Consider the following 57,671-nt stretch of genomic DNA (forward strand, 5'->3'; position numbering starts at 1 on the left):
CAGGTTCGGCCAGGATGGGCCTGAATAAACGTGCCCGGCTGCATTTTGCGCCAGTTCAATAGGTGGCAGATGAGCGGCCGGAGTGCGTGCTGCCTGCCGTCTCGGAATGCGGGTGAATGCACACGCTGCCTTGCTCGTCGCAGGGTGTGCAAGGTTGTGCAAACGTTTGCTGCAAGACCTTGGCCAGTTCACCCAGCAGCACCAACTGCTCGCCGATGTCCAGGTTAAGCCGTCCGGTGCAAGGGTCTACCAGTTCCAACTGCCAGGCCAGCAAGGTCAGGCAGGCCCCTACCGCGGGCAGGGCTTCGCGCTGCAGGCAACCGACCTGGCAGGCCGGTGCCAGCAATTGCTGCAGGGCGGTGGTGTAATGGGCGACTTCGCGCAGGCCCAGATGTGCGGCCTGTCGAGCGAGGTTGTCGAGGGCATTTTCCAGGCAGTGGCAAGCATCCGGGTCGTTGTCGATCAGTTCCAGATGCTGCAGGCATTCCTGGGCCTGGGTCAGCAGTACCTGCGCATCCAGCAGGAACCCCTGCAGGGCGTTATCGAACGACAAGGCGCTGTCCATCATGATGCCCCCGCGCGTGGGGCTGGCTCAGGGGACGGGCACGCCAAAACGATAGCTAGCAAAAGCCTGACTCCATTCATGCAATGAGAATGGCGTCACATTAATGGCTAAAGGATATCGCGAACATCAGGTCGCACCCGATTGTAGCTAAGGGTTTCCCTGATAAGGGCCTCAGGAGGGGAACTTTTGCTGTCCCGCTGAATGACCCGCGCTTCCCGCAGTAAAGCATGATGGTAAAGTGATATCAATTGCCTTCACGGCATTTTCCCGCAAGGGTCAAGGTGTGCGTGAAGCCGCCGATACAGGGTGGATGATTTCACTTTTTTTTTCGACTCAAGCCTGGGGGCTTTCCAATGGCTGGCATTCTCGACACGGTAGACCAACGCACGCAACTGGTGGGTGAGAACCGCCTGGAAATCCTGATGTTTCGCCTGGCTGGCCGCCAGTTGTTCGCGATCAACGTGTTCAAGGTGCAGGAAGTGCTGCAGCTGCCCAAGTTGACCCTGATGCCCCAGCGCCACGCTTTCGTCTGCGGTGTGGTCAACCTGCGAGGCCAGACCCTGCCGGTGATCGACCTGTCCCAGGCGATCGGCATGCGCCCGCTGCAGCCGGGGCCGGACAGCACCATCATCGTCACCGAATACAACCGCTCGGTGCAGGCTTTCCTGGTGGGCGGTGTCGACCGTATCGTCAACATGAACTGGGAGGCGATCATGCCGCCGCCGTCCAGCGCCGGGCGCCAGCATTACCTGACGGCCATCACCAAGGTCGATGACAAGCTGGTGGAAGTGATCGACGTGGAGAAGGTGCTGGCCGAGATCGTGCCCTACAACGCCCGGGTTTCCGGCGACAAACTCGCCGATCCGGTGCTGGCCCGGGCCCGCGGCCGCGAAGTGCTGCTGGTGGACGATTCCAGCGTGGCCCTGGCGCAATTGCGCGACACCCTGTCCCAGCTGGGTGTGAAGCTGCACGTGGCCAGTGATGGTCTGAAGGCGCTGCGCATGCTCAAGGGCTGGGCCGACGCTGGTGAGGATGTGTGCGAGAAGCTGCTGATGGTGTTCACCGACGCCGAGATGCCGGAAATGGACGGCTACCGGTTGACCACCGAGATCCGTGGCGATGCCCGTTTGCGCCAGCTGTACGTGGTTTTGCACACCTCGCTGTCGGGCAGTTTCAACGAATCCATGGTGAAGAAGGTAGGCTGCGACAACTTCCTGTCCAAGTTCCAGCCCGATCGCCTGGTCGACGTGGTCAAGCAACGCCTGTTGCTGGATGCCGCTACTGCGTGATCCCGGCCCCTGCGGAGTATAAGCTTGGCGTTTTGGCATGACGCGAGGCGGCAGGGATGTTTCTCAGTGAGCTGTATCGGTACCCGGTGAAGTCCGGGCAGGCGCAACGCCTGCAGGCTTCAGCGGTTGGGTTGCTGGGGTTGCAGGGTGACCGGCGCTGGATGGTGGTGGAGGAAGAAAATGGACACTTCCTTACCCAGCGCGCCTGGCCTCATCTAGGCCAGATCAAGGCAAGCGACGATGACAGCGGCCAGTTGCTGCTGGAAGCACCTGGGCAAACTCCCTTGTGGGTACCTGTGCCACCTGCCGATGACGCCCTGCGCGGCGTGACCATCTGGCGCGATACCTTGCGTGTGCCGGATGCGGGCGACGCGGCGGCGGCCTGGCTCAGCCAGTTGCTGGGCAAGGCCGTGCGCCTGGTGTATTGCCCGGAGCAGCGCGCGCGTTACCTGCCCAATGGCTATGGCTTCAACAGTGACCGGGCGGCGTTCCCCGACGGTTTCCCGTTGTTGCTGATCAACCAGGGATCGCTGAAAGAACTCGATCGCCGTATCGGCCGGCCCATGGAGGTGCTTCGCTTTCGACCCAACCTGGTGGTGCAGGGGGCTGAACCGTTTGCCGAAGATGGCTGGAAGCGGATTCGTATCGGCAGCTTGGAGTTTCGCGTGCTCAAGCCCAGTGTGCGCTGCATCTTTACCACCATCGACCCGGTTACCGGCGAGCGCAGCGAGGACCGCGAGCCGATGGCCACGCTCAGGACCTTCCGTGAGAAGGAGGGGGATGTGCTGTTTGGGCAGAACCTGGCGGTGGATGGCAGCGGGTGGTTGGAGGTAGGGATGCAGGTCGAAATCCTGGAGTAGCTGTGTTGCCTGTGCCGGCCTCTTCGCGAGTAAACCCGCGAAGAGGCCGGCACAGGCTCAGTAGCAATCACATGTCATCGAAATACCGCTCATGCCAATCCACCAGCGGCTGCGGCGAGTTCAGCTTCTGCCCGTAGATCACCGAATACGACAGTACGTTCTGCACATACTGGCGCGTTTCGTCGAACGGGATCGACTCCACCCACACATCGAAGCTCAGGTGCTTGGCGCCTTTGAGCCACTGCCGCACACGCCCAGGCCCGGCGTTGTAGGCTGCCGACGCGAGCACCCGGTTGCCGTTGAACTGGCTGTGCACCTGGCTCAGGTAGGCCGCACCCAGCTGGATGTTCTTGTCCGGGTTGAGCACCTGCGCCGGTGATGCCAGCGGGATACTGAACTTGCGCGCGGTTTCCTTGGCCGTGGCCGGCATCAACTGCATCAGGCCGCTGGCACCGACCGGGGAACGGGCATCCTCCATGAACGCACTTTCCTGGCGGGTAATGGCGAAGACCCAGCTCGAATGCAGGCCGCGGACCTTGGCCTCGCGCACCAGGGTGTCGCGGTGGGCCATCGGGAAGCGGATGTCCAGGTCGTCCCAGTACTGCGCCTGGCTGATGGTGCGAATGGCCGGGAAGTACCAGCGCAGGTCGTAGCCCAGGCGCGCCTGGGCGACCATTTCGTCGCGGCTGAAGTGGCGGCTGACGTGGTACCACTCGCGGCGACCTTCGACGATCTGGCCACGGGCGTGGAACTCCAGGGCACGGCGGATGCCCGGGGTGTTGCGGACCTTGTTGACCAGCTGTGGGCTGAGCACCAGCGGCTTGTTGTTCAGCTGGTAAGGGGTTTGTGCCCGGTCGGCAGCGAGGAAACCGTAGAAGTCACGTTCGCGCGCCACGGTCTTGTACAGCAGCGGGATCTGTGGGTTGTTCGGTTGCGCCAGCTCCAGGCTGCGCGCCTGCCAGTACTTCCAGCGGCTGCTGTTGGCCAGGTCCTGGGGCAGGCGGCGGGTCAGCTCGTAGGCGTCTTCCCAGCGGCCCAGGCGCAGCAGCAGGCGCAGGCGCCATTCGCTGACGGTGTTGTCACGCAGCTCGGGGTCGTAACGGGTCATCAGGTCGAGCGCGCGCGGGTCGTAGCGGCGCGCCAGGGTCAGGCCGATTTCGCGGGCGATGGCCACCTTCTCGTCGCGTGAAAAGTGCATGCGCTGGGCGTAGTCGTCGAGCAGCGCCATGGCCCGCTCCGGGTCCTGTCGGGCCAGGCGGCGCAGGCCGAGGCTGACCACGTCGGACATGGCTTCGTTGGCCGGGGTGAAGCGCGACGGCTGGTTGAGCAGCTCGGGTTTCTGCGCCACATCTACCAGCAGGCGCCCCTGCGGCGCGAGGGTGGTCAGGGTCTTGACCAGGTTGTTGGCCAGGCCGTAATTGCGCGCCTGGGCCGCCAGCTTGGTGCGTTGCCAGCGCTTGGCCTCGGTCAGTTGGCCCTCGGCCGCCCACATGCCGAACAGTGTGTCGCAGGTAGCCGGCTGCGACTTGCCGACGTTCCACAGTTTGTCGGCCGTGGCAAAACCCTCGGCGCGCAGGCCGTGGCTGAGCTGGTACTGGCCGTTGAGGCAGTCCAGTTCGGTGAAGTTGAGCTTGGGGTCGTAGTACTTGACGAAAGTGTTCCATTCGCCGCGTTCGGCCAGCCAGCGCAACCAGCGTAGTTTCATCCAGTTGGCCTGGGGCAGGTCGCCATGCTTGGCAAGGAAACCTTCGATTTCCTGGTTGCTCGCGGTTTTCAGGCGGGCGGTGAGTTCGTCGTAGGCCAGGTAGGGCGTCAGCGGGTAGTCGCTGAGGGCCTGGGCATAGCGCAGATAGGGGCCTTTGTCGCCTTTGGCCAGCGCGCGCTTGGCCTCGTCATAGTACTGGCGTTGCAGGGTAAGATCGGCGGCCTGCGCCGCGCAGGTGGCGGCGGTGAGCAGCAGGCAGGATGCAATATGTAACAGGCGGCTGCGCATGATACGTCCGGGCAGTTGAACCATGGGGAAGTGACGGCGGAGCCAGCACTGTTGGAAGCTATTGCCTTAGCTTAGCTGTTTGCCAGCGGCGGGTGAAAGCACTGTGCTTGTATCGGGATATTAAGTTCGACCAGATGTCGCAAAGCCCTTGCCGGATGGCCAGGCGGATGCCGTCGGGGGCCAAGTCAGGTAGAATGCGCGCCCGATTTATGGAGACCAACATGACCCTGCTCAAATTCAGCGATGTGTCCCTCGCATTCGGCGCCATGCCGCTGCTGGACAAAGTGTCCTGGCAGATCGCTCGTGGCGAGCGGGTGTGCATCATCGGCCGCAACGGCACCGGCAAGTCGAGCATGCTGCGCCTGGTCAAGGGCGAGCAGAAGGGCGACGACGGCGAAATCTGGCGTGCCCCGGGCCTGAAGATCGGCGAGCTGCCGCAGGAGCTGCCGGTGGCCGACGAGCGCACGGTGTTCGACGTGGTGGCCGCAGGCCTGGATGGTGTGGGCGATCTGCTGGCGCAGTTCCATCACCTGAGCCTGAACATCCAGGGTGATGAAGACCTGGAAAAACTCATGCACGTCCAGCACGAGCTGGAAGCCCGTGACGGCTGGCGCCTGCAGCAGGTGGTGGAAAGCACTCTCAGCCGCCTGCAGCTGCCGGCCGACAAGACCCTGGCCGAACTGTCCGGTGGCTGGCGCCGCCGCGTGCTGCTGGCCCAGGCGCTGGTGTCGGAGCCCGACCTGCTGCTGCTCGACGAGCCGACCAACCACCTGGACATCGGTGCCATCGCCTGGCTCGAAGAGGCCCTGCGCGGCTTCAATGGCGCGGTACTGTTCATCACCCACGACCGTTCGTTCCTGCAGAACCTGGCCACCCGCATCCTCGAACTGGACCGCGGCGGCCTGATCGACTGGAACGGCGACTATGCCAGCTTCCTGGTGCACAAGGAGGCCGCACTGGCCGCCGAGGAAACCGCCAACGCGTTGTTCGACAAGCGTCTGGCCCAGGAAGAGGTATGGATTCGCCAGGGCATCAAGGCCCGCCGTACCCGCAACGAAGGCCGCGTACGCGCACTGAAGGCCCTGCGCGTGGAGCGCAGCGAACGCCGCGAGCGCCAGGGCAAGGCCAATATCCAGATCGAGGCGGCGGAAAAGTCTGGCAAGCAGGTAATGGTGCTGGAGAACGTCAGCTTCCATCACCCGGAAGGGCCTGTGCTGGTCAAGGACTTCTCCATGGTTCTGCAGCGTGAGGACCGCATCGGCCTGCTGGGCGCGAATGGTACCGGCAAGACCACGTTGCTAAAGCTGATGCTCGGTGACCTGGAGCCGACCGCAGGCAAGGTCGAGCGCGGCACCAAGCTGGAAGTGGCCTATTTCGACCAGATGCGCCACCAGCTCGACCTGGAAAAGACCGTTATCGACAACCTGGCCGAAGGCCGGGACTTCATCGAGATCGACGGCCAGAACCGCCATGTGCTGAGCTACCTGGGCGATTTCCTGTTCAGCCCTCAGCGCGCCCGTACGCCGGTCAAGGCGCTCTCGGGTGGCGAGCGTGCACGGCTGTTGCTGGCCAAGCTGTTCAGCAAGCCGGCCAACCTGCTGGTGCTTGACGAGCCGACCAACGACCTGGACGTGGAAACCCTCGAGCTGCTCGAGGAGGTGCTGTCCAACTACAAGGGCACCGTGCTGATGGTCAGCCACGACCGGGCCTTCCTCGACAACGTCGTCACCAGCACCCTGGTGTTCGAAGGCGAGGGCAAGGTGCGTGAATACGTCGGTGGTTACGAGGACTGGATTCGCCAAGGGGGCTCACCGAAGCTGCTGGGCGTGACCGAGAGCAAGGGCGGCAAGTCCGAGCTCAACAGCGCGGTGGTGGAGAAGGTAGAGGCCAAGCAGGCGCCTGCGCCGGTTGCAGTGGTGGCCGATGGTTCGAAGAAGAAGCTCAGCTACAAGCTGCAACGTGAGCTGGAAATGCTGCCGGGGCAGATCGACGAGCTGGAGCAGCGCATGGCCGAGGCCCAGGAAGAAGTGAATGCGGCGGGCTTCTATCAGCGGCCGATTGCGGAAACCTCGGCAGTGCTGGCCAAGATCGAGAAGCTGCAGAGTGAGCTGGATGTGCTGGTGGAGCGCTGGGCCGAGCTGGAAGGCTGATCGGCGTTAGCCTGACCCGGCCTCTTCGCGGGTTAACCCGCTCCCACAAGGACCGCACCGCTGTTGAGCGCGGTGCAGTACCTGTGGGAGCGGGTTCACCCGCGAAAGGGCCGGCACAGGTTGAATCATTCCTTCTTCTGCAATCGCACCGCCAGTACATCGCACGGCGCGCCATGCAGCACGTCATTGGCCGTGGAGCCCAGCAGCAATGCCAGGCCATGCCGGCCATGGCTGCCAACCACGATCAGGTCGCACTTCTGGTCCTTGGCCAACTGGTGGATTTCCTGGCGCGGCTGACCATAGGTCAGGTGCGAGTCGCCGCGGTGGATGTCCGGGTATTTGTTGAACAGGCGGTCCATGCGTTCCTTGGCCTGGTCGAACTGCTGCTGTTGCAGCTGCGACAGGTCCATCGGCACGTCGCCGCCGAACGCCATGGCCATCGGCTCGACGATGTGTACCAGCGAAACCTTGGCATTCGACGGCGCGGCCAGCGCCATGGCGCGCTTGATCACCGGGTCGCATTCTTCGGTCAGGTCGACGGCGACCAGAAGATGTTCGTAGGACATGAGCGGAACTCCTGACAATCGCGATAGAAGAAGTATGGTCGCTTTCGGGCGGGTCTTCCGTGAAAAATGGCTAACCAGCTCATTTGCAACGTTTTATGGGAACTACTGATATGACGGTATTGCTGGTGGTGTCAATCCTCGCGCTGATTCTCAGCCCGCTTTCCTGGCTGCGCACATCGCGCAAGCAGAGCGAGCAGATGAAGCTGCGCCTGGAGGCTCGGCGCATGGGTTTGGCCATGCAGCTGGCGCCGCAGCAGTGGCCGCACTGGCTGGAAAAGGAGCCGCCAAGCCCATGCCCGCAATACCACCGGGCGCGTCGCCGCGGGCATGAGGACAGCTTCTGCTTCTGGCAGATCACCCCGGGGGTTTGGTGGAACCAGTGGCGTGAACCCTGCGAGGACCCACGCTTCATGGAGGCCTTGGCACGCTTGCCGGCGAGTGTCTACAAGGTCGAGGCCGATGCCCGGATGATCGCGCTGTACTGGACCGAGCGGGGTGATACCGCTGTGTTGCAGGATATTGCCCACGTCCTCGAGACCCTGGCCTGAACTCCAGCTTCTGCTTCACTGGTGACGCCTGTGGAGCAGCCTTGTGCTGCGAAGAGGCCCGTATGCCTGATACAGATGGCTGGATGTGTCGACCCTTTCGCAGCGCAAGGCTGCTCCTACAGGCACAGCGCATCTCCTGATGGCGTTAAACGACAAAGCGGCGGCTTGGCCGACCCCTGAAGGGGTGGGGTGCCAAGTCGCCGCTTTGCGTTCTGCTGCGCAGAAAAGGCCAGGCAGGCCGGGTATGCATTCAAGCAAGTGCCAGTGTAGCCGTTCAAGGCCGCCGCGCAAGGCAAAAGCTGCAGCATTCTTCTGCGGTTCATGGTCAATCGCTGACATGAATGGTCAGCAATCACTGTCATCATGTTTTGTACCGGGACGCTACAAAATGACCGGAAAGTCGTGTTTTCACCTTGCTCGCGAGCATTTGACAACACCGATCTTTTCGGAGAATGTGTGCACACCCAAATCAAACGGGCGTATGAATTGAGCGTTTGTATGTCATGACGCCAAGCCATACTTCCGACTAGCGCGCTGACGGGTGTGCCTGGGGCAGGGCAGCTAGGCCTGCTTTTGCCGCAGCGATCGGCGTGTACAGTTCAGCTTCCATATCGTGGAGATCAGTTGATGATTTACGAAGGTAAAGCCATCACGGTTAAGGCTCTTGAAAGTGGCATCGTCGAGCTCAAGTTCGACCTCAAGGGTGAGTCCGTCAACAAGTTCAACCGCCTGACCCTGAACGAACTGCGCCAGGCCGTCGATGCCATCCAGGCCGACGCCTCGGTCAAGGGCGTGATCGTCAGCAGTGGCAAGGACGTGTTCATCGTCGGCGCCGACATCACCGAGTTCGTCGACAACTTCAAGCTGCCCGAGGCCGAACTGGTCGCCGGCAACCTGGAAGCCAACCGCATTTTCAACGCCTTCGAAGACCTCGAAGTGCCGACCGTCGCCGCCATCAACGGCATCGCCTTGGGCGGCGGCCTGGAAATGTGCCTGGCCGCCGACTACCGGGTCATGTCCACCAGCGCCAAGATCGGCCTGCCGGAAGTCAAGCTGGGTATCTACCCGGGCTTTGGCGGCACCGTGCGCCTGCCGCGCCTGATCGGTTCGGACAACGCCATCGAATGGATCGCCGCCGGCAAGGAAAACCGTGCCGAGGACGCCCTGAAAGTGGGGGCTGTCGACGCCGTGGTCGCGCCTGAGCTGCTGATGGCCGGTGCCCTTGACCTGGTCAAGCGCGCCATCAGTGGCGAGCTGGACTACAAGGCCAAGCGCCAGCCCAAGCTGGAAAAGCTCAAGCTCAACGCCATCGAACAGATGATGGCCTTCGAGACTGCCAAGGGCTTCGTCGCCGGCCAGGCCGGCCCGAACTACCCAGCCCCGGTCGAAGCCATCAAGACTATCCAGAAGGCTGCCAACTTCGGCCGTGACAAGGCCCTGGAAGTCGAAGCCGCAGGCTTCGCCAAGCTGGCCAAGACCTCGGTTGCCGAGAGCCTCATCGGCCTGTTCCTCAACGACCAGGAACTCAAGCGCAAGGCCAAGGCGCATGACGAAATCGCCCACGACGTGAAGCAGGCCGCCGTGCTCGGCGCCGGCATCATGGGTGGCGGCATCGCCTACCAGTCGGCGGTCAAGGGCACCCCGATCCTGATGAAGGATATCCGCGAGGAAGCCATCCAGCTGGGCCTGAACGAGGCCTCCAAGCTGCTCGGCAACCGCGTCGAGAAGGGCCGCCTGACCCCGGCCAAGATGGCCGAGGCACTCAACGCCATTCGCCCGACCCTGTCCTATGGCGATTTCGCCAATGTCGACATCGTCGTCGAGGCCGTGGTCGAGAACCCGAAAGTCAAGCAGGCCGTGCTGGCTGAAGTGGAAGCCCAGGTGAAGGACGATGCGATCCTCGCTTCCAACACCTCGACCATTTCCATCAACCTGCTGGCCAAGGCGCTCAAGCGCCCGGAAAACTTCGTTGGCATGCACTTCTTCAACCCGGTGCACATGATGCCGCTGGTGGAAGTCATCCGTGGCGAGAAGTCCAGTGAAGTGGCGGTTGCCACCACCGTGGCCTACGCCAAGAAAATGGGCAAGAACCCGATCGTGGTCAACGACTGCCCGGGCTTCCTGGTCAACCGCGTGCTGTTCCCGTACTTCGGCGGCTTCGCCAAGCTGGTAAGCGCCGGTGTCGACTTCGTGCGTATCGACAAGGTCATGGAGAAGTTCGGCTGGCCGATGGGCCCGGCGTACCTGATGGACGTGGTCGGCATCGACACCGGCCACCACGGCCGCGACGTGATGGCCGAAGGGTTCCCGGACCGCATGAAGGACGAGCGCCGCTCGGCCGTTGACGCATTGTACGAGGCCAACCGCCTGGGGCAGAAGAACGGCAAGGGCTTCTACGCCTACGAAACCGACAAGCGCGGCAAGCCGAAGAAGGTCGCCGACGCCACCGTGCTCGACGTGCTCAAGCCGATCGTCTACGAGCAGCGTGAAGTCACCGACGAAGACATCATCAACTGGATGATGGTCCCGCTGTGCCTGGAGACCGTGCGCTGCCTGGAAGACGGCATCGTCGAAACCGCTGCCGAAGCCGACATGGGTCTGGTCTACGGCATTGGTTTCCCTCCCTTCCGCGGTGGTGCGCTGCGCTACATCGACTCGATCGGTGTGGCCGAATTCGTTGCCCTGGCCGATCAATACGCCGACCTGGGGCCGCTGTACCACCCGACCGCCAAGCTGCGTGAAATGGCCAAGAACGGCCAGCGCTTCTTCAACTGAGCGGTCAACGAGCTAGAGCGAGAGATTTGATATGAGCCTGAATCCAAGAGACGTGGTGATTGTCGACTTCGGTCGCACGCCGATGGGCCGCTCCAAGGGTGGCATGCACCGCAATACCCGCGCCGAAGACATGTCGGCGCACCTGATCAGCAAGCTGTTGGAACGCAACGACAAGGTCGACCCGAAAGAAGTCGAGGACGTGATCTGGGGCTGCGTCAACCAAACCCTCGAGCAGGGCTGGAACATCGCCCGCATGGCCTCGCTGATGACCCAGATCCCGCACACTTCCGCGGCGCAGACCGTCAGCCGCCTGTGCGGCTCGTCGATGAGTGCGCTGCACACCGCCGCCCAGGCGATCATGACCGGCAACGGTGATGTGTTCGTGGTCGGTGGCGTGGAGCACATGGGCCACGTCAGCATGATGCATGGCGTCGACCCCAACCCGCACCTGTCCTTGCATGCTGCCAAGGCTTCCGGGATGATGGGCCTGACCGCGGAAATGCTCGGCAAGATGCACGGCATCACCCGTGAGCAGCAGGACCTGTTCGGCCTGCGTTCGCACCAGCTGGCCCACAAGGCCACGGTCGAAGGCAAGTTCAAGGACGAAATCATCCCGATGCAGGGCTACGACGAGAACGGCTTCCTGAAGGTGTTCGATTTCGACGAAACCATTCGCCCGGAAACCACCCTCGAAGGCCTGGCATCGCTGAAGCCGGCGTTCAACCCGAAAGGCGGTACCGTCACTGCCGGTACCTCGTCGCAGATCACCGACGGTGCATCGTGCATGATCGTCATGTCCGGTCAGCGCGCCATGGACCTGGGTATCCAGCCATTGGCGGTCATCCGTTCCATGGCGGTAGCTGGTGTCGACCCGGCAATCATGGGCTACGGCCCGGTGCCGTCGACCCAGAAGGCCCTCAAGCGTGCTGGCCTGACCATGGCCGACATCGACTTCATCGAGCTCAACGAAGCCTTCGCTGCACAGGCCCTGCCAGTGCTGAAAGACTTGAAAGTACTCGACAAGATGGATGAGAAGGTTAACCTGCACGGCGGCGCCATTGCCTTGGGCCACCCGTTCGGTTGCTCCGGGGCGCGGATTTCCGGCACCCTGCTCAATGTCATGAAGCAGAATGGCGGTACCCTGGGGGTGGCGACCATGTGCGTCGGCCTCGGCCAAGGTATCACCACTGTCTTCGAACGCGTCTGATCGCGTAGCGGGACAGCGACCGGGGCCTTGTGCCCCGGTTTTGTTTTTTACAGGTTTTATTCAAGAGGGTGGAGCAACATGCAGATACAACCAGGCGTATACCGGCATTACAAAGGGCCTGAGTACCGTGTCTTCAGTGTTGCGCGGCACTCCGAGAGCGAAGAGTGGATGGTGTTCTACCAATGCCTGTATGGTGATTACAGCTTCTGGGTACGGCCACTTTCGATGTTCCAGGAGTCCGTCGAGGTTGACGGCGAGCAGGTGCCACGCTTTGCTTTGGTCAAGGCCGAAGAGGGGCTGCCCGGGGTGCTGGGCAAGTCGCACCAGTAATAGTCCGAACTTGACCTCACACTTTTGCCACTATATATAGCGGTGCCGCGTCTGGCACCTGACGCGTTTTTCATCTTCAGATTCAGGAATACTCCGATCCATGGGCAAATCGCTGGTCATTGTGGAATCCCCGGCCAAGGCCAAGACCATCAACAAGTACCTGGGCAACCAGTACGTGGTGAAGTCGAGTATCGGCCATATCCGAGACCTCCCCACCAGCGGTTCGGCCAGCGCCAGCAAAGAGCCAGCCGCCAAGCGTGGCAAGGCCGCGGGTGAGGCTCCGGCCCTGTCGCCGAAGGAAAAGGCCCGCCGCCAGCTGGTGGCACGCATGGGCGTCGACCCCGACCACGGCTGGAAGGCCAAGTACGAGATCCTGCCTGGCAAGGAAAAGGTGATCGAAGAGCTGCGCCGCCTGGCGAAGGACGCCGACACCATCTATCTCGCAACCGACTTGGATCGCGAAGGGGAAGCCATTGCCTGGCACCTGCGCGAGGCCATCGGCGGCGACGACACCCGCTACAAGCGCGTGGTGTTCAACGAAATCACCAAGAAGGCCATCCAGGAAGCCTTCTCGCAGCCGGGCGAGCTGGATATCGACCGGGTCAACGCGCAGCAGGCGCGGCGTTTCCTCGACCGCGTGGTCGGCTACATGGTTTCGCCGCTGCTGTGGGCCAAGATCGCCCGTGGCTTGTCCGCCGGCCGTGTACAGTCGGTCGCGGTGAAGCTGGTGGTGGAGCGCGAGCGTGAAATCCGCGCGTTCATCCCGGAAGAGTACTGGGAAATCCATGCCGACCTCGGCACCGCCAAGAACGCCAAGGTGCGCTTCGAAGTGGCCCGCGAGAAGGGCGAGGCCTTCAAACCGCTGAACGAAGCCCAGGCCATGGCCGCGCTGGAGAAGCTCAAGGCTTCCAGCTACAGCGTGGTCAAGCGCGAAGACCGCCCGACCAGCAGCAAGCCTTCGGCACCGTTCATTACCTCCACCTTGCAGCAGGCCGCCAGCAACCGCCTGGGCTTCGGTGTGAAGAAAACCATGATGATGGCCCAGCGCTTGTACGAAGCCGGCTACATCACCTACATGCGTACCGACTCGACCAACCTGTCGGCCGATGCCCTGGACATGGCGCGCAGCTACATCGAGCGCGAGTTCGGCAAGCAGTACCTGCCCGAGGCACCGCTGGTGTACGGCAGCAAGGAAGGCGCCCAGGAGGCGCACGAAGCGATTCGTCCTTCCGACGTGAACACCCACCCGAGCAAGCTCAGTGGCATGGAGCGTGACGCCGAGCGCCTGTATGAGCTGATCTGGCGCCAGTTCCTGGCCTGCCAGATGCCGCCGGCGCAGTACCTGTCCACCAGCGTCACCGTGGCTGCAGGCGACTTCGAGTTGCGTGCCAAGGGCCGTATCCTCAAGTTCGACGGTTACACCCGTGTGCTGCCGCAACAGAGCAAGCCTGGCGAAGACGACGTGTTGCCGGAAATGGTCCAGGGCGAAGCGCTGAAGCTGATCCAGATCGACCCGAGCCAGCACTTCACCAAGCCACCGGCGCGCTTCACCGAAGCCAGCCTGGTCAAGGAAATGGAAAAGCGCGGCATCGGTCGCCCGTCGACCTATGCGGCGATCATTTCGACCATTCAGGACCGTGGCTATGTGACCCTGCACAACCGCCGCTTCTATTCCGAGAAGATGGGCGACATCGTCACCGAGCGCCTGTCCGAAAGCTTCTCCAACCTGATGGACTACGGCTTTACCGCCGACATGGAAGAGAACCTCGACGACGTGGCCCAGGGCGAGCGTGACTGGAAGAACGTGCTCGACGAGTTCTACGGCGACTTCAGCAAGAAGCTGCAGACTGCCGAGTCCAGCGAAGACGGCATGCGTGCCAACCAGCCGACCATGACCAACATTCCGTGCAAGGAATGTGGCCGGCCGATGATGATCCGCACCGCCTCCACCGGCGTGTTCCTCGGTTGCTCGGGCTACAGCCTGCCGCCGAAAGAGCGCTGCAAGGCCACCGTCAACCTGGTGCCGGGCGACGAGATTGCCGCCGACGACGAGGGCGAATCGGAATCCCGCGTGTTGCTGGGCAAGCACCGCTGCCCGATCTGCGCCACGGCGATGGATGCATACCTGCTGGACGAGAAGCACAAGCTGCACATCTGCGGTAACAACCCGGATTGCGCTGGCTACGAGATCGAGGAAGGCAACTACCGCATCAAGGGATACGAAGGGCCGAGCCTGGAGTGCGACAAGTGTGGCAGCGAGATGCAGTTGAAGACTGGCCGCTTCGGCAAGTTCTTCGGTTGCACCAACCCGGCGTGCAAGAACACTCGCAAACTGCTCAAGAGCGGCGAGGCGGCGCCACCGAAGATGGACAAGGTGGACATGCCGGAGCTCAAGTGCGAGAAGGTCGACGATACCTACGTGCTGCGTGATGGCGCTTCGGGGCTGTTCCTGGCAGCCAGCCAGTTCCCCAAGAATCGCGAAACCCGTGCACCGCTGGTGCTGGAAATCGTTCCACACAAACACGAGATTGATCCGAAGTACCACTTCCTGTGCGATGCGCCGCAGAAAGACCCGGAAGGCCGCCCTGCAGTTATCCGCTACAGCCGCAAGACCAAGGAGCAGTATGTGCAGTCCGAGGTTGATGGCAAGCCGACCGGCTGGAAGGCGTTCTACGACGGCAATGCGTGGAAGGTTGAAGACAAGCGCTGATTCTTCATCAGTCTCTGACCTGCGCGCGCCCTTGTAGGAGCGGCCTTGTGTCGCGAAAGGGCTGCAAAGCAGCCCCAGGATTTCAGCGCAGATGCACAAATTGCTGGGGCTGCTTTGCAGCCCTTTCGCGACGCAAGGCCGCTCCTACAGCTGACCGCGTTAACCGGTCAGGCGGGGCAAGCCTGCGAAGGGGCGCAAAGCGGCCCCAATCATTTATGATGCAGCTATCCGCTTTGCAGCCTTAGGGAGGTCACTGAAATGGCCCAGGAACTCTACACCCGCACCAATCAGAAACTGTTCTTTGCCGGCCTCGCCCTGGAGTCCATGGCCAAGGCCGAACAAAGCCAGGCCATGAATGCCCAGGGCCTGGTCCAGGCCGAACGCGAGTCGGCGCTGTTCCATCTCTACGGCGCATTGTTGGGCCTGTGTCATGAAATTGGTGGCTTCTACCGCTTACCAGTTGTTGCAACTGTCGAGCAAGCACTGGCTGACGACGCCCTGAACGGTATCGCCATCCCGGAAGTGGCCGAGCTGTTGGAGCTGGCCCGCCAGCGCGAAACCTGGCTGGCACAAATGCTTGGTGCTTATGCCGATTTGTTCCGACCACCGGTCGCGAAAAAAACGCCGAAAACCGACGTTACCCAGCCATTGATTCAGGCGGTCAATCTCGATGAGCCCGAGCATCCGGCGCTGTCGCATGCCGAACTGGAACGCTGGCGCAGCGACCTCAAAGGCCTGGTGAGACGTTTCCGTGACGCGTTGAGTGAGTGCTGATAGCAGCTACGGCTGGTACAATGCCGGCCTTTCGCGGAGAACTGCCATTTATGTCTACGTCGTTTCTGGAAATTGTCGAGTTGCCTGATGGCCGCATCGAACTGCGTCGCGCCGAGGATGAGGGCTCTCTGGTAACCCTGGATTTCTCGGAAGACGCCAAGGCGTTCCTGCAGGGTCAGCATGTGGAAGTGGCCAAGGCCATGCTCAGCGTGGGCGTACAGATGGCCGGTCGCCTGATGGATGGCGAGCTTGAGCGTGATGAAGGGCCGCGAGTGCTGCACTGAGGTGCAGCAAGGCATCAGGTTTCATGCAGTGACAGGCAAAGCCTGAACATCAGCCGAGGCGGATGTTCAGGCTTTGTGCGTTTCCGGCACTGGCAGCGCGCAGCAATTGCTGGCGCGCAGTGGCGTTGACATTGCCCAGCCAGCTGACGACGGTGTGGCTGCGGCCCAGACGCAAGGCTTCGCAGGCCAGTTGAAGCGGGCTTTGATTGCCGCGAGGTTGCAGCAGCAGGATGCGTTCACGGTTGAGCCCGGCATCGCGCAGCCAGGCCTGGGTCAGGCTCGACGGCGGGGCGATCAGGGTCAGCCAGCGGGTCTCGTCCTCTTCGCTCAGTTCGCGCAGCACGGGTGCCAGCAGGCTTTGGCAATGCCCGGGGGCTCCGCGCAGCGACAGTTCGCTGAACAGCTCGGGCTGGCTGTTCTTGCGTGCCACTTCGCTGGCTTTCAGGCCAGGCAGTACGGGCTGGGCGAGGAATGCTTCGAACAATGGCAACTGAGCTTGCTCGGGTACGTGAATGAACTGCTGCATGATGCCTCCTGGATCAGCGGCGAATGACGCCGACGCTCAAGCCCTCGATCACCAGCTCCTGTTCTTTCAGGTCGACTTCGATGGGGGCGAATTCGGGGTTTTCGGCAAGCAGCCACACCTTGCTGCCTTCGCGCTTGAAGCGCTTGACGGTGACTTCGTCGCCGATGCGGGCCACGACGATCTGGCCATTGCGGGCTTCGCGGCAGGTGTGTACCGCCAGCAGGTCGCCATCGAAGATGCCGACGTCCTTCATGCTCATGCCGTGTACGCGCAGCAGATAGTCGGCCTGGGGGTGGAAGAAGTCGGGGTTGATGTTGCAGGATTGCTCGATGTGCTGTTCGGCAAGGATCGGCGCACCGGCGGCAACCCGGCCGATGATTGGCAGGCCGCTTTCTTCGGCCTTGGCTTCCAGGCCGGGGATGCGAATACCACGGGAGGCGCCCGGGGTCATCTCGATCGCTCCCTTGCGGGCGAGGGCCTTGAGGTGCTCCTCGGCGGCGTTGGGCGACTTGAAGCCCAGCTCCTGAGCAATCTCGGCGCGCGTCGGCGGGAAGCCGTTGTCTTCCAGGCAACGCTTGATGAACGCGAGAATTTCGGCTTGGCGTGGCGTCAGTTTCAACATGGTGAGCGCTCTGTCTTTTTGTACAGTGACTGGGATTATATACAGTACTGGATGCGCTGCAAGCCAAAACCCGCAATAAACAGTAGCAATGGCGCTTGCAGCCACCCGCCTGGCGTTTTTAAATGGCGACCGACCGGTCACCGAGCCTTGACAGAAACAGGGCTGAAACGTATGTTTCAAACACCTGTTTGTCTGGCGGAGTAGTCGGAGTAGTCATGGCCCAATCGGAAACCGTTGAACGCATTCTCGATGCTGCCGAGCAGCTGTTCGCGGAAAGGGGGTTCGCAGAAACCTCGTTGCGGCTGATTACCAGCAAGGCCGGGGTCAACCTGGCGGCAGTCAACTATCACTTCGGCTCCAAGAAGGCCCTGATCCAGGCAGTGTTTTCGCGCTTCCTCGGGCCGTTCTGCGCCAGCCTCGAACGTGAGCTGGAGCGGCGCCAGGCCAAGCCTGAGCACAAGCCGAGCCTCGAGGAGCTGCTGGAAATGCTGGTCGAGCAGGCTTTGGCCGTGCAGCCGCGCAGCAACAACGACCTGTCGATCTTCATGCGCCTGCTGGGTCTGGCCTTCAGCCAGAGCCAGGGCCACCTGCGGCGTTACCTGGAAGACATGTACGGCAAGGTGTTCCGCCGGTACATGCTACTGGTCAACGAGGCCGCGCCGCGCATTCCGCCGCTGGAGCTGTTCTGGCGCGTGCACTTCATGCTTGGCGCCGCCGCCTTCAGCATGTCTGGTATCAAGGCCCTGCGGGCGATTGCCGAAACCGATTTCGGCATCAATACCTCGATCGAGCAGGTAATGCGCCTGATGGTGCCGTTCCTGGCTGCGGGCATGCGTGCCGATAGCGGTGTAACCGACGACGCCATGGCCGCCGCGCAGCTGCGCCCGCGCACCAAGACCAGCGCAGGCGCGACCACCGCCAAGGCCTGAAGGCTGGGCGGGGCAGGGCGCTTCGGCTAAGCTAGCGCCCATGCCTGACCTCGACTTCCTGCACATTTCCCTCGCCGATCAGCGCCTTTATGGTTTTGCCGATGGCCAGCTGCGCGTACGCCTGCCGGTTTCAACGGCGCGCAACGGCGCCGGCGAGCGCAACGGCTCGGGTTGCACGCCGTGTGGCTTGCACCAGGTGCGAGCGAAGATCGGCGCGGGCTTGCCGCTGAAAGCGGTATTGGTCGGGCGGCGCTGGACCGGCGAGGTGTGGTCGCCGGCCTTGCATGCGCAATACCCCGGCCGGGACTGGATCCTCACCCGCATCCTCTGGCTTAGTGGCTGCGAGCCGGGTGTCAACCGCCTGGGTGCGGTCGACACCTTCCGCCGTTATATCTACCTGCACGGCACCCCGGATACGGAACCCTTGGGCGTAGCGCTGTCCCATGGATGCATACGCCTGCGCAACATCGATTTGCTAAGCCTGTTCGAGCAGGTGCCGGCCCATTGCCCGGTGCGCATCGAGCAGGCCGCCTGCCCCCAGTGGGCTTCTCTCAGTCTTCAATGAAGGATTACCCATGACTGTCAGCCTGCAAGGCTCCCTGATGGTGGATATCGCCGGTAAATGGCTGACCGCCGAAGACCGTCACCTGCTACGCCAACCTGAAGTGGCTGGCCTGATCATTTTTGCCCGCAACATCGACAGCCCGCGCCAGGTGCGTGAACTGTGCGCGTCGATCCGTGCCATCCGGCCCGACCTGATCCTGGCGGTGGACCAGGAGGGCGGCCGGGTGCAGCGCCTGCGCCAGGGCTTTGTGCGCCTGCCGGCCATGCGAGCGCTGGCCGACAATGACAACGCCGAGTACCTGGCCGAGCAGTGCGGTTGGTTGATGGCGACCGAGGTGCTGGCGGTTGGCCTGGACCTCAGCTTTGCCCCGGTACTCGACCTGGACCACCAGCGCAGCGCCGTGGTGGGCAGCCGCGCCTTCGAGAGTGACCCGCTGCGTGCCACGCAACTGGCCGGGGCGTTCATCCGTGGCATGAATGCGGCGGGTATGGCGGCTTGTGGCAAGCACTTCCCGGGGCATGGCTGGGCCGAAGCGGACTCGCATGTGGCCATCCCGACCGATGAGCGCAGCCTCGAACAGCTGCGCCAGGCCGACCTGGTGCCGTTCACCCGCCTGAGCGGGCAATTGGCGGCAGTGATGCCGGCGCATGTCATCTACCCGCAGGTCGACAACCAGCCGGCTGGCTTCTCGCGGCGCTGGTTGCAGGACATCCTGCGTGGCGAGCTGGGTTTCGACGGGGTGATTTTCAGTGACGATTTGTCGATGGCCGGCGCACATGTTGTCGGGGACGCGGCGAGCCGCATCGAAGCAGCACTGAGCGCCGGTTGTGATATGGGGCTGGTTTGCAATGATCGGGCGGCGGCGGAGCTGGCATTGAGTGCGGCACAACGCATGAAGGTAAAACCTTCGCCACGCATCGCAGGCATGCGCGGGCAAGGGTTTGCGCGGACTGACTATCGTCAGCAGCCTCGTTGGCAGCAGGCATTGTCCGCGTTGAAGGACGCTCAACTGGTCGACTGACGAGGCTCCACCCTGCTCGGTCCGAGACAGGATCCTGCGTTTTCGATGTGCGTATTGCGTGAGTACACCGGGAAATGTGCCCCGGTGTACCAGGCGGCACGCATTCCAGAGACTCGGGCAAAGCGGAGATTTCTCCGCTTCGCCCGTAATGGGTTTCTGATATTCGATTAGAGGATTTTGTAATGACAGTTTGTATGCAGGGGGCCTTGATGGTCGATATCGAAGGCACAGGGCTGACGCCTGAGGATCGTCGGTTATTGCTCCAGCCTGAAGTAGCTGGTTTGATCATCTTTGCTCGTAATATTGCCCACCCGCGTCAGGTGCGGGAGCTGTGCGCTTCGGTACGTGCTTTGCGCCCTGACCTGATCATTGCGGTCGATCAGGAAGGTGGGCGGGTGCAACGCTTGCGTGAAGGGTTCGTCAGGTTGCCATCCATGCGGCAGATCGCCCAGAGCGATGATGCCGAGCGATTGGCCGGACATTGTGGCTGGTTGATGGCAACCGAGGTGCTGGCGATCGGGCTGGATTTGAGTTTTGCTCCAGTGCTCGATCTGGATCATGGGCGCAGTGCAGTCATTGGTGCACGTGCCTTCGATGGTGATCCAGAGCGTGTCACTCAGCTGGGTGGGGCGTTCATCCGGGGCATGACTGCAGCGGGCATGGCAGCATGCGGCAAGCATTTTCCTGGGCATGGCTGGGCTGAGGCCGATTCGCATGTGGCCATTCCCGTAGATGATCGCAGCCTGGATGAACTGCGCAAGACGGACCTGGTGCCATTTACCCGATTGGCACGCCAGCTGTCGGCAGTGATGCCTGCACATGTGATCTATCCCCAGGTCGATAGTAAGCCCGCCGGTTTTTCGAGGCGCTGGCTTCAGGACATTCTCAGGGGGGAGCTTGGCTTCGATGGCGTGATTTTCAGTGATGATCTGTCCATGGCCGGTGCCCATGTGGTCGGAGATGTTGCTGGTCGCGTCGAGGCTGCTTTCGGTGCGGGATGTGACGTGGGCCTGGTATGTAATGACCGGGCTTCGGCAGAGCTTGCTCTGCTTGCTGCGCAGCGCTTGAAAGTCAAGCCATCGCCGCGCCTTGCTCGGATGCGAGGCTTCAGTTTTGCACGCACTGACTATCGCCAGCAGCCGCGGTGGCTGGAGGCGTTGGGGGCGTTGCGAGAGGCGCAGTTGGTCGATTGACCGCGCCGGCCCCTTCGCGGGCACGCCCGCTCCCACAGGTACGGCACCGCCCTTGAGGGCACTGATCTCCCTGTGGGAGCGGGTTTACCCGCGAAGAGGCCGGTACAGGCAGCGAAGGATTCTGGGCTACCGCCCGCGCTTCCCGGGCAGCGGCGCAAACAGCGCTTCGATCTCTTCATCCCCCAGCCGCCATTGCCCGGCCTGCCCGCCATCCAGCAGGCTCGCCGCAAGCGCGGCCTTCTCCTGCTGCAACAGCTGGATCTTTTCTTCCACCGTTCCCCGGGTGATCAGCTTGAACACGAATACCGGCTTGTCCTGGCCAATGCGGTAGGCGCGGTCGGTAGCCTGGTTTTCGCTGGCCGGGTTCCACCAGGGGTCGAAGTGGATCACCGTGTCCGCGGCTGTCAGGTTCAAGCCCACGCCACCCGCCTTGAGGCTGATCAGGAACACTTCGCTGTCACCCTGCTGGAACTGCTGCACCGGCGTGCGCCGGTCGCGGGTGTCGCCGGTCAGCAGGCTGTAGCGAATCTTGCGCTTCTCCAGTTCCTGCTCGATCAACGCCAGCATCGAGGTGAACTGCGAGAACAACAGTACCCGGCGCCCTTCGCTCAGCAGCTCTTCGAGCATTTCCAGCAGCGCGCCCAGTTTGCCCTTGTCGGCCTGGTTGCCTTTGCTTTCCACCCCTTTGACCAGGCGCAGGTCGCAGCATACCTGGCGCAGCTTGAGCAGGGCGTCGAGGATGATGATCTGGCTGCGCGCGGCGCCATTGCGGGCGATTTCATCGCGGACTTTCTTGTCCATGGCCACCCGCACGGCTTCGTAGGTGTCGCGCTGGGCATCGCTAAGCTCGACCCAGTGCACCATCTCGGTCTTGGCCGGCAGCTCGGTGGCCACCTGCTCCTTGGTGCGGCGCAGCAGGAACGGGCGGATGCGGCTGGCCAGGTGGGCCATGCGCTCGCTGTCGCCGTGGCGCTCGATCGGTGTGCGGTAGTCCTGGTTGAAGCGCTTCAGGTCACCCAGCCAGCCAGGCATGAGGAAGTGGAAAATCGACCACAGCTCGCCCAGGTTGTTTTCCATTGGCGTGCCGGTCAGGCAGACGCGCTGATTGGCCCGCAGCTCGCAAACCGCGAGGGCGGCCTTGCTGGTGCTGCTCTTGATGTTCTGTGCCTCGTCCAGCACCAGCACATGCCAGGCCTGGGCGCGCAGGTGCTCGAGGTCGCGTGGCACCAGGGCATAGGTGGTCAGGACCAGGTCGTATTCGTGCAGTTTGGCGAAATGCTTGCTGCGCCCCGGGCCTTGCAGGGCCAGCACGCGCAGCCCGGGGGCGAAGCGCTGGGCTTCGTCCAGCCAGTTGGGCACCAGGCTGGTCGGCATCACCGCCAGGGCCGGTGCGCTCAGGCGCCCGGACTGTTTTTCCAGCAGCAGGTGTGCCAGGGCCTGCAGGGTCTTGCCCAGCCCCATGTCGTCGCCGAGGATGCCGCCGGTGCCCATCTCGCGCAGCGCCTGCAGCCAGTTCAGGCCTTGTTGCTGGTAAGGGCGCAGGCTGGCCTGCAACCCGGACGGCGGTTCTACCTGCAAGTCACGGGCATCGCGCAGGCGACGGCCCAGGTCGCGCACATGCTCGCCACCCTCCCAATGCAGGGGCAGGCCGTCGATGTCGTTCAGGCGTGAGGCATCGGCACGGTCCAGGCGCAGGGACGGGCCTGCGGCGTCTTCGTGCAGGTACAGTTCGCCCAAGGTGCCCATCACTGCCTTGATGCGGCCATAGGGCAAGGCAACGCGCAGGGCCGGGGCATCTAGGCGGCCACGGTTGAGGTCGATCAGCAGGTGCTCGTCGTCACTGCGCCGGGCCAGTTCGCTGGGGCGCAGCAGCTCCGGGTTGCTGCGCAGCAGTTGCAGCACGATCGGCAGCAGGCTGTGGCGCTGGCCATCGACCACGATGCCCAGCTCCAGGTCGAACCATTCATGGCCGGGCGCTTCGTCGATGGTGGCGTACCAGTCGTCCACTTCCTGCAGGTTGAAGGCGAAGTCGCGGTGGATGTCGATGTTCCAACCGGCTTCGCGCAGGCGCGGCAGGCCTTCGCGGGCAAAGCGCAGCCAGGCTTCGTCATCGGGCAACTGGAGCATCTCGCCGGCACTGTCAGGCAGGGCCTTGCTCTGCCGGGTGGCGGCCTTGAAACCGAGGTCGCGCAGCACCTTGCGCAGCGCCTGTTCGGCCTGGGGCTGGCGGCGGATGCGCTGGCAGGTGTTGTCTACCAGGCGGGTCAGCGGTTTTTCGTCGCTGCCGCTGGCGCGTAAACCGTCATAGTCGAACGCCAGTGCGGCCCGATGCTGCATCTGCCGCTGCATGCGGCCGGTCTTGGGCATGTAGGCGCTGAATTCAAGGCTGCCCAGCGTCAGGTGCGGCCTGGGTTGAATACTGTCGATCTCTTCACTGCGTACGCTTGTAGGCGTTGGAACCTGGCGATTCAGTGCGTTCAAGCGGTGGCTCAGGGGGATGATCAAGTGTTCGGGCACCGTAGGTGCGCTTGCCAGTTGGCTGGCAATGAACGGGTCAAGATCATGTACAAGCTTGCCAGTCATGCCCGTCTGGGTATCGATGTAATAGAGCGGGTCGAGCGGCAGTGCCATGTCATGCATCCGCTCATCATGGTGCCACGCACCACGATAGCTGCCGTTCTCAAGCCTCATCCAGCGAAACTCGGCCGGCAGTGTCGGCCCGGGGGCTAGTGGCAACAGTTGCTCGCCGTAGATCAGGCGGCCACTGGCCAGTGCGAACTCGTACAGCTCTGCGCCTTGCTTTCCTTCCAGCCTTGCGATTGGCATGTTGGTGTTTTTGCCAAGGGCGTCAATCAGCCTGAGGATGCGCAGGTCCTCATCAATTACGTAACGTGGCGTGTAGTAGAGCATCTCAGGCAGCGAGCTGGCACGGGCGAGTTTCAGCTGGCCATCGGCTTCGCGGGTGCCTTTGGATACGCTGAGCGTGCAAAGGCCGTGCTCATTAACGACCTTGTAGTAGAGCGACGGGCCTTTGCGCCTGGCAGGCTCGGCAGGCTTTGTCGGAGCTTCCAGGGCCTCGACCCAATGGGCGAGTTCAGGTGGGAGGTCCAGAGATTGCCGGGCTGCGTCAACCGTTGGGTGAGGGGCATCATGGCTGCCCTCGGCGTAATCCGGCCCGCGCTCCAGCAAATAGAGCGCAGCCGCACAATGCTTGCAGTCTTCGCCCACCGGGCATGAGCAAGTGCCTCGGCACTCCAGGCCATCTTCCGTCATGTCCAGCGTGATGCGCTGGTAGTAGGTCCGGCCGCCGGAACCTGCGCACTGGGCGCGGACGGTCATGTCGAGGATGGACACGATTTCGCTTCTGCCTTCCTCGGCGTAGTCCAGGCCGCGTTGCAGGGACTTGCGGTCAAACGCGAACGTCCAGCCGTCGTGCTCCCGCACAAAGAACTGCGCATCGCTCTCGCTCACATCACTGCTCCATCATCTCCGGGTCCATCACTGGCATTTTAGGCGTACCTGGTGGTGTCACCTTCAGCAGCACCGCCAGGTGCCCACCGTCGAGGAAGGTCAGCTGGCCGCCCTTGACGTTGCTGTTGCTCTGCTTGAACTGCTCGCTTTGCAGCACGCTGCCGTTGCCGTCCAGCTGGTTGACCCAGAAGTTGGCCTCGACCGCAATGAAACGGCCCTCGGCGATGCTCAGGTTGCCTTCGATGGGGAAGTGGCCGAACTGCTCGGTGCCTTCGCCCAGGGCGATGCGGCTGGGCTCGCTGCCCACTTGCTGCTGCCAGGCCTTGTGCAGTAGCACGGTGTAGTCCGCGGTGGCTTCCAGGCGGGTGGCTTCGTCTTCCAGCGCCAGGCGGCGCTCGGCGTCCTTTTCCAGGCGCGGAGCGCCGGCGCTCCAGTCTTCGGGGGCGAACGGGCTGGTGAAGGCGGGCACGCTGTTCTGCCGCACCAGGATCATTTCTACCTGATACAGGCCTTCGGCGAAGGCGGCCGGGGCGAACAGCGCCAGCAGCAGGGTCAGGCAACGGATGGCACGCATGGATCTTCCTTAGGCAGGCTGTGGGGTCAGGCGCTCGAACAGCGCCTCCAGGTTATTGAAGCGTTCGTCGGGGCGTTCCATGGGTACCAGGAAGCGGAACTGGGTGGCGCCTTCGAACTTGTAGCGTTTGGGCTGGCCCTGGATCAGCTTGATCAGGGTCAGCGGGTCGACCGGGGTCTCGGCCTCGAACTCGATCTTGCCGCCGTTGGGGCCGGCGTCGACTTTCTTGATGCCGAGCTTTTCCGCGTGCAGCTTGAGCGAGGTCAGGCGCATCAGGTTCTTGGTCGGCTCGGGCAGCAGGCCGAAGCGGTCGATCATTTCCACCTGCAGGTCCTTGAGGCCTTCTTCATCGGCGGCCGAGGCAATGCGCTTGTACAGGATCAGCCGTGCATGCACGTCGGGCAGGTAGTCCTCGGGGATCAGTGCCGGCAGGCGCAGGTTGATTTCCGGACCACCACCCAGCGGCTGCTCAAGGTTGGGCTGGGTACCCTTGCGGATCGCCTTGACCGCGCGTTCGAGCATTTCCATGTACAAGGTAAAGCCCACCGCCTGGATCTGCCCGCTCTGGCCTTCGCCCAGCAGCTCGCCGGCTCCGCGAATCTCCAGGTCGTTGGTGGCCAGCACGAAGCCGGCACCGAGGTCCTGGGTGTTGGCGATCGCCTCCAGGCGTTTTTCGGCGTCGGCGCTGACCTTCTGCCGGGTTGGCGTCAGCAGGTAGGCGTAGGCCTGGTGGTGGCTGCGGCCAACACGGCCGCGCAGCTGGTGCAGCTGGGCCAGGCCGAACTTGTCGGCGCGCTCGATGACGATCGTGTTGGCGCTGGGCACGTCGATGCCGGTTTCGATGATGGTCGAGGCCACCAGCACGTTGAAGCGCTTGTGGTAGAAATCGCTCATCACCTGTTCCAGCTCGCGCTCGCGCATCTGCCCGTGGCCGATACCGATGCGCGCCTCTGGCACCAGTTCGGCAAGGTCGGCGGCGCATTTCTCGATGGTTTTCACATCGTTGTGCAGGTAGTACACCTGGCCACCGCGCAGCAGCTCGCGCAGCAGCGCCTCCTTGACCGTGCTCTTGTTCTGCTCCATGACGAAGGTGCGTACCGACAGGCGGCGCGCTGGCGGCGTGGCGATGATCGACAGGTCGCGCATGCCCGCCACCGCCATGTTCAGCGTACGCGGGATCGGCGTGGCGGTGAGGGTGAGGATGTCCACTTCGCTGCGCAGGGCCTTGAGCTGTTCCTTCTGGCGCACGCCAAAGCGGTGCTCTTCGTCGATGATGGCCAGGCCCAGGTCCTTGAAGCGTACATCGTCCTGCAGCAGCTTGTGGGTGCCGATGAGGATGTCGATCTTGCCTTCGGCCAGATCGGCGGCGGCGTTGGCCACTTCCTTGGCCGACTTGAAGCGGCTCATCACCTCCACGGTCACCGGCCAGTCGGCAAAGCGGTCGCGGAAGCTGTTGTAGTGCTGCTGGGCGAGCAGGGTGGTGGGCACCAGCACGGCCACCTGGCGGCCGCTGTGTACGGCGATGAACGCTGCGCGCATGGCCACTTCGGTCTTGCCGAAGCCGACGTCGCCGCACACCAGGCGGTCCATCGGCTTGGGCGCCAGCATGTCGGCACGCACGGCTTCGATGGCAGCCTGCTGATCCGGGGTTTCCTCGAACGGGAAGCCGGCGCTGAAGGTGGCGTAGTCGGCGGACGGGTCGGCAAATGCATAGCCTTTGCGCGCGGCGCGGCGGGCATAGATATCGAGCAGTTCGGCGGCGACGTCGCGCACTTGTTCGGCGGCCTTGCGCTTGGCCTTCTGCCAGGCCTCCGAGCCCAGCCGGTGCAGCGGTGCCAGGGCATCGTCGCTCCCGGTGTAGCGAGCGATCAGATGCAGGTTGGCCACCGGCACGTACAGCTTGGCGCCCTCGGCGTATTCCAGGGTGAGGAATTCGGCGGCCTGGCCGTCGATTTCCAGGGTGGCCAGGCCCAGGTAGCGGCCCACGCCATGGTCGATGTGCACCACCGGCGCGCCTTCGCGCAGCTCGGTCAGGTTCTTGATCACCGCGTCGTTGGCGGTTTCGCCACGCTTGTCGCGGCGCCGGCGCTGCATGACTCGCTGGCCGAACAGCGGGCTTTCGGCGATCAGGGCCAGGCCTGGGTCGTCCAGCAGCAGGCCTTCGTCCAGTGGGGCGATGGTGATTGCCAGGCGTTCGCTGCCGGTGATGAAGTCGGCCCAGCCGTCGACGGTATGCGGGCGCAGTTTCAGCCGCTCGAGCAGCTCCAGCAGCACTTCGCGGCGGCCCGCCGATTCGGCGGTGAACAACACCCGGCCGGGGAACTGGTCGAGGAAGTTGGCCAGTTCGGCCAGGGGCTGGTTGGCCTTGGCTTCGATTGCCAGGTTGGGCAGGGCGCGTGCCGGGAAGCGCTCGCGACCCACGCCCGGGTCGAGGTCTTCGGTGCTGACCACTACCCGTGGCCATTGCTTGAGCCGGGCAAAGCAGTCTTCCACCGGCAGGAACAGCTCGGCCGGCGGCAGCAGCGGCCGGCTCAGGTCGCCACGGCGGTCTTCATAACGCCCGCGCACGTCGTTCCAGAAGTGTTCGGCGGCCTGTTCCACGCCGGGCAGCGAGAACACCTGGGTGTCGGCCGGCAGGTAGTCGAACAGGGTCGAGGTTTCTTCGAAGAACAGCGGCAGGTAGTACTCGATGCCGGCGGGGATGATACCGCTGGCCAGGTCCTGGAAGATCGCGCTGCGGCGGAAATCGACATCGAAGCGTTCGCGGAAGCGCGCCTTGAAGCGGGTCACTTCCTCTTTCTGCATCGGGAACTCGCGCGCCGGCAGCAGGCGCACCGAATCCACCTTGTCGATCGAGCGCTGGGTCTCGGGGTCGAAGGTGCGCAGCGTCTCGATCTCGTCATCGAACAGGTCGATACGGTAGGGCAGCTTGCTACCCATCGGGAACAGGTCGATCAACGCGCCGCGCACGGCGAACTCGCCATGCTCGTAGACGGTGTCGACGCAGCGATAGCCACTGGCCTCCAGGCGCAGGCGCATCTGCTCCACATCGATGGTCTGGCCCACGTCCAGCACCAGGCTGCTGCCCAGCAGGAAGCGGGTCGGCGCCAGGCGGTGCAGGGCGGTGGTGACCGGCACCACGAGGATGCCGTGGCTCAGCTCGGGCAGGCGGTAGAGGCTGGCGATGCGCTGGGAAATGATGTCCTGGTGCGGCGAGAACAGGTCGTAGGGCAGGGTTTCCCAATCGGGGAACGGCAGCACCGGCAGGTCCGGGGCAAAGAAGCGAAGTTCCTGTTCCAGACGATCGGCAGCCTGGCTGTCGGCTGTCAGCAGCAAAGTGAAGCGGCCCGCGCTGCTGGCGGCCTCGGCGATGGCCAGGCTGAGGGCGGCACCGGGTAGATTGCCCCAGGTTTGTTTGCCGGCCGTGGCCGACATTTGCGGTAGGCGCAGAACTGACACGGGAGATTGCACTCCAAGCGTTGCGGCAAAGAGATCGATTGTACCGGTGACGGTGCCGGCTGTCAGGTTCGAAAGGGCGTGAACGCTGGCTTGCGTGGCCGCGACAGGCGCTCATTGCCCGTAACGCGTTGGGGCGTCATAATGTAGCCCCTTTTTTCTGTCCCTACATGTGGAAGGTTCCCGTGACTCAGAAGCCCGACCAGTGTCTTGGTGAGTGGATCGATCGTGAAGCCCTGGCTGAAGCGATGATCCCGCTTATCGGTCAGCTCTACCGCAACAACAACGTGGTGAGCTCGATTTATGGCCGTAGCCTGATCAACCGTTCGGTTATCTCGATCCTCAAGGCGCACCGCTTTGCGCGTCATCGTCAAGCCGACGAAACCGAACTGTCCGTCCACGAGACATTCCCCCTGCTCAAGGCCATGAGCGAGCTGAAACTGGGCGCCGCTTCGGTCGACCTGGGCAAGCTGGCCAACAAGTTCAAGCAGGAAGGCAATGGCCGCACTGCCGAGCAGTTCGTCCGTGAAGAACTGGCCGCGGTAGTTGGCCAGCAGAACGCTTCGGCGCGCAAGGGCACCGACGTTGTGCTGTACGGTTTCGGTCGCATCGGCCGCCTGCTGGCGCGCATCCTGATCGAGAAGACCGGTGGTGGCGACGGCCTGCGCCTGCGCGCCATCGTCGTGCGCAAGGGCGCCGAGAACGACCTGGTCAAGCGTGCCAGCCTGCTGCGCCGTGACTCGGTGCACGGCCCGTTCGATGGCACCATCACCATCGACGAAGCCAACAACACCATCACCGCCAACGGCAACCTGATCCAGGTTATCTACGCCAAGAGCCCGAGCGAAGTCGACTACACCCAGTACGGCATCGAAAACGCGCTGATCGTCGACAACACCGGCGTATGGCGTGATGCCGACGGCCTGGGCCAGCACCTGGCCTGCCCGGGCGCTGCCCGCGTGATCCTCACCGCACCTGGCAAGGGCGCGCTGAAGAACATCGTGCACGGCATCAACCACGGCGACATCGCTGCCGATGACAAGATCATCTCGGCCGCTTCCTGCACCACCAACGCCATCGTGCCGGTGCTCAAGGCCATCAACGACCAGTACGGCATCGTCAACGGCCATGTCGAAACCGTTCACTCGTTCACCAACGACCAGAACCTGATCGACAACTTCCACAAGGGCAGCCGCCGCGGCCGCGCCGCGCCGCTGAACATGGTCATCACCGAAACCGGCGCCGCCACTGCTGCCGCCAAGGCACTGCCAGTGCTGAAGGGCAAGCTGACCGGCAACGCCATTCGCGTACCGACGCCGAACGTTTCGATGGCCATCCTCAACCTGAACCTCGAGAAGGCCACCAGCCGCGACGAGATCAACGAGTACCTGCGCCAGACCGCCATGCACTCGGAACTGCACAAGCAGATCGATTACGTCAGCTCGCAGGAAGTGGTTTCGACCGACTTCGTCGGTTCGCGCCACGCCGGTGTGGTTGACGCCGAAGCGACCATCTGCAATGACAACCGCGTTGTTCTGTACGTCTGGTACGACAACGAATTCGGTTACAGCTGCCAGGTGGTTCGTGTGATGGAAGAGATGGCCGGTGTGAACCCGCCAGCGTTTCCGCACTGATACGCTTGTAAGGCAATGAAAAAACGGGAACCTTCGGGTTCCCGTTTTTTTTCGCCTGATAAACCGATCGGGCATTTACTGTGTCTGTACTGGCCCTTTCGCGGGCACGCCCGCTCCCACAGGGATATCACAGGGCTGGAGGGCAGTGGGGTACCTGTGGGAGCGGGCGTGCCCGCGAAAGGGCCAGTACAGACATTCGAGATCTCGATATTGCGCGCATTTCTTTGTTTCTTGCTGATGCTGCTCACCGCCTGCAACCAGGGCCCCACCCTGGAGCGCCTGGGTGGCCCGACCATGGGCAGCAGCTACAGCATCCAGTACGTGCGCGAACCCGGCGGCCCGGCGCCGGTTCAGGTGCAGGCGGCAGTGGAAACCATCCTGCACGGCATCGACCAGCACTACTCGACCTACCGCGGCGACTCCACCATCAGCCGTTTCAACCAGTTGCCCGCCAACCAGTGCCAGGTACTGCCGCCCGACATGCTCGAACTGGTCAGCCTTGGTCAGCACCTGGCCGAGCAGAGCGGCGGCGCCTTCGACCTTACCGTCGAACCCTTGCTCGACCTGTGGGGGTTCGGCCCCCAGGCCCGTCACGAACAGGTGCCCGACCCGTCGGCCCTGGCCCAGGTGCGCCAGCGCGTGGGCTACCGGCATCTGCACATCGACGGCCAGGCCCTGTGCAAGGACGCCCCGGTGAAGCTCGACTTCAACAGCATCGCCGCCGGCCATGCCGTCGACCTGATCGCCGCGCGCCTGCAGGCCATGGGCGTGGCCAACTTTGTCGCCGAAGCCACCGGCGAGCTCAAGGCCGCCGGCCGCAAACCGGATGGCAGCCCCTGGCGCATCGCCCTGGAGCTACCCCGCGAAGATCGCCAGATAGCCCGCCAGATCATCCCGGTCAACGGCCTTTCGGTATCGACCTCGGGTGACTATCGGCACTATTTCGAGGAGAATGGCCGGCGCTATTCGCACACCTTCGATGCCCGCCTCGGGCGCCCGGTGCAGCACGACCTGGCCGCGGTCACCGTGCTCGATGCCTCGGCGCTGCAGGCCGACGGCTATTCGACGCTGCTGTTGATCCTGGGCCCGGAACGTGGCTGGGATTTTGCCGTGGCGCATGGCCTTGCCGCGGTATTGGTGACTCGGGCCGAGGGTGGCTTCGTCTCCCGAGCTACGCCCGCATTCGAACGGGCAGTGAAAGGCGAGTGAAAGCACAAGCAGGGATGATCGCCGCCAGGGAATGGTTCACACATGTAGTGCGGGCGAAATTGGCCTACGACGCGACCAAGGGTTAATGTGCGCGGCGTTCACGCTTGATTAGACTGCACCCGAATTTTCTCATGACGCCCCGGCGGCATGATCGCGCCCCGCGAGCGACCGTAGCTTGCGGGCCAGTTCTGAAGGAGTACGCATGGCTGTCTACAACTACGACGTAGTGGTGCTGGGTTCCGGCCCGGCCGGAGAAGGTGCGGCAATGAACGCCGCCAAAGCAGGGCGCAAGGTGGCGATGGTCGATAGCCGTCGCCAGGTCGGGGGCAACTGCACCCACCTGGGCACCATCCCGTCCAAAGCACTGCGTCACTCGGTGCGGCAGATCATGCAGTTCAACACCAACCCGATGTTCCGTGCCATCGGTGAGCCGCGCTGGTTCTCGTTCCCCGACGTGCTGAAAAGCGCCGAGAAGGTCATCGCCAAGCAGGTAGCGTCGCGCACCGGCTACTACGCACGTAACCGCGTGGACGTGTTCTTCGGCACCGGCAGCTTCGCCGACGAGCAGACCGTCGAAGTGGTTTGCCCGAACGGTGTGGTGGAAAAGCTCAACGCCAAGCACATCATCATCGCCACCGGCTCGCGCCCGTACCGCCCGGCCGATATCGACTTCCACCACCCGCGCGTCTACGACAGCGACACCATCCTCAGCCTCAGCCACACCCCACGCAAATTGATCGTGTACGGAGCCGGCGTGATCGGTTGCGAATACGCCTCGATCTTCAGCGGCCTGGGTGTATTGGTAGAGCTGGTAGACAACCGTGGCCAGTTGCTGAGCTTCCTCGACTCGGAAATTTCCCAGGCGCTGAGCTACCACTTCAGCAACAACAACATCACCGTGCGCCACAACGAAGAGTATGAGCGCGTCGAAGGCCTGGACAACGGGGTGATCCTGCACCTGAAGTCGGGCAAGAAGATCAAGGCCGACGCCTTGCTGTGGTGCAACGGCCGTACCGGCAACACTGACAAGCTGGGCCTGGAAAACATCGGCATCAAGGTCAACAGCCGCGGCCAGATCGAGGTCGACGAGGCTTACCGCACCAGCGTGCCGAACATCTACGGTGCCGGCGACGTGATCGGCTGGCCAAGCCTGGCCAGCGCTGCCCATGACCAGGGCCGTTCGGCAGCTGGCAGCATCGTGGACAATGGCAGCTGGCGCTTCGTCAATGATGTGCCAACCGGTATCTATACCATTCCGGAGATCAGCTCGATCGGCAAGAACGAGCAGGAACTGACCCAGGCCAAGGTGCCGTACGAAGTGGGCAAAGCCTTCTTCAAGAGCATGGCCCGTGCACAGATCGCCGGCGAGCCGCAAGGCATGCTGAAGATCCTGTTCCACCGCGAAACACTGGAGGTGCTGGGCGTACACTGCTTCGGCTACCAGGCTTCGGAAATCGTCCATATCGGCCAGGCCGTGATGAACCAGCCGGGCGAGCTGAACAACCTGAAGTATTTCGTCAACACCACATTCAACTACCCGACCATGGCCGAAGCCTATCGGGTAGCTGCCTACGATGGCCTGAACCGGCTTTTTTGAGCGGCTCCGACCGGTGGCCTGAGCCGGTCGGAGAGACCGATTTCAACCCTGCCCGAGGGTGGTCCTGGCCAAACCGGGAAAGTCTGTAATCAGGCTGTCCACACCGAAGTCAGCGAGCCGGCGCATCAGTGCCGGTTCGTTGACCGTCCACACCGACACATGCAAACCCTGGGCCTGGGCTTTCAGCAGGCGCTCGGGGGTGCACAGCGTCCAGTTCAATGCCAGCAGGTTGCAGCCGTAGTTCTGTGCCACCTTCAATGGGTCGAGCCAGGCGTATTCGGCTACCAGCCCGCGTTTGACGTCCGGCACCAGCTCCAGGGCGGCACCCAGCACTTCGCGTGAGCTGGAGGTAATGGTCACCTTGTCCAGCAGGCCGTACTGCTGGGCCAGTTCGCGGATCGCCAGCACGGTGGTCGCGGCGCGGGTACGCGAGGCGCTTTTCACTTCCAGCTGCCAATGCTCGAACGGGCACTTCTGGAACAGTTCTTCCAGCCTCGGAATCGGGCAGGGCTGGACATGGCCCGGGCCGCCTTTGCGGGCATCTATCTTGACCAGGTCTGCGGCCGGGTGCTCGACCACCTTGCCGCGTTTGCCGGTGGTGCGCTTGAGGGTCGGGTCGTGGATCACCATCAGCTCGTTGTCGGCCGACAGGTGCAGGTCCAGCTCGCAGCGGGTCACGCCATGGGCGAGGCATTGCTGGAAGCTCTTCAGGGTATTCTCGGGCGCTTCGCCCTTGGCGCCGCGGTGGCCGTAGATCAGGGTCACGTTCGTTCCTTCAAATCAGAGAAAAATGGGCTCAGGAGGCGGGGTCGTTCTGTTCCAGCTGCTGGCGCCGTTGCTGCTGCTGGCGTTGCAGGATGTAGCGGGCCAGCAATTGCCGTTGGGCGTCGGTCATGTCGGTGAATTCGGTGCCGACCTCGAAGCCGCCCTCCGGGCGCGGGTCGCAATGGGTGACCTTGCCGCGCAGCAGCAGGCCGTGGGCGCGCGGCATCAGCACCATCTTCACCTTCACCCGGGTGCCGGGGGCAACCGCTGTGGCTTGTGCGAACTCGATGCCGCCCTCGGAAATGACCACCGGCTGGGGCTGGCCAACTTCGCCGAGCAGGGTCTGGGCAACTACTGCGCTAAGCAGGTCGAGGCGTTTGTTCTGTGCGCGCAGGAAAGCGGCGAGGGTGCGGTCCTTCTCGCTCAGCTGGCGCAGCAGGTGCTGCGACTCGAAGTCGGACAGGTGCAGCTCGCTGAGCAGGTTGAACAGAGGCGAATCATCTTGCAACACATCTGGGTCAAGGGCTTCGGCCGCGCTGAGGGGGCTGATTTGAAGTGCGATCCGATCTTCGATGCGGTAGTATTCGCGGCGATCTTCTTCGTCTAATGTCGTCATGGCGAACCCAAGGTAGCGGCGGTGGTCCGAGTGTAAAGCCGCCGTAGGCGCCTCGCCACAAGGACGTTCCCTTTCATCCGAACAAGCCCCGACATGTTCAGACCTCTTTTCGCATTCATCGGCACGCGTTATACCCGTGCCAAACGTCGCAATCACTTCGTCTCGTTCATTTCCCTGACCTCGATGATCGGCCTCGCCCTGGGCGTGGTTGTGATGATCGTGGTGCTCTCGGTCATGAACGGTTTCGACCACGAGATGCGTACCCGCGTGTTGGGCATGATCCCCCATGCCACGCTGGAGAGCGGCCAGCCCATTGCCGACTGGCCGGCCCTTGCCCAACAAGTAAAGCAGAATCCGCAGGTGGTGGCGGTTGCGCCCTTCACCCAGATGCAGGGCCTGCTGACCCACGAAGGCAAGGTGCAGAAGGTGCTGCTCAACGGCATCGACCCGGCCCGCGAGCGCGAAGTGTCGATCATCGACAAGTTCGTCCTGCAAGGCCGCCTGGACCAGCTGGCGCCGGGCGAGTGGGGCATCATGATCGGCGACAAGGCCGCGGCCAAGCTGGGCGTGGGCATCGGCGACAAGCTCACCTTCGTCGCCCCCGAGGTCAGTGTGACCCCGGCCGGCATGTTCCCGCGCATGAAGCGCTTCACCGTGGTCGGTACCTTCCACGTGGGCGCGGGCGAAATCGACGGCTACCTGGGCCTGACCAACATCAGCGACCTGTCCCGGCTGCACCGCTGGAAGCCTGACCAGGTCCAGGGCCTGCGCCTGAAGTTCGACGACCTGTTCCAGGCGCCGCGGGTGGCCTGGGACATCGCCCAGCGCCTGGGTGACCAGGAGTTCTATAGCCGTGACTGGACCCGCACCCACGGCAACCTGTACCAGGCGATCCGCATGGAAAAGGCCATGATCGGCCTGCTGTTGCTGCTGATCGTGGCGGTGGCGGCGTTCAACATCATTTCCACCCTGGTGATGGTGGTCAACGACAAGCGTGGCGACATCGCCATTCTGCGTACCTTGGGCGCCACGCCTGGGCAGATCATGCTCATCTTCATGGTCCAGGGCACGGTGATCGGGGTGATCGGTACCCTGATCGGCGCCGTGGTCGGGATCGTCGCCGCGCTGAACGTGAGCGCGGTGATCGCCGGCATCGAGAAACTGATCGGGCACAAGTTCCTCAACGCCGACGTGTACTTCATCGATTACCTGCCGTCGCAGATCCAGGCCCAGGACGTATACATGGTCTGTGGTGCGGCGCTGGTCCTGAGTTTCTTCGCCACCCTGTACCCGGCCTGGCGTGCGGCCCGCACCCAGCCTGCAGAGGCGCTACGTTATGAGTGAGTCGCGCATGAGTGATAAAGCCGTTCTGAGTTGCCGCAACCTGGGCAAGTCCTACGACGAGGGCCCGGAGTCGGTGCAGGTGCTGTCCGGGCTCAACCTCGAGCTGCACGCCGGTGAGCGGGTAGCCATCGTAGGTAGCTCCGGCTCGGGCAAGAGTACCTTGCTCAACCTGTTGGGCGGCCTCGACCGGCCGACCCAGGGCAGCGTCTGGCTGGCCGGCGAGGAGCTGTCGGCACTGGGCGAGCGTGCCCGTGGCCTGTTGCGCAACCGCGAGCTGGGCTTTGTCTACCAGTTCCACCACTTGCTGCCGGAATTCACTGCCATCGAAAACGTGTGCATGCCGTTGCTGATCGGCCGCACGCCGATCCCCGAGGCCCGTGAGCGTGCCGAGGCGCTGCTCAAGCGTGTTGGCCTGGCCCACCGCTTCAACCACAAGCCGGCCGAGTTGTCCGGTGGTGAGCGCCAGCGGGTAGCGATTGCCCGCGCACTGGTCAACCGCCCCGGCCTGGTAATGCTCGACGAGCCGACCGGCAACCTCGACCACCACACCGCCCAGGGCATCCAGGAGTTGATGCAGGAACTGTCCAGCGCGTCGCGCACGGCGTTCCTGGTGGTCACCCACGACCTCAACCTGGCGCGCCAGATGGACCGTGTATTGAAGCTCGACGACGGCCACCTGGTGGCGATCTGATCGACTGCACGGGGTGGCCGGTGCCGCCCCGTTTTCCTGTTTTCATTGGGTGTTTCCGTACATGTTCAGACCCTTGCCCATCTTCATCGGCGCGCGCTACACCCGAGCCAAGCGCCGCAACCACTTCATCTCGTTCATCTCGATGACCTCGATGATCGGCCTGTCGCTGGGCGTGCTGGCGATGATCGTGGTGCTGTCGGTGATGAACGGTTTCCAGCGCGAAATGAGTTCGCGCATCCTCGGCCTGGTGCCGCATGCCGCCATCCTCGGCGTGCAGCCGCTGGACGACTGGCACAAGGTCGCCGACGCGGCCATGCGCGACCCGGCGGTGATGGCGGCAGCGCCGATTACCGAAATGGAAGGCATGCTGTCGTACAAGGGCGCGATGCAGCCGATCCAGGTCGGCGGTATCGACCCGGCCGAAGAGGGCAAGGTCTCGATCGTCGGCCAGCATATCGTCCAGGGCCGGCTGCAGGACCTGCAGCCGGGAGAGTTCGGCGTGGTCATCGGTGAGCTGACTGCGCGGCGCTTCCGCTTGAATACCGGCGACAAACTGACCCTGATCGTGCCGGAAATCAGCAAGGAGCCGAGCGGTATCACCCCGCGCATGCAGCGCCTGACCGTGGTCGGTATCTTCAAGGTAGGCGCCGAGCTGGACGGCTCGCAGGCTTACATCCATGTCGACGATGCTGGCGCCATGCAGCGCTGGGCGCCGGGCCAGGTGCAGGGCGTGCGCCTGAAACTGCACGACCTGTATGCCGCACCGCAGGTGTCCAAGGCCATCGCTGCCGGGCTGGGTGATGCCTACCGTGCCGATGACTGGTCGCATACCCAGGGCAGCCTGTTCAGCGCCATGAAGATGGAAAAGACCATGATCGGCCTGCTGTTGCTGATGATCATCGCGGTCGCGGCGTTCAACATCATCGCCACCCTGGTGATGGTGGTGAACGACAAGGGGCCGGACATCGCCATCCTGCGCACCCTGGGCGCCACGCCGGCGCAGATCATGGGCACGTTCATGGTCCAGGGCAGCCTGATCGGTATTGTCGGGACGCTGATCGGTGGCGTGCTTGGGGTGGTTGCGGCGTTCAACGTCAGCCAGATCGTCGGTTGGCTGGAGCGGGTGAGCGGGCAGCACATCTTTACTTCGGATGTGTACTTCGTCAGCAGCTTGCCGTCGCAGTTGCAGTGGGGCGATGTGGCGATCATCTGCACTGCCGGGTTGGTGATGAGCTTCCTGGCGACCATTTACCCGGCTTATCGGGCATCGCAGGTACAGCCGGCGATTGGCCTGGCAGTTTGAGTGACTGTTGAGGGCCTCATCGCCGGCAAGCCAGCTCCCACCCCGACCGCATCGGCCTCAAGCCCTGCGCAGTCCCTGTAGGAGCCTGGCTTGCCAGCGATGAGGCCAGTACAGGCAGTACAAGACGGTCGCCCCCACAGGATTGCATCAAGCTCAAGACCTGCGCTGTACCTGTGGGAGCTGGCTTGCCGGCGATGGGCTGCAAAGCAGCCCCGATGTCACTGGTCTTCAGTGAAATCGATCACGAATCGCGTCCACCCGTCCGCACACTCCGCCCTGATGCGCCCACCATGGGCCTGCACGATCGACCGGGTAATCGCCAGCCCCAACCCGGCATGCTCGCTACTGCCTTCCCGCCGCGCCGGGTCCACCCGGTAGAAGCGGTCGAACAACCGTGGTAACACTGCCGGCTCGATAGCCGCCCCGGTATTGGCCACGCCAACCCTCGGCCCTGGCCCCAATGTCACCTTTATCTGCCCACCCGACGGGGTAAAGCGCAAGGCATTGTCCAGCAAGTTGGACAGCGCCCGGCGCAGCATATGCCGGTCGCCCTGCAGCAGCGCCTCACCCTCGCGCAGCATCTGCACGCCGCTGTCCTCTGCCAGCGGCGCGTAGTACTCCAGCAGCGCATCCACCTCCTCATGCAGCACCAGCGGTGCTTGCCCCGGCACCAGCAGGCCATGGTCGGCCTTGGCCAGGAACAGCATGTCGTTGATCATCTGCGCCATCCATTGCAGTTCCTCGAGGTTGCCGTGCAGGGCTTCGCGGTACTCTTCGAGGCTGCGCGGGCGGGTGAGGGTGACCTGGGTGTGGGTCAGCAGGTTGGACAGCGGCGTGCGCAGCTCGTGGGCGATGTCGGCAGAGAATGCCGACAGGCGCTGGAAGGCATCGTCCAGGCGCTGCAGCATGGCGTTCATGGCCGTCGCCAGCTCGGCCAGCTCTTCGGGCATCTGTGCCACCGGCAGGCGGGTGGTGAGCGAGCGCGCCGACACGCTGGCAGCCACCTGGCCCATCTGCCGCAATGGGCGCAACCCGCGGCGTGCAGCCCAGGCACCGAGCAGCGCCGTGGCCAGCGCCGACAGGCCCACCGTCAGCCAGATCAGCCGTTGCATGCCCTGCAGGAAGTGCTGGTGATGGGTGATGTCGAGGTACAGGGTCAGTTGTGGCGACTGCGGGGCGCCTTGCGCCAGGTGCACGGCCAGGCTGCGGTAATCGGTGCCTTGCGCATGCAGGGTTGCCAGCCCGTCGGGCAGTGGCGTCCGCGGCAGGCCTGTGCGGCTTTCGAACCAGGTGGCGCCGTCGCTGCCGTTGATGCGCAGGGCCAGGTCGGCCTGGTGGCCCAGTTCATCGCGCAAGGCGGGCAGGCGCGCCTGCAGCTCGGCCGGGGTGGTGATGCCGGCCAGCTGGGTGCGGAACAGCGACAGGCGCGAGTCCAGCAGCTGCTGGTCCAGTTCCACGAAGTGCTGCTCGCTGGCCCGGCTGAATATCAGGCCCGCGCCGAGCGAGACAGCGGCGGTGCATGCGGCGAACAGCAGGGCCAGGCGGCTGCCGAGGGAGACCCGACGCATCACTCCGCGCGCTCTTCGAGTACATAGCCCATGCCGCGCACGGTATGGATCAGCTTGTTGGGGTGCGGGTCGTCGATCTTCAGGCGCAGGCGGCGGATCGCCACTTCGATCACATTGGTATCGCTGTCGAAATTCATGTCCCACACCTGCGAGGCGATCAGCGATTTGGGCAGCACCTCGCCCTGGCGGCGCAGCAGCAGTTCAAGCAGGGCGAACTCCTTGGCAGTCAGGTCGATGCGCTGGCCGGCGCGCTCGGCGCGGCGGCGGATCAGGTCCAGGCGCAGGTCGGCCAGCCCCAGGGTGGTGTCCTGGCTGGGGCTGGTGCCCCGGCGCAGCAGGCTGCGCACCCGCGCCAGCAGTTCGGAGAAGGCAAACGGCTTGACCAGGTAATCATCGGCGCCCAGCTCCAGGCCGTGCACCCGGTCCTCCACGGCATCGCGGGCGGTGAGAAACAGCACCGGGGTGTCCAGGCCGGCCTGGCGCACGGCCTGGAGGATCTGCCAACCGTCACGGCCGGGCAGCATCACGTCGAGAATCAGCAGGTCGTGGTCACCGGTCAGGGCGAGGAACTGGCCGGTCTCGCCGTCGGTGGCCAGTTCGGTGGCGAAGCCGGCCTCGTTCAGGCCCTGGCTCAGGTACTGGCCGGTACGGGCCTGGTCTTCGACGATCAGCAGTTTCATTGGGTGAATTGACTCCAGCAAACGGCACAAAACCCTGTGGGAGCGGGTTTACCCGCGAAGAATTCAACACGGTGCATGGCACCGGCTTTGCCGGTGTTCGCGGGTGAACCCGCTCCTACAGGGACCGGGTGATGCTGAGATGATACGTGACGATGAACCCGCTCGCCCCAAACTGACGAAGATGTAATACCGCTGACTTGCGCTCCAAGGTGGGGTGCAAAACCGGTAGACTAGGGGCAATTTCGAACCTTCAGGTCAGTTTCCATGCATCCCGCTGCCGAACATTCCCCGCTGGGCAAATCCAGCGAATACATTGCCACCTATTCCCCGGAGCTGCTGTTCCCGATCCCGCGTACCGCCAAGTGGGCCGAGCTGGGCGTTACCGCCCAGACCTTGCCGTGGCAGGGTGTGGATTACTGGAACTGCTTCGAGCTGAGCTGGCTGCTGCCTTCGGGCAAGCCGGTGGTGGCGATCGGCGAGTTCGCTATCCCCGCCGATTCGCCGAACATCATCGAGTCCAAGTCGTTCAAGCTGTATCTGAACTCGTTGAACCAGACGGTGTTCGCCTCGCTTGGCGAGCTGCAGGCGTGCCTGGAGAAAGACCTGTCCGCCGCCGCCGGCAAGCCGGTGGGCGTGAAAGTGCGCACCCTGGCCGAGGTCGAGGCCCAAGGCGTGGTGGCGTTGCCGGGGCAGTGCATCGATGCGCTGGACGTTGCCATCAGCAACTACGAACAGCCACAGCCAGAGCTGCTGCACTGCAACCCGGAGCGGCAGGTGGAAGAAACCCTGCACAGCCACCTGCTGAAGTCCAACTGCCCGGTCACCGGCCAGCCGGACTGGGGCAGCGTGGTGGTCGAGTACAAGGGCAGGGCACTGGACCATGCCAGCCTGCTGACCTACCTGATCAGCTTCCGCCAGCATGCCGACTTCCACGAGCAGTGTGTGGAGCGGATCTACCTGGACTTGAAGAACCTGCTGCAGCCGGAGCATTTGACGGTGTATGCGCGCTATGTGCGCCGGGGTGGGCTGGATATCAACCCTTACCGCAGCACGGGGGCGATCAGCCCGGACAACAAGCGCCTGGTTCGGCAGTAAGTTCAAGTACGCCGGGGCCGATTTGCGGCCCATTCGCAGCACAAGGCTGCTCCTACAGGGAAACGCATAACCCTTGTAGGAGCAGCCCCGGCTATTTCTAGATCCCCATGCTGTGCAGCGAGTTGGCAATGCTGCGCAGGGTAGCGGTGAGGTCGGGGTGGTCGGCCTCGAAGCGTTCGATCGCCAGGTTCACGCCGTCCACCAGGTTATGGTCTGGCGTGGCTTCCTCAAGCTTCAGTTGCGCCTCGATCTGGCGCGCTTCTTCGTGCAGCGCGGCCAGTTCCTCGTCCGAAAGCGGCACGTTGCGGTCCAGTTGCTCGCGCAAGCTGTTCAGGCGCTCTTGCAATTCGCGGGCAGGCATTGGCAGTTCTCCATAAATGGCTTGGCAAGCCATGGACCTCAGCGAAGCGGCAAAGGTTCTGGCCTGTCTTCAGCGTAATCCACCTGCCGATGCTTTGCATGATCCGCGTCAACGGTGCTGTATCAGGGTTTTTCGCCCTTGCGCCGGCGTTGGGCGATGTCCTGCAGGCAGGTGTCCAGCGCTTCCAGGTGGTCGATGACCGAGTGCACGCCCAGGCTGAACAGTTCCAGCGTCGCCTTGCCACGGGCCAGGTCCTGCTCCTGCGGGGTCAAGGCTTGCCATTGCCGCGAGCTGCGGTCGCAGAACGGGCTGCAGGCAGCCAGCCCCACCGTCCACAGCCCCGCGTTCAGACCAGATTGCAGCAGGCGTGGGTCGCCGCTGACCAGCACGCAGCCGTCCAGGCGTTCGCTGTCCAGCGTCATCAGGGCCTGCCAACAGGCGTTCGGCGCCGGCCAGCGCACGCCGTTCACCGAATGCCCCGGCAGCCAGGCGGGCAGTACGTGCGCCAGGCGCTTGCTTTGGGGGGCGTCGAGGTCGTCCAGCCAGATGCACGGCACCTGGCGCTGGCGCAGGCTGGCGAGGGTGGCTAGCGCGCCGGGGGCGGGCGAGGGTGTACCGTTGGCGGCTTGCACCAGGCAGCCGCGCAAGCCGAATAGCACAGCGGTGAAGGCGGGTGCATTGTCCATGGCAACTTCCCTCAAATAGTCCGCAGGCTATTCGGCGATTGTTACCGCCCTGTGACAACCGGCACCGCGCAACAGTTGTTCACAAAATATTGAGCAGAGATGTGTAAAGCTGTTTATCAGCCCGCAAGCCTCTATACTGCCGCCGTACAGCAGCGCACCCGTTTGCGCTTGCGGCCGAGAAATTCGATGGAGAAACACCTATGCGTAGGATCGGTGCCAGTGTGATCGAACGAGTCACCCAGGCCTGTGTCTGCGCCAGCATGCTGCTGGCGCCCGTGGCAGCCACTCAGGCAGCCACCGAGGAAGATCCCTGGGAAGCGGTCAACCGCCCGATCTTCCGTTTCAACGATACCCTCGACACCTATGCCCTCAAGCCATTGGCCAAGGGCTACCAGGCGGTCACCCCGCAGTTCCTCGAGGATGGCATCCACAACATCTTCCGCAACCTGGGCGACGTGACCAACCTGGCCAACGACCTGCTGCAGTTCAAGCCCCATGCGGCGGGCGTGGACACTGCGCGGCTGATCGTCAACACCACCTTCGGCCTGGGCGGCTTCTTCGACGTGGGTACCAAGATGGGCCTGCAGCGCAACGACGAGGACTTCGGCCAGACCCTCGGCTACTGGGGCGTGCCGAGCGGCCCGTACGTGGTCATCCCGCTGCTGGGCCCGAGCACCGTGCGTGACGGCGTGGCCAAGTACCCGGATACCTACACCAAACCCTACCGCTACATCGACCATGTGCCGACGCGCAATTCGATCTTTGCCCTCGACATCATCGACACCCGCGCCGACCTGCTGTCGGCAGAGAAGCTGATCCAGGGTGACAAGTACATCTTCATTCGCAACGCCTACCTGCAGAACCGCGAGTTCAAGGTCAAGGATGGCGAGGTCGAAGACGACTTCTGATCCTGCACGTGCTTGGTCCTGTGCAGTCCCCGTGTAGGAGCGGCCTTGTGTCGCGATAGGGCCGCAAAGCGGCCCCGGCAACTCATGCGGCGAAGCTGAATCCGGGGGGCTGCCGCGCAGCCCATCGCGACACAAGGCCGCTCCTACAGGGGGGGGCCAGCAGGGCCATCAATGCATCGCCACAATCCGCAACCCGAACTTCTGCTGCCCGCCCGGCTGGTCGGCAATCCACACCACTTCGGTGCTGGCGTGCAGCCCCTTCAGCGCCGGGTGGTCGGACTCGATCCGTACCTCGATATGGTCTCCCACCTGGAAGCGCTGCGGTGCCTGCACCTGCATGCCGCCGCTGGACAGGTCCAGGCACACTGCCGCGATCACCTGGCCTTCGTGCAGCAGGCTGACCTCGGTGTCGACACGCATGCGGATGAAATCGCGTTTCTCGCCATGGCTGGAGGGCGTGTGGGGCATGCTGCATCCTTCCCATCGGGTTGCGCTGGTCGACTTTCTTATAACTCCCGGTGATTTGCCCTGTAAAGTGCGCCGAGGTCGACCCTTGCATGCTTGAAACGCCTGCCGGATGGGAGTACCGTCTGCGCCTTACAAGGTAGCTCTCACAGTTGCCGGACAGTTGCCGGGCAGGTGATCTTGTCCTACAACTCAAAGTAGAGTGTGACCACAAAGAATTCCCGTAGCTGGCCGTCTGCCTTGCCGACACCGCTGCACCAACCTAAATCGGCGCCGTTCGCCCACATGCAGAAAACCAGTGCAACGCTGCTGATCATCGATGACGACGACGTGGTCCGTGCAAGCCTCGCCGCCTATCTTGAAGACAGTGGCTTCAGCGTCCTCCAGGCCGGCAATGGCCAGCAGGGGCTTCAGGTCTTCGAAGAACACCAGCCCGACCTCGTGATCTGCGATCTGCGCATGCCGCAGATGGGCGGCCTCGAACTGATCCGCCAGGTCAGCGAGCGCGCCCCGCAGTTACCGGTGATCGTGGTGTCCGGTGCCGGCGTCATGAGTGATGCGGTGGAAGCGTTGCGCCTGGGCGCTGCCGACTACCTGATCAAGCCGCTGGAAGACCTGGCCGTGCTCGAGCATTCGGTGCGCCGCGCCCTCGACCGCTCGCGCCTGGTGCTGGAAAACCAGCGCTACCGCGACAAGCTCGAAGCCGCCAACCGCGAACTGGAAGCCAGCCTGCACCTGCTGCAGGAGGACCAGACCGCCGGTCGCCAGGTGCAGATGAACATGCTGCCGGAGAGCCCTTGGGTGGCCGGCGAGTTCGCCTTCGAGCACCAGATCATCCCGTCGCTGTACCTGTCGGGTGATTTTGCCGATTACTTCCGGGTGGACGAACGGCGCATCGCTTTCTATCTCGCCGACGTCTCCGGGCATGGCGCGTCGTCAGCGTTCGTCACCGTGCTGCTGAAGTTCATGACCACGCGGCTGTTGTTCGAATTCAAGCGCGGCAGCAAGATGCGCGAGTTCAAACCCTCGCAGGTGCTCAGCCACATCAACCGCGGGCTGATCAACTGCAAGCTGGGCAAGCACGTGACCATGGTTGGCGGGGTGATCGATGAAGACACCGGCCTGCTGACCTACGCCGTTGGCGGCCATCTGCCGCTGCCGGTGCTGCACACCCCCGAGCACACCCGCTACCTTGAAGGCCGCGGCCTGCCGGTGGGGCTGTTCGATGAGGCCACCTACCAGGACCTGGTGGTGGAGCTGCCACCGCAGTTCAGCCTCAGCCTGATGTCCGATGGCATTCTGGACCTTTTGCCGGGTGATACGCTCAAAGATAAAGAAACCGCCCTGCCGGAAATCGTCAGGGCAGCAGGTGGCAGCCTGGATGGGCTGCGTCAACGATTCGGATTGGCTACGCTTGGGGAGATGCCGGATGATATCGCCCTATTGGTGTTGAGCAGGAACCTTCAATGAGTACCGGTAGAATCCAGTTCGCCGAGCAGAGCGGTACCTTCGTCCTGAAATTCGTCGGTGAAGTGCGCCTGACCCTGTGTTCGGCGCTGGATGCGACGATCGAGAAGATTTTCACCGCGTTGAACTTCTCGGCGATTGTCATCGACCTGACCGAAACCGAGAGCATCGACAGCACCACCCTGGGCCTGCTGGCCAAGCTGTCGATCCTGTCGCGCCAGAAGGTGGGCCTGTTGCCGACCGTGGTCACCACCAACCCGGACATTTCCCGGTTGTTGCAGTCGATGGGCTTCGATCAGGTGTTCAACATCGTCGATCGGCCGATCCCGTGTCCGGAATGCCTGACCGACCTGCCATCCCAGGACCAGAACGAAGACGTGGTGCGCTCCAAGGTGCTGGAGGCGCACAAGATCCTCATGGGCCTGAACGACTCCAACCGCGAAGCCTTCCATGACCTGGTCAATGCGCTGGAGCGGACCTGATCTTCAGCCTGCACCGGCCTCTTCGCGGGTAAACCCGCTCCCACAGGTTATGCACCGGTCTTGAGTCATGCACTCACCTGTAGGAGCAGCCTTGTGCTGCGAAGAGGCCAGCACTGCCACAGAATATCTTTTGTCATACCTGCCTCTTCGCAGCACAAGGCTGCTCCTACAGGTACTGCGTTGCATTCGAAACCTGTGTTGCCCCTGTGGGAGCTGTTTTACCCGCGAAGAGGCCGGCAAGACCAACACAAGCATTACCTGCCTGATCACCCCTGCCGCGCAAACTCGGTAGCCTCACCCCCACCCGCATCCAGCTGATACACCCGCGCCGGCCGCCCCTGTTCATCGAAGAACACCTGCCCCAACCCCGCACCATTCCACAACCGCTCGCCAGCCTTGCTATGGCTGGGCGTACGCGGCACCACCTCCATTTCCCGCCGCTTGGTAAACCAGTTGAGCGGCGAGCGTGGCGCATACAGCCAGCGGTTGAGCCGGTCGAGCACATCCAGCAGGCGCCGCGGGAATTCGTTCTTGATCCCGCTGCTGGTCACCTGCCACAAGTGCGGGCTGCGCTGGCGGTGGCGGATCAGCACTTCATAGACGAACGAGTAATGCACATCGCCGGACAGCACCACGTAGTGCCCCGGCGTGCGCGAGTGGCGGAAGATGTTGAGGATGACCTGCGCTGCGCCGCGGTGGGCCATCCAGTTCTCGGCATCCACCAGCAGCGGGTAGCCCAGCCAGCTGAACAACTTCTGCACCGTCTCGATCAGCTTCACGCCAAAAATCGGCGCAGGCGACACGATGATCGCCGACGGGTGGTCCAGCAGTGCTTGCTGCAACTCGCTCAGCGCCTCCCAGTCGAGCAGGCCGGACGGCTTGGCCAGGCTGCTTTCGCTGCGCCAGCGGCGGGTGCGGGTGTCCAGCACCAGCAAGGGTGGGTTGGTGGGCAGGCTGAACTGCCAGCCCTGGAAGCGCAGCAGTGCGCCGATCAGCTCATCCTGGGTCTGGCTGTTCAACGCCTGGCATTGCCCGACCAGGGGCTTGCAACCCTGCGGGTCGTTACCCCAGGCCTGGCACAGCAGGTAGCCGAGCAAGGCATTGCCGATGATCCGCCGCGAAAAGGGGTGGCCGTAGGCGGTTTCTTCCCACAGCGCCGAGAGGTTCCAGTCGTCGGTGATGTCGTGGTCGTCGAAGATCATCAGGCACGGCAGGTGGGCCATCACTCGTGCTACCTGGCCGAGGTTGTCGGCAAACGCCTGGATCAGCGGCAGCTCCTGCCGGTAACGGGCCTGGCGCGGGGCGGTGAGCCCGTTGGGCATGTCCAGGTTCACCAGCTGCCAGGGCACCGGTGACCACACCAGCAGGTACATGGCCATGACCTCGGCGAAGGTCACCAGATGGTTGTCGGCGTTGCTGGAGGAGAAGATCGGCTTGCGCTTGCCGCCGAAAAAGCGTTCGCGCAGGGTTTCGTTGCGTTCCTGCGCCGGCAGCAAATCGGCGCGGTGGTAATAGCAGGCTGGGTGCTGGTACAGCGCCTGGCTGTCGGGCACCACCGCGCCCTCCAGTTGCTCGTCGAACAGGCCCAGGCGCGCAATCAGGCTGTGGATGGCGCGCAGCATCGGGCCGGCGACGTCGTCGGCATAGACCTGGTCGCCGGTCATCAGCAGCACGGCGGGGCGGTCCGCGGGGCTTTCGCAGGCCTGCAGCAGGCGGTCGGCGCAGAGCAGGCCATCGGCGGCCGGAAAATGCGGCTTGCGGCAGGAACCGTGCAGCAGGTGGTCGAGCCGATCACGCAGCACCAGGCTTGGGCGCCGGGCGCCGGGGTAGAGCAGGTGCGGCGCCCAGCCGGCGATGCCCTGGCCGTTGATGAGCAGGTCATAGTCGAGCAACTGGTTGCAGGGCAGCGGCTGGGCGAAGTGGATGTCCAGCAGGTGGATGAAGGCGTGCTGGCCCACCGCGACCACCTGGCAATCGACCTGGGCCTCGCTTGCCGGGAAGATGAATTCGGCTTGCAGCGGTTGCGTGGCGACCAGCCAGATGGTCAGGCGTTGGGGTTCCAGGCGGCGCAGTACCGGGCCGGCGAGTACGAGGGGCAATGGGGTAGAGGAGGTCATCGACAGCTCTGAGGGCTAACCGGCCCTATCGCCGGCAAGCCAGCTCCCACAGGTACAGCGCTGATCTCGAAGGCTGTGCAGTAACTGTGGGAGCTGGCTTGCCGGCGATAGGGCCATTGAATTCAACAAACTGCTAAAGCCCGGCACTTGATGGGGCCAGACGAAAAACGGGCGGAAAATGCTGAACACTTCCCGCCCGTCAGGCAATCCTGAAATGTATCAGGCCTTTTCAGCCATCAACTTCTCCAGCTTCTCCTGGTCCCGTGCGAACTGGCGAATGCCCTCGGCCAGTTTCTCGGTACCCATGGCATCTTCGTTCATCGCCCAGCGGAACTGGCTTTCGTTCAGCTGCTGCTTGGGCTCGCCGGCATTGCCCGGCTTAAGCACCTGTGGCAGGTCGCCCTGGTCATCGCTGAGCTGCTGCAGCAGTTCCGGGCTGATGGTCAGGCGGTCGCAGCCGGCCAGCTGTTCGATCTGGCCGATATTGCGGAAGCTGGCGCCCATCACCACGGTGCCGTAGCCGTTGGCCTTATAGTAGTTGTAGATGCGAGTGACCGACTGCACGCCCGGATCTTCGGCGCCCACGTATTCCTGGCCGGTGCTCTTCTTGTACCAGTCGTAGATACGGCCCACGAACGGCGAAATCAGGAACACCCCGGCATCGGCGCAGGCCTGGGCCTGGGCGAAGGAGAACAGCAGGGTGAGGTTGGTCTGGATGCCTTCCTTCTCCAGCTTCTCGGCGGCGCGGATGCCTTCCCAGGTGGAGGCCAGCTTGATCAGCACGCGGTCGCGGCCAACGCCGGCGGCTTCGTACAGCTCGATCAGCTTGCGCGCCTTGGCCAGCAGCGCGGGTTCATCGAACGACAGGCGGGCATCGACCTCGGTGGAGATACGACCCGGGATGACCTTGAGGATGCCCGAACCCACGGCCACCGCGAACTTGTCGCAGGCCAGGTCGACATTACCCTTGGCATCGGCCTTCACCTGCTTGAGCAGCTCGGCGTAACCCGGGATGGCCGCCGCCTTGAGCAACAGCGACGGGTTGGTGGTGGCATCGACCGGTTTCAGGCGGGTGATGGCGTCCAGGTCCCCGGTGTCGGCGACCACGGTGGTGAACTGCTTGAGTTGTTCCAGCTTGGAGGTCATGGGCGTGCTCTGTCCTGTGCAATGACTCGACATTACCCGAGCCCCGACGGCCACTCAAGGGCTCGCGAAGCGCGGTGCGAAAGGTGAGGATTCGAGTCGCAAGCGGCCCCGAGGTTCCGTATGCACACTTCTGAAGCTGTCGCGACCCCTTGTAGGAGCGGCCTTGTGTCGCGAAAGGGCTGCAAAGCAGCCCTGGCAATTTGTGCACCAGCGCTGAAGCCCTGGGGCTGCTTTGCAGCCCTTTCGCGACACAAGGCCGCTCCTACACCCGACCGCGTGAGATGCTTGGGCCGGGTTACCGCCCCTGCAACAGCTCCACCGCCTGGTCGAACACCGCCAGCGGCTCCGCCGCCTTATGGATATCCGCCGACAGCAGCTGACGGAAGCGCCGCGCCCCCTTGAACCCTTGGGCTAGCCCCAGGATATGCCGGGTAACGTGGTGCATCGCGCCACCATTTTCCATGTGCGCGACGATATAAGGCCGCAACTGCGCCAGTGCCTCGCTGCGGCTGACCACTACCGCCTCGCTGCCGAACAACTGCTGGTCCACCTCGGCCAGCAAGTAAGGGTTGTGGTACGCCTCACGCCCCAGCATCACCCCATCGAAGGTTTCAAGGTGTGCCTGGCACTCGTCCAGGGTCTTGATCCCGCCGTTGAGCACGATCTCCAGGTCCGGGAAGTCCGCCTTCAACTGCGCCGCCACGTCATAGCGCAGCGGCGGAATCTCACGGTTCTCCTTCGGCGACAGACCTTCCAGGATCGCGATGCGCGCATGCACGGTAAAGCTCTGGCAACCTGCCTCGCGCACCTGGCCGACGAAGTCGCACAGCTCGGCGTAGCTGTCGCGGCCATTGATACCGATGCGGTGCTTGACCGTCACCGGGGTCGACACCGCGTCACGCATGGCTTTCACGCAATCGGCCACCAGCGCCGGGTGGGCCATGAGGCAGGCGCCGATCATGTTGTTCTGCACCCGGTCACTCGGGCAGCCGACGTTGAGGTTGACCTCATCGTAGCCAGCCTCCTCGGCCAGGCGGGCACAGGCGGCCAGGTCGGCCGGCACGCTGCCGCCCAGTTGCAGGGCCAGCGGGTGCTCGGAGACGTCGTGGCGCAGGAAACGGTGGGCGTCGTTGTGCAGCAGGGCACCGGTGGTGACCATTTCGGTGTAGAGCAGGGTGTTTTTGGAGAGCAGGCGCAGGAAGAACCGGCAGTGGCGGTCTGTCCAGTCCATCATCGGTGCAACGCTGAAGCGACGAGAGGGCTCAGGGCGCGTGGTTTGTGGCTTTGAAGCTGATTCTAGGGGCATTCTGGTCTACGCATTTTTGTGCCGTTTTTTGGGGTTTTTGGGCGTTTTGAGTGTGACAGTGGTCCGAGGTACCACCGCCAATCACGCTTGTACCACCGAAAATCATGGCAACGATCAGAGCAAGGAAAGAGGCCGATGGGACGGTCAACTACACCGTCCAGATCCGCCTCAAGAAAAAGGGTGTCATAGTTTACCAAGAAGCCCAGACATTCGCCCGCAAGCAGGCTGCTGAAGCCTGGGCGAAGCGACGGGAGACCGAATTGGCGGTACCTGGCGCTATCGAGCGGGCCAGCCGCAAGGGGCACACGGTCAAGGACATGATCGAGCGCTACCTGGTCGAAGCCGAAAAGCCCGGCCGTTGGGTGAGACGAAGCGGCGAACGTTGAATGCCATCAAGAACAGCCACTTGGGCGAGAAGGTGGATTCGGACCTCACACAGCAGGTGCTGGTGGATTACGCGCTCTGGCGCATGAGTCCTGAAGGTGGAGGCATTAAACCGCAGACGGCCGGCAATGACCTGGCGCACCTGGGATCGGTGCTGTCCCTGGCCAGGGCGGCGTGGGGGTATGAGATTAACGCGCAAGCCATGCCAGATGCGCGCCTCGTGCTGAAGAAGCTCGGCTACAACCTGAAGAGCCGAGCGGGATCGGCGTCCTACGTTGGATGAGATAGATAAGGTGATAGAGCACTTCTTCGAGATGTTGCAGCGGCGTTCAAGCGTCATCCACATGCCGAAGGTAGTAGCGTTCGCGATTTTTTCGACCCGCCGAATGGACGAGATCACACGCATACGGTGGGAAGATCTGGATGAGCACCGGCAGGCAGTGAAGGTGCGGGACATGAAAAAAACCGGTCAGAAGATCGGCAACGATGTCTGGTGTTACTTGCCGGATGAGGCGTGGATCATTGTGCAGAGCATGCCCCGAGAGTGTCGCGAGATATTCCCCTACAACACTGATTCAATCGGCACAGCCTGGTCGAAGGCATGCAAGATGAAAGGGATAGAGGACCTGCACTTCCACGACTTGCGTCACGAAGGGGTGAGTCGGTTGTTTGAAATGGACTGGGACATACCCAGGGTTTCAAGCGTATCTGGTCACCGTGATTGGAACTCGCTGCGGCGATATACCCATTTGCGTGGGCGCGGGGATGGGTATAAAGGTTGGAAGTGGCTGGATCGGATCATTCAGGCACCGGTTAAACTCGGCGCCCGGGCTGAGTAGGCGGGTGGATAACGATGCTAGCTCTATATGCGCTTAGAGGGGTAGGCATCGGCTGTGTGTCGATTGCGGTCAGTCGCGAACGGCTGCTCTCGACCCATAGCAGCCGTTCGACGTGTCTACGGAACCACCGGCGATTCAGAAAGCCATAAGCTTTTTTGCGGTTGGGGCGCAATTCAAAGCTAAAACCGCTCGTAAAGCCATGGCTCCAAGTCTATTCGCGTTTTCTCGAATTGCCGAATAGCATCCGCCTTGCGTAACGTCATACCGACTTCGTCCAAACCATTCAGTAAGCAGTGTTTTCGGAACGGGTCGACATCAAACGGAACGCGGCTGCCTTGGTCGTCTAGGATCTCTTGTTTCTCAAGGTCAATGCTAAGTTGATAACCTGGTAGGTGCTCCACTGCGACGAATAAATTTTCGACGGTAGCCTCGTCCAGCGCGATGGGTAGAATCCCGTTTTTGAAGCAGTTCCCATAAAAAATCTCAGCAAAACTCGGTGCTATGATCGCCCTAATTCCCCAGTCATGTAGAGCCCAAGGAGCATGCTCCCGGCTAGAACCACAACCAAAATTACCCCGAGTCAAAAGAACCCCAGCGCCTTCAAAGCGTGGCTGGTTCAACGGAAAACTCAAATTGAGCGGCCTCTTTGAACAGTCCTGATAGGGTTCTCCATGGTCAAGATAACGCCACTCGTCAAAAAGATGCTGGCCAAAACCACTGCGCTCGATAATCATCAAGAATTGCTTTGGCAGAATAGCGTCAGTGTCCACATTGGCGCGATCCAACGGAACAACCTTACTTTTTAGGAAAGTGAATGGTTGCATAGTGGCTTATACCTCTCCAATATCGACAAAGTGACCGGCGATTGCTGCAGCAGCTGCCATTGCAGGACTGACAAGATGAGTCCGACCACCAGGGCCTTGACGCCCTTCAAAATTCCGGTTTGACGTCGATGCGCAACGTTCGCCAGCGGTCAGCCTGTCCTCGTTCATGCCCAGACACATCGAACATCCAGCGTCCCGCCACTCAAAGCCGGCATCAATGAAAATACGATCAAGCTTTTCCGATTCGGCCTGTTTTTTGATCAAGCCAGAGCCCGGAACTACTAGCGCTTGCTTAATATTCGATGCTACCTTTTTTCCTGCGACAACGGACGCAGCTAGACGAAGATCTTCGATCCTGGAGTTTGTACACGACCCAATGAAAACTTTATCCAGAAAGATGTCCTTGATTGCCGTCGCTGGCTCTAAATCCATGTACTTCAAGGCGCGCTCAATACTTTGTCGTTTAACTGGATCAAGTTCTTCCTGCGGGGATGGAACGCGTCCGTTGATATCCACGACCATTTCCGGAGAGGTTCCCCACGTAACGTGCGGTCTGATAGCGCTCGCATCCATATGGACCTCTGCGTCGAAGACCGCCCCGTCATCACTGCTGAGGGTACGCCAATAGCGTTCGGCGTCGTTCCACCGCTGCCCCGTCGGTGCCATCGGCTTTCCTCGGATGTACGCAGCTGTCGTATCGTCGAATGCCACCATGGCACAACGCGCGCCTGCCTCGATTGCCAGGTTGCACAATGTCATGCGTGCTTCCATCGTCATGCGCTCGACCGTGGAACCTGCAAACTCAATGGCATACCCCGTCGCTCCGGCGGTACCTATTCTGCCGATTAGTGCTAATGCGAGATCCTTAGACGTTATGTAGGGATTAAGCACGCCCTCGATGGTGATACGCATGCTTTTAAGCTTTCTCATCGAAAGGCATTGTGTGGCCAGAACGTGCTCAATTTCCGACGTACCAATACCAAAAGCGAGTGCAGCAAATGCACCATGGGTCGTTGTGTGAGAGTCGCCGCACACGATCGACATTCCAGGAAGGGTAACCCCTTGCTCAGGGCCAATCACATGGAGAATCCCTTGACGATGATCGTCCATACCGAAAAGCGTGAGGTTGAATTCTTCGCAGTTTCGCTCAAGTGCCTGAACTTGACGACGAGCAATATCGTCCGTAATGCCTTTAGGCCGATCCTTGGTCGGAACGTTATGATCAGCAGTAGCCAACACAGAATCTACACGCCATGGACTGAGACCATTCATACGCAGTGCATCGAACGCCTGCGGACTTGTGACTTCATTGATCAACTGCAGGTCAATGTATAATAAAGTCTGGCCATCATCTGTATCAAGAACTGCATGGCGACGCCAGAGTTTTTCGAAGAGGGTAATCGGGTTCATTGTACTTCTCTTATCAAAGGTCAGCGAATCCGACTCTGCATTTGACCCTGCATTGTGGGGAGGCAAAACAGAGCCGGATACGCGAACGCGGGGAGCACGAATGGGCGTAAGCGCCTACAGAGACACCGTGCCCATAAGTACCTATGCACATTTGATGCTACAGAACGTGGGAGCTTCTGATTGAGCAAGCGCTCGTGCGTAAGGAGTTCTGAGCCTCTACTCAAACTTTCCCGAACCTGGACTTAGAAGGCTAAAGCCAGCAATGGCAATCTTAAAATCATCATTTTTTATCCAAAGTCCTCAAGCTCTCAGGCAAGGCCCAGATCAATAGCGCTGCTGCAATCAGACAGGTAGTACCGATCAAATAAAGCGCCGGTGTCGTGCTGCCGGTAACGTCTTTGATGAAGCCGACCATTACAGGGCTGACAATGCCACCTACCTGCCCCATCGTGTTGATGAGCGCAATTCCCGCAGCAGCTCCCGCCCCTGCCCCAGCAAGCAGTTTTGGAGGGAGTGACCAGAACGTTGGAATGGAGGCGATAATACCTGCGCCCAAAAGTGCCAGCGATACGGTGAGGTAAAGCACGTGCGCCTCGAAAATACCCGCGCTGAAGAAGCCGATCGACCCGATGATTACCAGGCCACATACAAATTTTCTCCGTTCGCCCGTAGCGTCAGACAAACGACCAACCAGCACCATGCTGATAGCACCACATACGTAAGGCACAGCAGTCAACAATCCAATGGTTGTCGCACTTTCGATGCCAGCACTACGAATGAGCTGCGGAGCCCAGAAATTCAGACCATAAGATGCTACTTGGATCAGGAAGTAGATGAACGCCAGCATCAGGAATCCCGGGAGGCGCAGCGCCGTCAGCAGAGACCCTTCGTGCTTGTTCATTTCATGGCTCGCAATCCGGCTAGCCAGGTAGGACTTCTCATCCGAACTCAACCAGTTAGCGTCACTGATGCGGTCTTTCAATGTGATGAGAACAACCAGGCCCAGTGCGATGCAGGGAAGTCCACCTAAGAGGAACAACCAGTGCCAGCCACGCATCTCGAAAAGTCCATCCATATGGCCCAGCACCAAGCCGGAAACGGGGGCTCCAATTAGACCGGCGAATGCCGACGCCAAGAACAGCATGGATGTGATACGGCCTCGGTAGTGTTGCGGGAACCAAAGTGTCAGGTAGTAAAGCACTCCTGGTGCAAAGCCCGCCTCCATGGCACCGATCAGGAAACGCAAGAGGTAAAATTGCCACTCTGCTGTCACGAAGACCATGAGCGCGGTAGCAAGGCCCCAGGACATCATGATCCGGGCGATCCACCGCCTGGCTCCGACCTTATAAAGCATCATGTTGCTCGGCACTTCGAACAACACATAACCCACAACAAATAGGCCAGCGCCAAGCCCGTAGGCAGTGTCGCTCAGGCTGAGATCCGCCTGCAGTTGAAACTTCGCGAAACTGATGTTGATTCGATCAAAAAACGCGAAGAGATAGCAAATCATAATCAGCGGCATCAGGCGCCATGCCACTTTCGATATTAGTTTCTTTTCATCGATGGAGGTGGCGGCAATGCCGTCGCCAGGCGCGGATACGGAAATAGACATTTAGGGTTCTCCAGGTGAGCTTTCTCGAGGGAAGCTCTAATTGTTTTTGTTTTCTGGCTCGCGACGTTTGTCGCTTTGTCAGGTATCAGCCAATACCTAGCGGTAAAGGATGAAGGTCACAATTTCGGCCTGCTTTCGCCACTTGCCCCGGCATCTCATGGCCCAGTAAGGAAGGCAGCGAGCGAGACAACGTGAGCAGATGCGGAAGATCTATTCCTGTGTCGATCCCGACCTCTTCGCACAGATTGACCAAGTCTTCCGTGCAGATGTTGCCTGAGGCGCCAGGCGCGAAAGGACAGCCGCCCAACCCACCCAGCGAAGCATCAAATCGGCGAGCTCCAGCCTCGTATGCAGCCAATACATTACTCAGGCCGAGACCTCGGGTATTGTGAAAGTGCAAGGTCAGCTGCGAGGCAGGGAGCTGGGTCAGCACGCGTTTCACCAGATGGTAGACTTGGCGGGGATTCGCCATCCCCGTTGTATCCGCCAGGGTGACACCTTGCATCCCGAGCTCTTGATACGCATCAATCAAACGGATGACGACATCTTCATCAATGCGGCCCTCGAATGGGCAGCCAAATGTCGTTGCCACTGTGCCGTTCAAGCTGACGGAGCTGCCACGGACGAGCGAAACCACCTCGTTGAATGCAACGAGTGATTGCTCTCGAGTCATACGCATATTGGCTTTATTGTGGCTTTGGCTAGCTGACAACACCAAGTTCAACTCGTCAGCTTTGGAATCCAAGGCCCGCTGGGCACCTTTCAGGTTTGGTACAAGCGCCACATAAACCACGCCCGGTCGACGTTCAATTCCCTGGAACACCGCTTCGCCATCGCGCAGAGCAGGAATTGCCTTGGGCGATACGAATGACCCAGCCTCAATTCGACTGAAGCCACCCAAGGACAAGTCGTTAATGAGCTTGATCTTATCTGCTGTCTCGACCCAGACCGGTTCGATCTGCAGGCCATCACGAGGCGACACCTCTTGGACGATGAGGCGTTGGGAGTAGTCTGTGATCATTGCACTACCCCCTCATCCTTCAGGCGTTTGATCATCTCGTCAGGCAAACCCAGATCACCGAGAACGGACTGCGTGTGCTGCCCAAGGCTTGGCCCCTGCCAATTGATACGGCCTGGAGTGTCGGACAGTTTCGGTACGATCCCCGGCATTTTCACGGTAGCCCCGCCAGGAAGCTCCGCATTCAAAATCATGTCGCGCGCCTGGTAGTGCGGGTCAGCCACGATATCCGCTACGGAGTAGATGCGGCCTGCAGGAACCTCCGCCTTTTCCAAGGCTTCAAGTACGGCATCGATCGGCAGCTTGGAGCTCCACTGAGTGATTGCCTCATCCAGAAGCTCGCACTGAGCGGCTCGACCATCGTTGTGTTCAAGCGCCGGGTCATTCGCCAGATCTGGCCGACCAATCGTAGTCATCAAGCGCTTGTAAATCGGATCGCTGTTACCTGCGATGACTACATACCCATTGTCTGCCGTCGGGTAAGTGTTGGACGGGGCGATGCCGGGCAATGCACCACCGCTACGCTCACGAACATGGCCAAGCATGTCGTATTCAGGCACCAAGCTTTCCATCACGTTGAAGACGCTTTCTGCGAGGGATACATCAACTACCTGCCCGTCACCTTGGCCCGTCTTGACCCGCAATACGGACATGAGCGCACCAATTACGGCGTGCATGGAGGCCAGCGAGTCACCCAAGCTTACACCGACACGGGCTGGTGGAATGCCGGGAGTACCAGTGGTATAGCGGATACCTCCCATGGCTTCACCGATGGCACCAAAGCCGGGACGATCTCGGTAAGGGCCCGATTGACCGTATCCTGAGATGCGCACCAGCGTCAGTTTTGGATTCAACGCGTGGAGCACATCCCAACCGAGGCCCAACTTCTCCAGCGCCCCGGGGCGCAGGTTCTCAATGAGAACATCAGCGCTCTCAACCAGCTGCTTGACGATGTCAATGCCAAACGCTGACTTCAGGTTCAATGCAATCGACTTTTTGTTCCTGGATTGCAGGTACCACCACAGCGACGTCCCTTCGTGCAGTTTTCGCCATTTACGAAGAGGGTCTCCCTGCCCCAAGGATTCGATCTTGATAACTTCGGCGCCGAATTCGGCCATCATGCGGGCAGCAAACGGTGCCGCGATGAGCGTACCGATCTCGATCACCCGAAGTCCGTTGAGAGCAGTCATGGTGCAACCTCTGTTTCTTGGAATTTGAACCAAGATTAGGGGTTCACCTTAGATAAACTCCAACGGTATATCGGAAAGAGGCGTTCGCGTTTCGCGAACACGAGAGGCTAGCGAGGCTGTTGCAGATGGTCGAACAGCAGCTGACTGACCGGCGATAACGCTTCGCCCTCACGCACCAATAGAACCAACGTTCGATCTGACCACTCATCGCTGAGTTGTACGGCTGTCAACCCCAACCCTCTTCCGAAAAGCTCGAACGCCTTGAGTGGCAAAATACCTATGCCCATGTCTGCCTGAACCATGCGACACACTGCGTCGAAGCCAGGGACATGAATACGTAAACGAAGGGGTTGCCCTAAAGCCTTTGCCGCAGCATGTATTCGATTATTGATCGAGCTAGCTGAGTGCAGCCCTATGTGGTCATACATCAGCGTTTCAGCGAATGCGACCTGATCACGTTCTGCGAGGGGGTGATCATTGCGCGTCACCACCACCAGTTGATCGTGACGATATGGCACCTTGTGCAGACCATGGCTCTCGCTGTCC

Annotated in this window: 48 protein-coding genes and 1 pseudogene (1 of these 49 cut by a window edge); 25 read left to right on the forward strand and 24 right to left on the reverse strand. The window is 62.1% G+C overall.

Features of this window, described 5'->3' with window-relative positions:
- Positions 1–55: 55 nt before the first annotated feature.
- Positions 56–565 carry a hypothetical protein gene (locus tag CAG18_RS15060; RefSeq protein WP_054572733.1) on the reverse strand — a complete coding sequence of 170 codons (510 nt, stop codon included), beginning with the start codon at positions 563–565 and terminating at the stop codon, positions 56–58.
- Between the two features lie 353 nt (positions 566–918).
- Between CAG18_RS15060 and CAG18_RS15065 the strand changes: the two genes are divergently transcribed.
- Positions 919–1,854 (forward strand): chemotaxis protein CheV, encoded by a 936-nt coding sequence (locus CAG18_RS15065; protein WP_015269524.1) that lies wholly within the window; start codon positions 919–921, stop codon positions 1,852–1,854.
- Positions 1,855–1,910: 56 nt separating this feature from the next.
- The gene (locus CAG18_RS15070; RefSeq protein ID WP_015269525.1) at positions 1,911–2,714 is read left to right on the forward strand and encodes an MOSC domain-containing protein; all 804 of its coding nucleotides are present in this window, start codon (positions 1,911–1,913) and stop codon (positions 2,712–2,714) included.
- Between the two features lie 67 nt (positions 2,715–2,781).
- On the opposite strand, the gene CAG18_RS15075 is transcribed toward CAG18_RS15070, so the two are convergent.
- Entirely contained in the window at positions 2,782–4,707 is a 1,926-nt protein-coding gene (locus CAG18_RS15075; RefSeq protein ID WP_015269526.1) for a transglycosylase SLT domain-containing protein, read from the reverse strand.
- Positions 4,708–4,928: 221 nt separating this feature from the next.
- Here CAG18_RS15075 and CAG18_RS15080 point away from each other — a divergent pair, with 221 nt between their 5' ends.
- Positions 4,929–6,857: an ATP-binding cassette domain-containing protein gene (locus tag CAG18_RS15080; protein ID WP_015269527.1), complete on the forward strand. Its 1,929-nt coding sequence runs from the start codon at positions 4,929–4,931 to the stop codon at positions 6,855–6,857.
- A 125-nt stretch (positions 6,858–6,982) separates the two neighbouring features.
- Here the strand turns inward: CAG18_RS15080 and CAG18_RS15085 are convergent, their stop codons facing one another.
- Complete coding sequence (locus CAG18_RS15085; RefSeq protein ID WP_013971709.1) at positions 6,983–7,423, reverse strand: universal stress protein; 441 nt, start codon at positions 7,421–7,423, stop codon at positions 6,983–6,985.
- Between the two features lie 110 nt (positions 7,424–7,533).
- On the opposite strand from CAG18_RS15085, the gene CAG18_RS15090 reads away from it, so the two are divergent.
- The 7 genes from CAG18_RS15090 to CAG18_RS15120 all read left to right on the forward strand — a co-directional run bounded on the left by CAG18_RS15090 (position 7,534) and on the right by CAG18_RS15120 (position 16,051).
- Complete coding sequence (locus CAG18_RS15090) at positions 7,534–7,971, forward strand: hypothetical protein (protein WP_061551571.1); 438 nt, start codon at positions 7,534–7,536, stop codon at positions 7,969–7,971.
- Positions 7,972–8,598: 627 nt separating this feature from the next.
- Positions 8,599–10,746: a fatty acid oxidation complex subunit alpha FadB gene (fadB, locus tag CAG18_RS15095; protein ID WP_015269529.1), complete on the forward strand. Its 2,148-nt coding sequence runs from the start codon at positions 8,599–8,601 to the stop codon at positions 10,744–10,746.
- Between the two features lie 31 nt (positions 10,747–10,777).
- Entirely contained in the window at positions 10,778–11,953 is a 1,176-nt protein-coding gene (gene fadA, locus CAG18_RS15100; RefSeq protein ID WP_013971712.1) for an acetyl-CoA C-acyltransferase FadA, read from the forward strand.
- A gap of 78 nt (positions 11,954–12,031) precedes the next feature.
- Positions 12,032–12,283, forward strand: a complete 252-nt coding sequence (locus CAG18_RS15105) for a DUF1653 domain-containing protein (protein ID WP_085721127.1) — start codon at positions 12,032–12,034, stop codon at positions 12,281–12,283.
- Positions 12,284–12,383: 100 nt separating this feature from the next.
- Positions 12,384–14,993, forward strand: a complete 2,610-nt coding sequence (topA, locus tag CAG18_RS15110) for a type I DNA topoisomerase (RefSeq protein WP_015269531.1) — start codon at positions 12,384–12,386, stop codon at positions 14,991–14,993.
- A gap of 258 nt (positions 14,994–15,251) precedes the next feature.
- Positions 15,252–15,767 (forward strand): DUF6586 family protein, encoded by a 516-nt coding sequence (locus CAG18_RS15115; RefSeq protein ID WP_043935471.1) that lies wholly within the window; start codon positions 15,252–15,254, stop codon positions 15,765–15,767.
- 50 nt (positions 15,768–15,817) lie between these two features.
- Positions 15,818–16,051: a hypothetical protein gene (locus CAG18_RS15120; RefSeq protein ID WP_004376430.1), complete on the forward strand. Its 234-nt coding sequence runs from the start codon at positions 15,818–15,820 to the stop codon at positions 16,049–16,051.
- Between the two features lie 49 nt (positions 16,052–16,100).
- Here CAG18_RS15120 and sulA read toward each other — a convergent pair whose 3' ends face one another.
- Both sulA and lexA read right to left on the reverse strand, forming a co-directional pair.
- Positions 16,101–16,577, reverse strand: a complete 477-nt coding sequence (gene sulA, locus CAG18_RS15125) for an SOS-induced cell division inhibitor SulA (RefSeq protein WP_015269532.1) — start codon at positions 16,575–16,577, stop codon at positions 16,101–16,103.
- Positions 16,578–16,590: 13 nt separating this feature from the next.
- Positions 16,591–17,199, reverse strand: a complete 609-nt coding sequence (lexA, locus tag CAG18_RS15130; RefSeq protein ID WP_004376420.1) for a transcriptional repressor LexA — start codon at positions 17,197–17,199, stop codon at positions 16,591–16,593.
- A gap of 215 nt (positions 17,200–17,414) precedes the next feature.
- On the opposite strand from lexA, the gene CAG18_RS15135 reads away from it, so the two are divergent.
- From CAG18_RS15135 to nagZ (CAG18_RS15150), 4 genes are all read left to right on the forward strand, one after another.
- A complete protein-coding gene (locus CAG18_RS15135; protein WP_013971718.1) occupies positions 17,415–18,128 on the forward strand; it encodes a TetR/AcrR family transcriptional regulator in 714 nt (237 codons plus the stop codon).
- Between the two features lie 40 nt (positions 18,129–18,168).
- Complete coding sequence (locus tag CAG18_RS15140) at positions 18,169–18,693, forward strand: L,D-transpeptidase (RefSeq protein ID WP_015269533.1); 525 nt, start codon at positions 18,169–18,171, stop codon at positions 18,691–18,693.
- Positions 18,694–18,715: 22 nt separating this feature from the next.
- Entirely contained in the window at positions 18,716–19,714 is a 999-nt protein-coding gene (gene nagZ, locus CAG18_RS15145) for a beta-N-acetylhexosaminidase (RefSeq protein WP_170976293.1), read from the forward strand.
- A gap of 194 nt (positions 19,715–19,908) precedes the next feature.
- Positions 19,909–20,907 carry a beta-N-acetylhexosaminidase gene (nagZ, locus tag CAG18_RS15150; protein WP_178075723.1) on the forward strand — a complete coding sequence of 333 codons (999 nt, stop codon included), beginning with the start codon at positions 19,909–19,911 and terminating at the stop codon, positions 20,905–20,907.
- 126 nt (positions 20,908–21,033) lie between these two features.
- Here nagZ (CAG18_RS15150) and CAG18_RS15155 read toward each other — a convergent pair whose 3' ends face one another.
- The 3 genes from CAG18_RS15155 to mfd are packed head-to-tail and all read right to left on the reverse strand — an operon-like array spanning position 21,034 to position 28,411.
- Entirely contained in the window at positions 21,034–24,378 is a 3,345-nt protein-coding gene (locus tag CAG18_RS15155; RefSeq protein WP_085721129.1) for a DEAD/DEAH box helicase, read from the reverse strand.
- 1 nt (position 24,379) lies between these two features.
- The gene (locus CAG18_RS15160; protein WP_004376408.1) at positions 24,380–24,952 is read right to left on the reverse strand and encodes a CsiV family protein; all 573 of its coding nucleotides are present in this window, start codon (positions 24,950–24,952) and stop codon (positions 24,380–24,382) included.
- A gap of 9 nt (positions 24,953–24,961) precedes the next feature.
- Positions 24,962–28,411: a transcription-repair coupling factor gene (mfd, locus tag CAG18_RS15165; RefSeq protein ID WP_085721130.1), complete on the reverse strand. Its 3,450-nt coding sequence runs from the start codon at positions 28,409–28,411 to the stop codon at positions 24,962–24,964.
- Between the two features lie 167 nt (positions 28,412–28,578).
- Between mfd and CAG18_RS15170 the strand changes: the two genes are divergently transcribed.
- The 3 genes from CAG18_RS15170 to sthA all read left to right on the forward strand — a co-directional run bounded on the left by CAG18_RS15170 (position 28,579) and on the right by sthA (position 32,848).
- Positions 28,579–30,042 (forward strand): glyceraldehyde-3-phosphate dehydrogenase, encoded by a 1,464-nt coding sequence (locus tag CAG18_RS15170; RefSeq protein ID WP_043935474.1) that lies wholly within the window; start codon positions 28,579–28,581, stop codon positions 30,040–30,042.
- A 210-nt stretch (positions 30,043–30,252) separates the two neighbouring features.
- A complete protein-coding gene (locus CAG18_RS15175; protein WP_085721164.1) occupies positions 30,253–31,251 on the forward strand; it encodes an FAD:protein FMN transferase in 999 nt (332 codons plus the stop codon).
- Between the two features lie 202 nt (positions 31,252–31,453).
- On the forward strand, positions 31,454–32,848 hold the full coding sequence (sthA, locus tag CAG18_RS15180) for a Si-specific NAD(P)(+) transhydrogenase (protein WP_013971726.1): 1,395 nt from the start codon (positions 31,454–31,456) through the stop codon (positions 32,846–32,848).
- Between the two features lie 42 nt (positions 32,849–32,890).
- On the opposite strand, the gene CAG18_RS15185 is transcribed toward sthA, so the two are convergent.
- Positions 32,891–33,613 carry a glycerophosphodiester phosphodiesterase gene (locus CAG18_RS15185; protein ID WP_013971727.1) on the reverse strand — a complete coding sequence of 241 codons (723 nt, stop codon included), beginning with the start codon at positions 33,611–33,613 and terminating at the stop codon, positions 32,891–32,893.
- A 31-nt stretch (positions 33,614–33,644) separates the two neighbouring features.
- On the reverse strand, positions 33,645–34,229 hold the full coding sequence (locus CAG18_RS15190; RefSeq protein WP_013971728.1) for a PilZ domain-containing protein: 585 nt from the start codon (positions 34,227–34,229) through the stop codon (positions 33,645–33,647).
- 93 nt (positions 34,230–34,322) lie between these two features.
- Between CAG18_RS15190 and CAG18_RS15195 the strand changes: the two genes are divergently transcribed.
- From CAG18_RS15195 to CAG18_RS15205, 3 genes are all read left to right on the forward strand, one after another.
- Positions 34,323–35,573: a lipoprotein-releasing ABC transporter permease subunit gene (locus CAG18_RS15195; RefSeq protein WP_015269543.1), complete on the forward strand. Its 1,251-nt coding sequence runs from the start codon at positions 34,323–34,325 to the stop codon at positions 35,571–35,573.
- Positions 35,574–35,580: 7 nt separating this feature from the next.
- Complete coding sequence (gene lolD, locus CAG18_RS15200; RefSeq protein ID WP_169774647.1) at positions 35,581–36,264, forward strand: lipoprotein-releasing ABC transporter ATP-binding protein LolD; 684 nt, start codon at positions 35,581–35,583, stop codon at positions 36,262–36,264.
- A 61-nt stretch (positions 36,265–36,325) separates the two neighbouring features.
- Positions 36,326–37,567 carry a lipoprotein-releasing ABC transporter permease subunit gene (locus CAG18_RS15205; RefSeq protein ID WP_085721131.1) on the forward strand — a complete coding sequence of 414 codons (1,242 nt, stop codon included), beginning with the start codon at positions 36,326–36,328 and terminating at the stop codon, positions 37,565–37,567.
- 218 nt (positions 37,568–37,785) lie between these two features.
- On the opposite strand, the gene CAG18_RS15210 is transcribed toward CAG18_RS15205, so the two are convergent.
- Together CAG18_RS15210 and cinR are read right to left on the reverse strand one after the other, a co-directional pair.
- Positions 37,786–39,138 carry a heavy metal sensor histidine kinase gene (locus CAG18_RS15210; RefSeq protein ID WP_085721132.1) on the reverse strand — a complete coding sequence of 451 codons (1,353 nt, stop codon included), beginning with the start codon at positions 39,136–39,138 and terminating at the stop codon, positions 37,786–37,788.
- On the reverse strand, positions 39,135–39,815 hold the full coding sequence (gene cinR, locus CAG18_RS15215; RefSeq protein WP_015269546.1) for a two-component system response regulator CinR: 681 nt from the start codon (positions 39,813–39,815) through the stop codon (positions 39,135–39,137). Before cinR ends, CAG18_RS15210 begins: the two co-directional genes overlap by 4 nt.
- 264 nt (positions 39,816–40,079) lie before the next feature.
- On the opposite strand from cinR, the gene queF reads away from it, so the two are divergent.
- Positions 40,080–40,910: an NADPH-dependent 7-cyano-7-deazaguanine reductase QueF gene (queF, locus tag CAG18_RS15220; protein ID WP_085721133.1), complete on the forward strand. Its 831-nt coding sequence runs from the start codon at positions 40,080–40,082 to the stop codon at positions 40,908–40,910.
- 97 nt (positions 40,911–41,007) lie between these two features.
- Here queF and CAG18_RS15225 read toward each other — a convergent pair whose 3' ends face one another.
- Together CAG18_RS15225 and CAG18_RS15230 are read right to left on the reverse strand one after the other, a co-directional pair.
- Entirely contained in the window at positions 41,008–41,271 is a 264-nt protein-coding gene (locus CAG18_RS15225) for a DUF4404 family protein (RefSeq protein WP_015269548.1), read from the reverse strand.
- 122 nt (positions 41,272–41,393) lie between these two features.
- Positions 41,394–41,957, reverse strand: a complete 564-nt coding sequence (locus tag CAG18_RS15230; RefSeq protein WP_085721134.1) for a phosphonoacetaldehyde phosphonohydrolase-related protein — start codon at positions 41,955–41,957, stop codon at positions 41,394–41,396.
- A 200-nt stretch (positions 41,958–42,157) separates the two neighbouring features.
- On the opposite strand from CAG18_RS15230, the gene CAG18_RS15235 reads away from it, so the two are divergent.
- Positions 42,158–42,865, forward strand: a complete 708-nt coding sequence (locus CAG18_RS15235) for a VacJ family lipoprotein (protein WP_015269550.1) — start codon at positions 42,158–42,160, stop codon at positions 42,863–42,865.
- Positions 42,866–43,033: 168 nt separating this feature from the next.
- On the opposite strand, the gene CAG18_RS15240 is transcribed toward CAG18_RS15235, so the two are convergent.
- Entirely contained in the window at positions 43,034–43,333 is a 300-nt protein-coding gene (locus CAG18_RS15240) for a PilZ domain-containing protein (RefSeq protein WP_085721135.1), read from the reverse strand.
- 282 nt (positions 43,334–43,615) lie between these two features.
- Between CAG18_RS15240 and rssB the strand changes: the two genes are divergently transcribed.
- Together rssB and rssC are read left to right on the forward strand one after the other, a co-directional pair.
- Positions 43,616–44,800: a two-component system response regulator RssB gene (gene rssB, locus CAG18_RS15245; protein WP_015269551.1), complete on the forward strand. Its 1,185-nt coding sequence runs from the start codon at positions 43,616–43,618 to the stop codon at positions 44,798–44,800.
- Positions 44,797–45,279 (forward strand): anti-sigma factor antagonist RssC, encoded by a 483-nt coding sequence (gene rssC / locus CAG18_RS15250; protein WP_013971741.1) that lies wholly within the window; start codon positions 44,797–44,799, stop codon positions 45,277–45,279. The genes rssB and rssC overlap by 4 nt, the downstream gene beginning before the upstream one ends.
- Before the next feature lie 266 nt (positions 45,280–45,545).
- On the opposite strand, the gene CAG18_RS15255 is transcribed toward rssC, so the two are convergent.
- From CAG18_RS15255 to dusA, 3 genes are all read right to left on the reverse strand, one after another.
- On the reverse strand, positions 45,546–47,396 hold the full coding sequence (locus tag CAG18_RS15255) for an alkaline phosphatase D family protein (protein ID WP_085721136.1): 1,851 nt from the start codon (positions 47,394–47,396) through the stop codon (positions 45,546–45,548).
- A gap of 219 nt (positions 47,397–47,615) precedes the next feature.
- Positions 47,616–48,542 (reverse strand): transaldolase, encoded by a 927-nt coding sequence (gene tal, locus CAG18_RS15260; protein ID WP_054572447.1) that lies wholly within the window; start codon positions 48,540–48,542, stop codon positions 47,616–47,618.
- Between the two features lie 295 nt (positions 48,543–48,837).
- On the reverse strand, positions 48,838–49,848 hold the full coding sequence (dusA, locus tag CAG18_RS15270; RefSeq protein WP_085721137.1) for a tRNA dihydrouridine(20/20a) synthase DusA: 1,011 nt from the start codon (positions 49,846–49,848) through the stop codon (positions 48,838–48,840).
- Between the two features lie 104 nt (positions 49,849–49,952).
- Here dusA and CAG18_RS15275 point away from each other — a divergent pair.
- Positions 49,953–51,071: pseudogene (locus tag CAG18_RS15275) on the forward strand (tyrosine-type recombinase/integrase).
- A gap of 179 nt (positions 51,072–51,250) precedes the next feature.
- On the opposite strand, the gene leuD reads toward CAG18_RS15275, so the two are convergent.
- From leuD to CAG18_RS15305, 6 genes are all read right to left on the reverse strand, one after another.
- Positions 51,251–51,895 (reverse strand): 3-isopropylmalate dehydratase small subunit, encoded by a 645-nt coding sequence (gene leuD / locus CAG18_RS15280; RefSeq protein WP_054572219.1) that lies wholly within the window; start codon positions 51,893–51,895, stop codon positions 51,251–51,253.
- Between the two features lie 6 nt (positions 51,896–51,901).
- On the reverse strand, positions 51,902–53,305 hold the full coding sequence (gene leuC / locus CAG18_RS15285; RefSeq protein ID WP_054572220.1) for a 3-isopropylmalate dehydratase large subunit: 1,404 nt from the start codon (positions 53,303–53,305) through the stop codon (positions 51,902–51,904).
- Between the two features lie 280 nt (positions 53,306–53,585).
- Positions 53,586–54,917, reverse strand: a complete 1,332-nt coding sequence (locus CAG18_RS15290) for an MFS transporter (RefSeq protein WP_012053991.1) — start codon at positions 54,915–54,917, stop codon at positions 53,586–53,588.
- A gap of 85 nt (positions 54,918–55,002) precedes the next feature.
- Complete coding sequence (locus tag CAG18_RS15295) at positions 55,003–55,938, reverse strand: hydroxymethylglutaryl-CoA lyase (RefSeq protein ID WP_054572221.1); 936 nt, start codon at positions 55,936–55,938, stop codon at positions 55,003–55,005.
- Positions 55,935–57,125 (reverse strand): CaiB/BaiF CoA-transferase family protein, encoded by a 1,191-nt coding sequence (locus CAG18_RS15300; protein ID WP_012053993.1) that lies wholly within the window; start codon positions 57,123–57,125, stop codon positions 55,935–55,937. Before CAG18_RS15300 ends, CAG18_RS15295 begins: the two co-directional genes overlap by 4 nt.
- A gap of 107 nt (positions 57,126–57,232) precedes the next feature.
- A protein-coding gene (locus CAG18_RS15305) for a LysR family transcriptional regulator (protein ID WP_054572222.1) crosses the window boundary here: on the reverse strand, positions 57,233–57,671 show its end. Its footprint extends 470 nt past the window's final position; only the last 439 of its 909 coding nucleotides appear in the window; its start codon lies off the right edge, out of view; the stop codon is at positions 57,233–57,235.

The sequence above is a fragment of the Pseudomonas sp. B22(2017) genome, assembly GCF_002113105.1.
GTDB classification, from domain to species: domain Bacteria; phylum Pseudomonadota; class Gammaproteobacteria; order Pseudomonadales; family Pseudomonadaceae; genus Aquipseudomonas; species Aquipseudomonas asiatica.

Coding starts and splice junctions, on each gene's coding strand:
- CAG18_RS15060 (WP_054572733.1), bottom strand. CDS start 565: ATGGACAGCGCCTTGTCGTTCGATAACGCCCTGCAGGGGTTCCTGCTG.
- CAG18_RS15065 (WP_015269524.1), top strand. CDS start 919: ATGGCTGGCATTCTCGACACGGTAGACCAACGCACGCAACTGGTGGGT.
- CAG18_RS15070 (WP_015269525.1), top strand. CDS start 1,911: ATGTTTCTCAGTGAGCTGTATCGGTACCCGGTGAAGTCCGGGCAGGCG.
- CAG18_RS15075 (WP_015269526.1), bottom strand. CDS start 4,707: ATGCGCAGCCGCCTGTTACATATTGCATCCTGCCTGCTGCTCACCGCC.
- CAG18_RS15080 (WP_015269527.1), top strand. CDS start 4,929: ATGACCCTGCTCAAATTCAGCGATGTGTCCCTCGCATTCGGCGCCATG.
- CAG18_RS15085 (WP_013971709.1), bottom strand. CDS start 7,423: ATGTCCTACGAACATCTTCTGGTCGCCGTCGACCTGACCGAAGAATGC.
- CAG18_RS15090 (WP_061551571.1), top strand. CDS start 7,534: ATGACGGTATTGCTGGTGGTGTCAATCCTCGCGCTGATTCTCAGCCCG.
- fadB (WP_015269529.1), top strand. CDS start 8,599: ATGATTTACGAAGGTAAAGCCATCACGGTTAAGGCTCTTGAAAGTGGC.
- fadA (WP_013971712.1), top strand. CDS start 10,778: ATGAGCCTGAATCCAAGAGACGTGGTGATTGTCGACTTCGGTCGCACG.
- CAG18_RS15105 (WP_085721127.1), top strand. CDS start 12,032: ATGCAGATACAACCAGGCGTATACCGGCATTACAAAGGGCCTGAGTAC.
- topA (WP_015269531.1), top strand. CDS start 12,384: ATGGGCAAATCGCTGGTCATTGTGGAATCCCCGGCCAAGGCCAAGACC.
- CAG18_RS15115 (WP_043935471.1), top strand. CDS start 15,252: ATGGCCCAGGAACTCTACACCCGCACCAATCAGAAACTGTTCTTTGCC.
- CAG18_RS15120 (WP_004376430.1), top strand. CDS start 15,818: ATGTCTACGTCGTTTCTGGAAATTGTCGAGTTGCCTGATGGCCGCATC.
- sulA (WP_015269532.1), bottom strand. CDS start 16,577: ATGCAGCAGTTCATTCACGTACCCGAGCAAGCTCAGTTGCCATTGTTC.
- lexA (WP_004376420.1), bottom strand. CDS start 17,199: ATGTTGAAACTGACGCCACGCCAAGCCGAAATTCTCGCGTTCATCAAG.
- CAG18_RS15135 (WP_013971718.1), top strand. CDS start 17,415: ATGGCCCAATCGGAAACCGTTGAACGCATTCTCGATGCTGCCGAGCAG.
- CAG18_RS15140 (WP_015269533.1), top strand. CDS start 18,169: ATGCCTGACCTCGACTTCCTGCACATTTCCCTCGCCGATCAGCGCCTT.
- nagZ (WP_178075723.1), top strand. CDS start 19,909: ATGCAGGGGGCCTTGATGGTCGATATCGAAGGCACAGGGCTGACGCCT.
- CAG18_RS15160 (WP_004376408.1), bottom strand. CDS start 24,952: ATGCGTGCCATCCGTTGCCTGACCCTGCTGCTGGCGCTGTTCGCCCCG.
- CAG18_RS15170 (WP_043935474.1), top strand. CDS start 28,579: ATGTGGAAGGTTCCCGTGACTCAGAAGCCCGACCAGTGTCTTGGTGAG.
- sthA (WP_013971726.1), top strand. CDS start 31,454: ATGGCTGTCTACAACTACGACGTAGTGGTGCTGGGTTCCGGCCCGGCC.
- CAG18_RS15190 (WP_013971728.1), bottom strand. CDS start 34,229: ATGACGACATTAGACGAAGAAGATCGCCGCGAATACTACCGCATCGAA.
- CAG18_RS15195 (WP_015269543.1), top strand. CDS start 34,323: ATGTTCAGACCTCTTTTCGCATTCATCGGCACGCGTTATACCCGTGCC.
- lolD (WP_169774647.1), top strand. CDS start 35,581: ATGAGTGATAAAGCCGTTCTGAGTTGCCGCAACCTGGGCAAGTCCTAC.
- CAG18_RS15205 (WP_085721131.1), top strand. CDS start 36,326: ATGTTCAGACCCTTGCCCATCTTCATCGGCGCGCGCTACACCCGAGCC.
- cinR (WP_015269546.1), bottom strand. CDS start 39,815: ATGAAACTGCTGATCGTCGAAGACCAGGCCCGTACCGGCCAGTACCTG.
- queF (WP_085721133.1), top strand. CDS start 40,080: ATGCATCCCGCTGCCGAACATTCCCCGCTGGGCAAATCCAGCGAATAC.
- CAG18_RS15225 (WP_015269548.1), bottom strand. CDS start 41,271: ATGCCTGCCCGCGAATTGCAAGAGCGCCTGAACAGCTTGCGCGAGCAA.
- CAG18_RS15230 (WP_085721134.1), bottom strand. CDS start 41,957: ATGGACAATGCACCCGCCTTCACCGCTGTGCTATTCGGCTTGCGCGGC.
- CAG18_RS15235 (WP_015269550.1), top strand. CDS start 42,158: ATGCGTAGGATCGGTGCCAGTGTGATCGAACGAGTCACCCAGGCCTGT.
- CAG18_RS15240 (WP_085721135.1), bottom strand. CDS start 43,333: ATGCCCCACACGCCCTCCAGCCATGGCGAGAAACGCGATTTCATCCGC.
- rssB (WP_015269551.1), top strand. CDS start 43,616: ATGCAGAAAACCAGTGCAACGCTGCTGATCATCGATGACGACGACGTG.
- rssC (WP_013971741.1), top strand. CDS start 44,797: ATGAGTACCGGTAGAATCCAGTTCGCCGAGCAGAGCGGTACCTTCGTC.
- CAG18_RS15255 (WP_085721136.1), bottom strand. CDS start 47,396: ATGACCTCCTCTACCCCATTGCCCCTCGTACTCGCCGGCCCGGTACTG.
- tal (WP_054572447.1), bottom strand. CDS start 48,542: ATGACCTCCAAGCTGGAACAACTCAAGCAGTTCACCACCGTGGTCGCC.
- dusA (WP_085721137.1), bottom strand. CDS start 49,848: ATGCCCCTAGAATCAGCTTCAAAGCCACAAACCACGCGCCCTGAGCCC.
- leuD (WP_054572219.1), bottom strand. CDS start 51,895: ATGCAACCATTCACTTTCCTAAAAAGTAAGGTTGTTCCGTTGGATCGC.
- leuC (WP_054572220.1), bottom strand. CDS start 53,305: ATGAACCCGATTACCCTCTTCGAAAAACTCTGGCGTCGCCATGCAGTT.
- CAG18_RS15290 (WP_012053991.1), bottom strand. CDS start 54,917: ATGTCTATTTCCGTATCCGCGCCTGGCGACGGCATTGCCGCCACCTCC.
- CAG18_RS15295 (WP_054572221.1), bottom strand. CDS start 55,938: ATGATCACAGACTACTCCCAACGCCTCATCGTCCAAGAGGTGTCGCCT.
- CAG18_RS15300 (WP_012053993.1), bottom strand. CDS start 57,125: ATGACTGCTCTCAACGGACTTCGGGTGATCGAGATCGGTACGCTCATC.